Origin of the sequence: Photorhabdus hainanensis, assembly GCF_018448965.1 — a bacterium.
GTDB lineage: Bacteria > Pseudomonadota > Gammaproteobacteria > Enterobacterales > Enterobacteriaceae > Photorhabdus > Photorhabdus akhurstii.
The window spans coordinates 1-57,671 of sequence record NZ_RCWD01000026.1 but is presented as its reverse complement, the minus strand read 5'-3'; the positions used below and the strand labels follow the sequence as shown (position 1 = coordinate 57,671).

At 46.3% G+C, this 57,671-nt stretch carries 19 protein-coding genes and 1 pseudogene (1 of these 20 running past the window's edge); 17 read left to right on the top strand and 3 right to left on the bottom strand.

The window, feature by feature from the left end; translation table 11 throughout:
- The 11 genes from EAE92_RS15965 to EAE92_RS15915 all read left to right on the top strand — a co-directional run.
- A protein-coding gene (locus EAE92_RS15965; protein ID WP_214068792.1) for a type I polyketide synthase crosses the window boundary here: on the top strand, positions 1-3,366 show its end. Its footprint begins 6,909 nt before the window's first position; only the last 3,366 of its 10,275 coding nucleotides appear in the window; its start codon lies off the left edge, out of view; the stop codon is at positions 3,364-3,366.
- A gap of 125 nt (positions 3,367-3,491) precedes the next feature.
- A complete protein-coding gene (locus tag EAE92_RS15960) occupies positions 3,492-4,856 on the top strand; it encodes an MATE family efflux transporter (protein ID WP_214068791.1) in 1,365 nt (454 codons plus the stop codon).
- A gap of 69 nt (positions 4,857-4,925) precedes the next feature.
- Entirely contained in the window at positions 4,926-6,338 is a 1,413-nt protein-coding gene (locus tag EAE92_RS15955) for a serine hydrolase domain-containing protein (RefSeq protein WP_214068790.1), read from the top strand.
- Between the two features lie 60 nt (positions 6,339-6,398).
- On the top strand, positions 6,399-10,871 hold the full coding sequence (locus EAE92_RS15950; RefSeq protein ID WP_214068789.1) for a non-ribosomal peptide synthetase: 4,473 nt from the start codon (positions 6,399-6,401) through the stop codon (positions 10,869-10,871).
- A gap of 17 nt (positions 10,872-10,888) precedes the next feature.
- Positions 10,889-16,690 carry a type I polyketide synthase gene (locus tag EAE92_RS15945; protein ID WP_214068788.1) on the top strand — a complete coding sequence of 1,934 codons (5,802 nt, stop codon included), beginning with the start codon at positions 10,889-10,891 and terminating at the stop codon, positions 16,688-16,690.
- Positions 16,691-16,892: 202 nt separating this feature from the next.
- Positions 16,893-17,624, top strand: coding sequence for a thioesterase II family protein (locus tag EAE92_RS15940; RefSeq protein ID WP_214068787.1), 732 nt, complete (start codon positions 16,893-16,895; stop codon positions 17,622-17,624).
- Positions 17,625-17,629: 5 nt separating this feature from the next.
- Complete coding sequence (locus EAE92_RS15935; RefSeq protein ID WP_214068786.1) at positions 17,630-17,959, top strand: darcynin family protein; 330 nt, start codon at positions 17,630-17,632, stop codon at positions 17,957-17,959.
- 20 nt (positions 17,960-17,979) lie between these two features.
- Complete coding sequence (locus EAE92_RS15930) at positions 17,980-21,120, top strand: non-ribosomal peptide synthetase (protein ID WP_214068785.1); 3,141 nt, start codon at positions 17,980-17,982, stop codon at positions 21,118-21,120.
- Between the two features lie 21 nt (positions 21,121-21,141).
- Positions 21,142-21,600: a GNAT family N-acetyltransferase gene (locus tag EAE92_RS15925; RefSeq protein ID WP_214068784.1), complete on the top strand. Its 459-nt coding sequence runs from the start codon at positions 21,142-21,144 to the stop codon at positions 21,598-21,600.
- 25 nt (positions 21,601-21,625) lie between these two features.
- A complete protein-coding gene (locus tag EAE92_RS15920) occupies positions 21,626-24,190 on the top strand; it encodes a non-ribosomal peptide synthetase (protein ID WP_214068783.1) in 2,565 nt (854 codons plus the stop codon).
- A gap of 116 nt (positions 24,191-24,306) precedes the next feature.
- A complete protein-coding gene (locus EAE92_RS15915; protein WP_214068782.1) occupies positions 24,307-28,767 on the top strand; it encodes a type I polyketide synthase in 4,461 nt (1,486 codons plus the stop codon).
- A gap of 198 nt (positions 28,768-28,965) precedes the next feature.
- Here the strand turns inward: EAE92_RS15915 and EAE92_RS15910 are convergent, their stop codons facing one another.
- Positions 28,966-29,385, bottom strand: coding sequence for a GFA family protein (locus tag EAE92_RS15910; protein WP_214068781.1), 420 nt, complete (start codon positions 29,383-29,385; stop codon positions 28,966-28,968).
- Positions 29,386-30,061: 676 nt separating this feature from the next.
- Between EAE92_RS15910 and EAE92_RS15905 the strand changes: the two genes are divergently transcribed.
- The 6 genes from EAE92_RS15905 to EAE92_RS15875 all read left to right on the top strand — a co-directional run bounded on the left by EAE92_RS15905 (position 30,062) and on the right by EAE92_RS15875 (position 55,534).
- Positions 30,062-31,246, top strand: a complete 1,185-nt coding sequence (locus EAE92_RS15905) for a multidrug effflux MFS transporter (RefSeq protein WP_214068780.1) — start codon at positions 30,062-30,064, stop codon at positions 31,244-31,246.
- Between the two features lie 563 nt (positions 31,247-31,809).
- On the top strand, positions 31,810-40,602 hold the full coding sequence (mcf, locus tag EAE92_RS15900; protein ID WP_214068779.1) for an insecticidal toxin MCF: 8,793 nt from the start codon (positions 31,810-31,812) through the stop codon (positions 40,600-40,602).
- The gene (locus tag EAE92_RS15895; protein ID WP_214068778.1) at positions 40,587-40,781 is read left to right on the top strand and encodes a hypothetical protein; all 195 of its coding nucleotides are present in this window, start codon (positions 40,587-40,589) and stop codon (positions 40,779-40,781) included. The genes mcf and EAE92_RS15895 overlap by 16 nt, the downstream gene beginning before the upstream one ends.
- 887 nt (positions 40,782-41,668) lie before the next feature.
- Entirely contained in the window at positions 41,669-43,345 is a 1,677-nt protein-coding gene (locus tag EAE92_RS15885) for a ShlB/FhaC/HecB family hemolysin secretion/activation protein (RefSeq protein WP_214068777.1), read from the top strand.
- 60 nt (positions 43,346-43,405) lie between these two features.
- A complete protein-coding gene (locus tag EAE92_RS15880; protein ID WP_214068776.1) occupies positions 43,406-45,901 on the top strand; it encodes a two-partner secretion domain-containing protein in 2,496 nt (831 codons plus the stop codon).
- Between the two features lie 21 nt (positions 45,902-45,922).
- On the top strand, positions 45,923-55,534 hold the full coding sequence (locus EAE92_RS15875; protein ID WP_214068775.1) for a hemagglutinin repeat-containing protein: 9,612 nt from the start codon (positions 45,923-45,925) through the stop codon (positions 55,532-55,534).
- A 327-nt stretch (positions 55,535-55,861) separates the two neighbouring features.
- On the opposite strand, the pseudogene tnpC reads toward EAE92_RS15875, so the two are convergent.
- Together tnpC and tnpB are read right to left on the bottom strand one after the other, a co-directional pair.
- A pseudogene (gene tnpC, locus EAE92_RS15870) lies at positions 55,862-57,112 on the bottom strand (IS66 family transposase); the annotation flags it as partial.
- A 94-nt stretch (positions 57,113-57,206) separates the two neighbouring features.
- Positions 57,207-57,542 (bottom strand): IS66 family insertion sequence element accessory protein TnpB, encoded by a 336-nt coding sequence (gene tnpB / locus EAE92_RS15865; RefSeq protein ID WP_214068774.1) that lies wholly within the window; start codon positions 57,540-57,542, stop codon positions 57,207-57,209.
- Positions 57,543-57,671 lie beyond the last annotated feature (129 nt).

The following is a 57,671-nucleotide window of genomic DNA, read 5'->3' as shown; positions in this document are numbered from 1 at the left end:
ATCCATGCAAAAGATGGGAAGTGTCGCCCGTTTGATATTCAAGCCAGTGGGACGGTTTTTGGTGATGGCGTTGGCGTTGTGGTATTAAAGCCACTTCAACAAGCACTGAAAGACAACGACAATATCTATGCGACCATCATAGGCACAGCGATTAATAATGATGGCGGCAGAAAGGTTGGATACACCGCGCCAAGTTATCAGGGGCAAATTGACGTGATTCAAGCCGCGCTTAAAGATGCGAATGTCTCGGCAGACACGTTAAGCTTTGTTGAAGCGCATGGTACGGGCACTCATCTGGGGGACCCCATTGAATTCAAAGCGCTTAAACACGCCTTTGCTACTGATAAGAAAAACTTCTGCAAATTAGGCAGTGTAAAATCCAATATCGGACACTTGAACTCGGCAGCGGGTATTGCCGGACTGATAAAAGCAACAATGGCGCTTAAATACAAAGAGCTGCCGCCGACAATCAACTTTGCCAGAATCAACCCGGAAATTGATATTGTCAACAGCCCATTCATTATCAGCAATCAATACAGCCGACTTGATGATTCTCAGGGACTGCTAAGAGCGGGTGTTAGCTCGTTTGGTATTGGTGGTACGAATGCGCACGTAGTGCTTGAACAAGCGCCAAGTGTCAATCGACAAACACTGACTAAAGAGCAGTCAGTTGTTCTGCCCATCGTATTGTCGGCCCCTGATGAAAAGTCGTTAGACAGCTATAAGAAGCAGTTGAAGCGAGCAATACAAAGCAACGTAGTTGATAGTCACATTAATGAGATGGCATTGCGTCTAATGCAAAGAGACGTTATGCCTTATCTGTTTGTTGCTTATAGCCGAGATCGTGAAGGTTTATTGCAGCGCTTGTCGTCATCATCTTCTGATTATCTCTACAACGGCATGACGTCAGAGAGAAAAGTGGTCTATCTGTTCCCGGGACAAGGCATGCAATATGCAGCGATGGGACTTTCGCTCTATCACACAAATGATCTGTTCAAAACATGGTGTGATCGAGGATTTGAAATCGCCAGTGGGTATTGCGCGATCGATTTAAAACAGCTTTTCCTCGCAGGGGAAGATGATGAGAAATTGTATAATACCGAGTTTGCTCAGCCGTTAATGTTTATTATTGAGTATTCACTGGTGCAGGTTCTCGCGTCTTATGGCGTTAAACCGGCTGCGATGTTGGGTCATAGCTTAGGTGAATATGTCGCGGCAGCGGTTGCTGAAATATTCTCGTTCGCGGATGCTATTAAGATGGTTTGTGCCAGAGGCCGTTTGATGCAGTCCACTGAAGCCGCCGCTATGTTATCTGTTATGTGCTCGGCGACAGTGGCTCAAACCATGTTGTTTGGCCGCTTGGAAATCGCGCTTGATAATAGCAGCGAACTTTGTGTGCTCTCCGGTTCAGACGAGGAAATCACCGCATTTGAGCAACTCTGCGAATCCAGATCAATCAAGACGAAGCGTCTTAAAGTCAGCCGTGCTTTCCATTCCCGTTATATGGAGCCAATTTTGGCTGATTATGAGCGAGTTATCGGTGACGTGAAACTCTCTGAACCCAAACTTCCTATCATCTCTAATGTGACCGGAGAATTGAGTACTAAAAATCTGATGGTGGAACCGCACTATTGGGTTCGCCAAATTCGTGAACCGGTGCGCTTTACTCAAGGACTGGAGGAATTACTGGCAAGCGGTGATGCTATTTTCGTCGAGGTGGGGCCTGGAAATGGTTTGTCGTCGCTGATTAAACACCATCAGGATTTCAATGCAAAACATGTCTGTCTTTCTCTTATTAGTCGTGGCAAAGAAGAGGAGACTTGCCTCATGGAAAGTCTGGGCATGTTGTCACTGTTGAACGTCAATGTCGATTGGCAGCATGAATTGAACGAGACAGTTGCACCTTCGGTAAACCTTCCTCCTATGCCGATTCGAGGTAAAGAATATCCTAAAGATGTGAAAAGGCTACAAGCCATTTTCTCAGGTAAAGTTGACTCTGACGTAACCCAATTGTCTACACAAAGTGTAGCGAGAAGCCAAGTTTCTGACGTTACGCAGCCAAAGAGTATGGCAGAAGAACTCAAGATTATTTGGAAAGATGTACTGGGTGTCAGTAATGTGAACGGGGAAGATGATTTCATCACATTAGGGGGTAATTCACTATCCGCAGTGCAAGTCGTCGCGAAAGCGAAGTCTGTAAAAATTCCTGTTGATATGAATATGTTGCTATCGCGAAAGAGCTTGAATGAGATCATCCATTTGATCGATACGCCTCGTCCATCTATTTCGAGCGGCTGGCAGTACAATACGCAGTTCAAGCCTGAGTTTTACGGCAATGATGTGAGCTGTATGTATTCGGCAGTGAGAGAGAAATTAAAACATGATTATGGATTGAATTGTCCAAATAGCTTAATGCGAGCATCGGATGGAAGCTTACTGTTTGGTTTTAGCGTGCAGCCCTCCGACTTACAAGGCAATATCCTGAGTGACTATCAGAATTATGGCGCGCTATTGGATTGGCCTCAGTTGCAGGAAAGTTTCTCGTTTTCCTATCACAAGCAATTTTTTGACGATTTGGCATCTTACACCGCGTATTGCATAGAGGAACTGGAGAAAGGAAAACTGGTTATTGTCACCGGTTCAGATTACCACTTACCGTTTTCCCCTTCTTACGGCTTGAGTGATAGTGAATATTTACTCCGGCCTCTATTTGATAATCTGGAAATCGATGAGGAAGAGGTTATTCCACATGCATTTGTTTTAGTTGGGCGCACGCCAGGAGGCTATCAAGTCTATGACGGGAGCTTTAATTACTTTGGTGAAATAAGTGATCATGAGTTCGCGCAAACTGTTATCGGTTTCAAAGGACTTGAGTTTATGAAATCTCACGAGGTGTATCACAAATCTCGTCCTTATCTTGCTATATCGGTTATTCAAATTGGAGCGTTTTTATCTACTGACCATCTATTACGCGGGACGCTAGATAAAACTCTGTCGGGATTACAGACTCACACGGCTATTACGAACGGAAACACGCCAATACACCATTATGTTGGTATAAGCGCGGTTAATAAATTGATGGAAAGCCCTGAGTTGTTATTGGCGATGACATCGAGTGAATTGGAGCAGTTTGTAAAACGGTGGTTGTCACAGTTGGAGCTTCTTCATCGTTTCCTTGCGATGGCAATACCTGATCATGCGCAATGGTGGGCAAACACTGTGGCGGATATGACCGAAACTCTTCGGAAACTGATTGCCGTTGATAATCAAAATCTCAATGTCAGCGACGTCACCGGCACAATGACGTTATTTAAACAATTGCTTGAGAGCGTGATTGGCAAACTCGTGATTGAAAAACTAAAGTGATATTTACGGTCATAGCTCTTGTTATAAGAGCTATGACGCGATATTAATTTAAGTTGGAAAATTTCACTCGCACGATATATAGCAATATTAAATTTAAATATATTAATTTTGTATTGGAGATGTCATTGAAAAATACCGATTTCATGGCAAATGATTCTGTGCCCTTTGCATATTTAAAATTATCAATTCCAGTATTTTTTGGCATGTCAATTCAGGGGCTTTATGGAATAATTGACGCTATCTTTATTACTAAATATATTGGCAAAGATGCTATGGCAGGCTTTTCAATATTTTTCCCTATCCTATTATTAGTCTGTGCGGTCGGGGTTATGTTGGGAGCGGGTGCTGCCGTTTTAGTAGCGAGATTTCTAGGCGCGAATAAACCTGTTTTGGCGAATCGAGTTGCGACACAAGCTATATTTATGGCGGGAGTATGTGCTATCTGTTTTGGCATATTATTTCTAACATGGGCGCGAGAGGTTTTATTATTTCTTGGGGCGACGGAAAGCATAATTAATTATGCTTTGGATTATGCTATGCCATTGGCCTTATGCGCGCCTATTATCATGATAGCGACTATTTTGGGTGATCTGTTGCGAGCAGAAGGTAAAACCAATGCCATGTTTTCAATCATGCTCTGTGCATCTATTCTTAATGTTGCTTTTGATGCCATCTTTATTGTTATATTCGACATGGGAATGTTTGGCGCCGCGGTTGCCACAATACTGGCAAACACTGTCGCGCTAATATGTGCAGCCGTGCTCTTTCATAGTGATCGTACTCGCCTTACTCTCTCACCAACTTATTTCACGATAGAAATAAAAGAGTGCCAGGATATAGTGCTTATCGGATTGCCGACACTGATTGGCAATTTGTCATATGGAATACTTATTTTCACTATCAATTATCTCATCAAAGCGAGTGGAGTTGAAAACTCAGGTGATATGATTAGTGCTTTCGGCTTGGTTTTCCGGGTATTAAGCTTTGTCGTTTTACCGTTGATAGCCATGATGTCGGCGTTGCAAACTTTATCAAGTTATAACTTTGGTGCGGAAAAATATCATCGCTGTATAAAGTCATTGAAGGTGGCATTGTCATATGCTGCATTTTATTCAATATCAATGACTTTATTGGTTATTGCGTTGCCGGAACATCTATATGGTTTATTCACTGATGATAAAAGTCTGTTATTAACGGTTTTGAATATTTCCTTTTTTATTTTTTTAGGTTTGTTCTTCCTTGGTGGGTTGCTGGTATTTATCGGCTTTCTACAAAGCGTAAAAAAAGAGAAATATTCGATGTTATTGGTTTTCCTTAAACTTTTCTTGCAAGTTGCTTTAACTTTTTCATTGTCTTTTTTGTTTGGTGTTGAATGCTTTCCTCTGATTCTATTTTCGGTGGACTTACTGGTATTTATTCTGGCTGTTGTGCTTTCTCTCATCGCGCTAGGAAATTTAGTTTCTAAACGAGCATGTTTAGATAGATTGTGAGAGTGGTATTAGTTATTCGAAATATCCGGTGTGAAGTGAAATAGAATATTAAATGTGAATGGGGCTGTTATGAAGTGTTTTATTATGGTTTTCCTTCTTCTATTTTCCGGCGTGAGTTCGGCAGATGAGAATTTGAAAAGTCAAATTTTGCAATATATGGAGTTTGGCAAGATACCTGAATTAGTTATGGTGACGGTCGACAAGAATAAAAAATCAAACATAATATTGTTAACAAATGAGAATAGAAACGGTACGCAAAATCTAAATAAAGAGACTATTTTTGAGCTGGCATCGGTAAGTAAATCTTTTACCGGTTTAATTGCGGCCAAGATGATAGAGGAAGGCAAAATATTGCCCCAAACCAAAGTTTCATCAATATTGCCATCGATAAAAACGATTTACGATGGTAAAAGCGTTGATGTGACATTTTTGCAATTGCTCAACCATACATCGGGTCTGTCTTTTAAAACCATTGATATGCTCTATTCCCAGCCTCAAAAAGGGCTTTCGCAAGTTATCGATGAAATTAAGTTAATTAACCTGCAAACGATGCCGGGGCAGCAACATGCATACGCCACACTCAATTACGATATTGCAGCCAGAATGATGGAGAAAGTTTCTGGGCAATCTTATCAACAACTGCTGAGAACCTATATTTTGTCGCCGCTACAGATGAATGGGACTTCCGTTCTTCCAGATGTGGCGAAAAAGGCAGTCGGCCATCAAATCAGTTTTTTGCAAGCCAGACCATACGATGCGCCATTTGTCTTGGCTAATGTACCCGCCGGATATATACAAACTAATGCGTCTGACATGCTTAACTGGTTGAGATTTTTAGGCAGCAATACGGATTCAACTCTCCTTAATGCCAAAAAACGGGTCTTTTCAGGGAAGTTGGGTGTTGATACCAACGAAAGCGAAAAAACGCTATATACCTTGGGATGGTATAAACAGGGGAACAGGGTATTTCATACCGGAATGAATCCAACCTTCTCTAGTTACGTTGCCGTTGATCTGGATTCTGGCGCTGCGGTTGCTGTGATGGCAAATGTTAATAGCAATATTACTTTTGAACTTGGCAAGCAAGCAATGGAACAGCTTGCTCAAGGCGGTGACTTTACCGGGCTAAGTACCGTTAAAGCGCTTGAATTATTTGATACTTTTGATAGAACTTTTCTCATTGTCAGTGTATTTGTGATTTTGGCTTGCCTCTTGTTAATCTATTTAAATTTAAAAGGAAAAAATATAAGTTGGCTTGCAAACTTTGGCGTTGTGAAAGCGACAATTTTATCTGCTTTATTTATTATTGCTCTCTTGGTCGTGTTGACCTTGCCAAATTTGTTGCTTGGATTATCTTGGGCGACATTTATGATTTGGATGCCTAATAGCTTTTGGGTTTTGTATTGTTCTCTTGTGCTTCTTTTGCTCCTTTGTCTCTCTCTGTTCTCTCAGGTTTTATATCGTCACCGCTCAGTGCATTGAGTTTGATAGAGGTTTGATTTTTTTAAAATGTTCAGAATTTAAATTTATACGGATTTAATTATGTCTATTAGTAGCAAATCATATGAAATGACAGGGATTCAAAAAGGCGTTTGGATAACCGAGTTGAAACACCAAGGGACCAGCATGTTTAATATTGGTGGTACTTGTAGTGTTGAAACGGAATTGGATTTCACAAGGTTAACTAATGCGATACAGAGAGTGATTAAAGAAACCCAAATTCTAAATTTCACTTTAAATGATGAGATTCCACCGAAATTTATTTTAGATAGCCGAGTGGAAAATAATATCGATTTTATTGATTTTCGTAATAGAGAAAATCCACAAAGAGAATTTGAACAATGGCGCGAAGAGTGTCTGTCTCGGAAAATGGATTTAGGGACATGCTTATATTATTTTTGTTTGTATAAAGTATCTGATTCAAAATGTGGATTTTTAATCAAAATACATCACTTAGTTTGTGATGGCGTGACAATGCAAAATATTATCGCCAGGGTTTGTGAGTGTTATAATAATCCATTGAATGATGTTGTGTATTGTGAGTTTAGCGATGATCAAAGTTACTTTTTAGCATTAGAAGAAAAATATTCATCTAGTCGTCAATATGATAAAGATAAGTTATTTTGGCGTAATTTCCTGGCTGGCAAGGGAGAAAACAGTAATTTTATTTTGGGCAATAGAACTCTTTCAACCAAAGCCATACGGAAAATTTATGATATTCCTCATCAGGTATCAAAGAGAATAAAGCATGTCTGCGCAACATTAGGATGTACGGAAAACGTATTCTACTATGCTGTTATTGCTCTTTTGCTATCCCGGCTTTCAGGGAGTAAACAAGTCTCTTTTGGTATACCACTTCATGGTAGGAAAAAGACCAACCTTGTGCGGAATTCAATGACGGTATCTACTGTTCCGACACAAATAGCCGTGGATGAATACACCGATTTCTCCAGTTTAATTAAATTAGCTTTAGAGAATAATAATCAGATATACCGACACCAAAAATATGATTACACCGAGTTGGTTAAAGAGACGAGAGCCGGGGCATCGGTTAATGATTTATTTGATGTTAGCTACAACTATGCTAACACTAAATATGAGTTGGTTCTCGGTGAATACCCATTGATTGTCGAGGATATATTCCCCGGTGAACAGCAATATTCAATTCAATTCCTTTTTAAAGAGTTATTGAATGAGGGAACGACAAAAATATATTGTGACTACAAAGTAGAAGAATATACGCCGCCGCAGATTGACGTAGTAATCAATTTATTAATTGAGATTCTGGATGAAGTTAGTGTTGATCCACATCGTCAGTTGCTGATGGTTGCACCATTAAAAGAAGATAATCTTCAACTGATTGAAACGGGGGCTAACAATGCCGCACCGACTGCCGCAACGGTGATATCGTTATTTGAACAGAGTGTGGAAAGTAATAAAGATCGGCTGGCAATCATTGAAGAAAATAGATCACTGACTTTCCAAGAGCTTCGGATCTTAGTTAGCACAATCAGCGCTAATCTCTTAAATCACGGGGTTTCTGGCGGATCTCGAGTGGCTATTTTGCTTCCTAAAAGCGCGGAGCAAATCGCAACTTTACTGGCTATTATGGCCGTTGGCGCGACATATATTCCGCTTGAAAAGGATTTACCGCAGGAAAGAATAAAATATATTTTGTCCGATAGCAAATGTGTATTAGTTATTACAAACCCGGATTGGGCATCATTACTGCCGGCAGGTGTTGCTTATTGCGATAGTGCGGCTTTATCTGAAACTTTGCCACAAAATGACTTATTGCCATTACCAGTCAGATGTGAACCGACAAGTGAAGCATATTTAATATATACTTCTGGTTCCACAGGCTTGCCGAAAGGGACAATTATTCGTCAACCAGAGCTTGTGAATTATTGCCGGTGGGCCGCCCAAGTTTATTACCCCGAAAAATCTGATGTAGCGGCATATTATACACCGCTGACTTTTGACTTAACGGTGACTTCACTGTTCCCGGCGCTGATTTCCGGCTCGGCTATTAAGGTATATACAGAAACATCAAACTTTATCCTGAGCGATATTATTCACGATGGCGTGGCGACCGTCGTAAAATGTACGCCATCACATTTACGCGCTATCCAACATGAAATTATCGGCCCTCACTGCACAATTAAGCGCTTTATCGTTGGTGGAGAAAATTTAAAAGTCAGCGTTGCAAATCACACATACCTTCAATTTGGTGGTAAAGCCGACATTTTTAATGAATATGGACCAACCGAAACCGTGGTTGGCTGTATGATTCACCAGTTTGATCCCGCCAAAGATAGCGACGTTTCCGTGCCGATTGGTGAACCTATCGACAATACGCAGATATATATTGTCGATAGTTATGGACGCCATTGTATTCCTTACATGAAAGGTGAAATGGTTATCGCTGGAAATGGCGTGTCCGCCGGTTATTGGAATCGTTCGGAATTGACTCAGAACAGATTTATTACTGATCGATTTTATCCAAGACAACGAGCCTATTTATCCGGTGATCTCGCCTATCGCAACGAATATGGGCAAGTCACTTATTTAGGCCGTATCGACAAACAGGTCAAGATCAGGGGACACCGAATTGAGATCGAAGAGATCGAGACAAAGCTACTCGAGTACAAGGACGTTCAGGATGTCGCCATAGTGATCGACGAAGCTAATGCTGATGCCTCAATCTTAAAAGCGTTTGTTGTTTTGTCGGAGGGATCGGCTGTCAGTGGAGAAGAATTAAAACAGTATTTATCGAGTCATTTACTCCACTATATGGTTCCACAATTGATTAAATGTATTCGTGAAATTCCTTTAACCTTTAACGGTAAAGTTGATAGCGCCAAATTGCTTGAGCTTGAAGATGATAAAATAGGTACTAATGACGATGAGAAAATGAGCGCCTTAGAAATATCGGTGCTCGAAGAGTTTAGACGGGTATTGGGTTGTACAGAGCTATCTATACACAGTGATTTTTATCAATCTGGCGGTGATTCGATAAAAGCTATCCAGTTGGTTACATTGCTCCAGAAAAAAGGCATTAGCGTAGTCGCGAAGGAAGTGCTCCAGTTACCGACGCCAAAATTATTGTGTCGCCATATTGACAGTCGGGCGATATTTATGGAGCCAGAAGAAGCCGTCAAGATATCGACTTTCTCGCCCACGCCAATTATGAAATGGTTTAGCGGCCTGTTGTTAGGAAAGAAAGAGATATACCACCAAATGCTCTCCTTATCTTTCCCATCATGTTTAACTCAAACCGAGTTGGATAAGATCTTGGATGCGTTGGTATCATTCCATCCAATTCTGAATAGCTATGTAAAAGATAAACACTTTACTTTACAAGTACGGGAGGAGATGAGGCATGTTAAAACACGCAGAGTGAATGTGGTGGGGTTTGAGCAACGGGAATATGTGGCGAGAACGCATTTGGAGGCGTCAAGCTGGCCTGGATCTGCGCTATTTCAGGCGATTATCCTTGATGATAGTAACGAGACCGAATTACTGCTTATTGCCCATCATTTGATTATTGATGGCGTATCCTGGCATATTTTGATAACAGACTTAAATACACTGGTTGAGCAGCATTTAAATCATCAGCCGCTTAAATTACGCCAACAAAATAATAATTACGCCAGATGGATTGATTTTACTGAACATTATGCAAAAACAGTCAGCGAGGATGAGATCAATTTTTGGCAACAGCAAATCAGTGGCGCTTCTTTATTTACATATCAAGACTTATATAATCGTAAATTAACGGTGGGTTTGCTAACCAGTGAAATAGCCGGTGTTAACTTTGACAGTTTTACTAAATTATGTGGAATATTGAAACTCAAGCCCAATGAATTATTTTTCTCACTGTTTACCTACTCATTATTTAAAACTTTCAATAAAAATAATTTTACCGTTGAGCTTGAAGGTATCGGAAGAAGTTCACAACAGAGTGAAGTGGATTTAAGCCATAATATCGGCTGGTTCACGTCAATTTATCCACTCATATGCCACTGTGAAGATAATATATCTTCCCATGTAAAAAAGATAAAAATAGCCATGCGTCGGGTTAATGATAATGGTATGGCCTATCAATCCATTCGCCATTGCTCGACAGAAAAACATTTAAGTCGTATTCACAATGTACCGAAGTTCAATTATTTAGGTGATTTTTCCGGATCGGTTCATCAGGGCGCTGTGAACATCAAGTCAATTTACCCTCATGCGATTTCCAGTGTGGATAATATCTATACGGAAGCTTTTGATTTCAATATTTATTGGGAGCAAGGGTGTAAAGTGAGTGTGAGTTACATTGAGCAGTTGATAGATATTCCTAAAATTGAAAATATCATTAATGTCATGGAGAGTAAGCTCAAGGAACTTATCGATTTAAATAATTATGATTTCAAGGATTTTTATATACCCAGTGATTTTCCTACCATTTCATTATCAAGTACTGAACTTGAACAATTAATCTCTGAATTATCTATGCTTTCAATTTAAATTTGGGTTATTAACTTATGACAGATTCATTTGATATTGCCATCGTTGGCATGGCATGCCGATTTCCAGATGCTGAAAACCCAGAGGAGTTTTGGCAAAATTTAATATCAGGAAAAGAAAGCATTAAAAGATTCACGCAAGATGAACTCCTTGCTAATGGTTATAAAGCAGAAGATATCAATAATCCCAACTTTGTAGCGGCTAAAGCGACGCTTGCAGATTACAAATCCTTTGATAATCATCTCTTCGGATATTTAAAAGACGAAGTTGATAAGATGGACCCGCAGTGTCGATTGTTACACGAATGCTGTTGGCATGCATTGGAGAACGCTGCTTATATAGGCCAAAATAGTGATGAAAGAATAGGTCTATTTGCCGGGGCGGCTTCAAACATTCCTTGGATATCGAGTTTATTAAAGAGCAAGCTCACTCCCTCTGAAACATTCGATGTGGTGAATTGGAATTTACCTGAGTCCATCATCACAAGAACCGGATATCGTCTGGGGTTGAATGGACCGGTAGTGGCGATCCACACCGCTTGTTCAACGTCGCTGGTTGCTATTCATACGGCGTGTCAGTCAATTTTAAGCGGAGATTGTGACTTAGCCTTGGCTGGCGGGGTTTCTTTAACTTTACCTCAAGAGTCCGGCTACCTTTATCAGCAAGGCATGGTGCGTTCAGCGGATGGTCACTGCCGGCCTTTCGACATTAACTCCAATGGGACTGTTGGCGGCAGTGGGGTCGGCATTTTGTTGCTTAAGCCTTTGGATAGAGCCATCGAAGATAATGACTATGTTCATGCGGTGATCAAAGGCTCCGCGATAAACAATGATGGTCAGCGCAAAGTTGGATTTACCGCTCCGAGTGTTCAAGGACAGGCGGAAGTGATAGCCAGCGCTCAAATGTTGGCTGGTGTTGAACCGGAGGAGATTAGCTATATCGAGTGTCATGGTACTGCTACTGAGATAGGTGATCCGATTGAGGTATCGGCGCTATCTAAAGTGTTCGGCGACTCGAATCATCTATGCATGCTTGGTGCGGTGAAAAGTAATATCGGGCATCTGGATGAAGCGGCTGGTGTTGCCGGTGTCATAAAGACGGTGATGTCTTTAAAAAATAAGAAACTCGCACCAACCCTTCACTATCAGGCGCCTAACGACAAGCTACATATCGAAGAAACGCCGTTCAAAGTCGTAGATAGACCAATGGAGTGGGCAGTTTCAGGAAATAAGAAACGTATTGCCGGCGTCAGTTCATTTGGTATTGGCGGGACAAATGCCCATATCATTTTAGCGGAAGCGGATGAACCAACCGTTCTGAAAACAGAGGCCGAGACATTACCGAATGTATTCTTGCTCTCCGGTGAAACGCCTGAATCACTCACCAATAATCAACATAATTTAGCTGACTTGCTCCAGACTAAGCAGGACATCAGGTTATCTGACGTTGCGTATGTATTGCAGGAGGGGCGAGTACATCATAAATATCGAAAATCAGTGGTTGCTTCTTCATGCGACGACTTAATTAAAGCCCTGCGAAAACCCAGTTCCCAACCGACAAAAGCGTCTGGGGCAGAGCATCAAATTGTGTTTCTGCTGCCCGGTCAGGGAGCGCAATATACCAATATGGCGCGTGCCTTGTATGATACTCATACAGAATTCCGGGATATTGTTGACCATTGCCTTGCGATAGCGTCTCACCATTTAGGTGAATCTCTGAAAGAGAGATGGTTTACCGATGGTGTTGCAAATGAATTACAGAAAACGAAGTACGCTCAACCTGCCATTTTTATTGTTGAGTATGCGCTCGCTCGTTGCCTGATGGAACCTGGCGTTCAACCCTCAAGCTTGCTTGGTTACAGCTTTGGTGAATTGGTCGCCGCGACGATTGCGGAGGTGTTTTCCTTAGAAGATGCCATTAATTTTGTGATTGCTCGTGGCAAACTCATGCAAGATTTGCCAACCGGGGCGATGTTGAGTATCCCGCTGCCTGTTGCAGAGGTTAACGCCATATGCCCGGCAGGAATAGTTGTGGCGATTGACAATAAAGACTCGTGCGTCGTATCGGGATCGGAAGCAAATATCGAAGAGTTCGCAGCGATACTTAAGAAAAAACGTATTCTGACCACGCCAATCAAGTCTAAACATGCGGCGCACTCGCCAGCGATGAAACAAATTAATGGCGCACTCCAGGCTGTGATAGCTCAATTTAATCTCAGTGCGCCAAAGATCCCGCTCATTTCTTCCGTGACGGGACTGCCGTTAACCGCCTCGCAGGCAATGTCAGCGGAATATTGGGCAGAACAAGCTGAACGTACAGTTTGTTTCGTTAAAGGATTTGAGCACCTGATTGAAAAACACAAAGCCTCTATTTTTATTGAAGTGGGTGTTGGCCGCGATCTGATCAATCTCACACGGCGATATCTCTCTCAAGATGATTCTAAGGAGGATCGTTCTAATGTGCTTATCCAGTTACTGCCAGAAGAGATCAAAGCGCCAGATCTTCCTTATTCATATTGGGGGGCGTTGGGTAAACTGTGGCAACAAGGCGTTCAGATTGACTGGCATAAGGTGCGATTTACCGATAATTGCAGGCGTATCCCATTGCCCGGATATGCTTTCGATAGAAGCGTTTTTTGGCCCAAGGAAGCAAATTTCCTGAATATTTTCTCTAACGCACCAAGCGCAATAGAAGCAGAGAAAAAAGTTGAACGGAAAGGGCGGATGTCTGACTGGTTTTATCAACATGGCTGGAAACAACAGCCGTTGAGCACATCAAATGCGCCAGCAAGTGATGAAACAACGCTCTTGCTACGACTCGGGCAGCCATCGGCGCCAACATGCTGTATGGAGAGTAGCTTACAACGTTACTACAAGAAATTAATAAAGATTCATGTGGGCAACGAGAAGGTGTTTGATCTGGATGGCGAAAACCAAATTAGACTCGATAACCAAGAAGACTTTAATCAATTCTTTAAGTTGCTCGAACAGAGTCATGTTTCTGTATCGAACATTGTTATTGATTGCATTGACTCAGCGCTGGCTGTCGATGAATTGCTGTCACAGATTCTTCATCTCTTAAAGTCATATCGTGCGCAAACAGCCAACAGTATTCTTAAAAATATCACTTTGCTGGTGAAATATGCCGTCGTGGTATGCAATGAAAAGAGCATTGATCCATCATCAGCGGCGGTTATGGCAATCAGCACCGTGATCCGGCAAGAGTTTCCAGATTTATCTTGTCGTGCGATAGATGTTGGCGATATGGCAACAGATTGCGGGGCGACCAAGTTACTTGCTGAAATTGCCTATGGTGGAAGCGAGACTGTCGCATATCGCAATAACAGAAGATGGTGTGAGGATTTCGTTCCTTATATGCCTTTAGCCGATCGAAATCACGCCAGCCTGAAAAAGGAAGGGACTTACTTATTGATTGGTGGCGCGGGCTTTATTGGTAAAACGTTTTCAAATTACCTCGCTAAAGAATATCAAGCTAATTTAATTATTACGTCGCGCTCTAGTGCTTATTTGGATAATTCTTGGCAACAAATAGATAAACAGGCTTCTTCGTTGCAGCTGATCCAAGCTGATGCGAAAGAATTGGATGCCATGTCTGAACTTGTTCAAAACGTCATTAAAGATCATGGCAAGATAGATGGCGTATTCTACCTGGCGGGAATTACAGGAGAGGCTTCACTAAGGTCTATTATTGAAACTGATAAGGCTTACATTCAGGCGCATCTTGAAGCTAAGCAAAAAGGAATTAAAGTCTTAGAGCAAGCGTTAGCGGAAATTGATTATGATTTCTGTGTTGTTGTTTCATCACTTGCCCCAATCTTGGGGGGACTTGGTTTCTATGCTTACGCTGCCGCTAGTGCTTATTTAGATGCGTTTGTCATTCAGCACAACCAATATAACCAGAATAATTGGACATTGATCAATTGGGATGGTTGGGAAGTCGCGGTAAAGAGTGACATTAATGAAAAAATTGGCGCCAGTTTGTCGCACTTATTGGTAACGAAAGAAGAAGGTATCTTATTACTGGCTGATGTACTCAATTATCAAGAAAAAGACGCTTTAATTATCTCGACCGCTGATATCAATGCCCGCATTGCGCAATGGTCTAAACCAAGCCAATTTGAAGAGCAAGGGAATGATAATAGCAATAAAGAGTATTCAGGCAGGCCAGATCTTGAATGTGATTTTATTACCGCTGGTAACGAAATTGAAACTCAGTTGATTGGAATATGGGAAGCGTTTTTACGTATCAAGCCGTTAGGCATAGAGGATGATTTCTTCGATTTAGGCGGCAACTCTCTTAAAGCGATCACTTTACTATCGCAGATACACAAGAGCTGTAATATTGATGTGCCATTGACCTATTTCTTCAAACATCCAACGGTCAAAGAAATTGCCGAATTTGCCGGAAGTCAATCCGAAACATCGGGATATCAGGCGATTCAACCTGTTGCTGAACAGGATTCATATCCATTATCTCCCGGTCAGAGACGTATCTATTTGCAACAAATGTTTGATAAAGGATCTGTTGCTTATAATGAAACCGCGGTTTTTAATATTGTCGGCCACTTGGATATAGCAAAATTCAGTGAAACGCTACAGAAGTTAATCCAACGACATGAATCCCTTAGAACTTCGATAATATTAGTTAATGGCGAGCCGAGACAAAAGTGTCACAAAGAACCTACTGTTGAACTCAAGCATATTAAATTCAACACAGCAGGATTAAATCCGCTGCAAGTTAAAGAGCAGATAAAGCAGTTAATAAGACCATTCAACCTACATAAAGACGCGTTAATTAGGCCAATTCTTATTGAATTAAAAGAATATGAATATCTATTCTTCTTGGATATTCACCACATTATATCTGACGGCTTATCTCAAGATATTTTCGTGAGAGATTTTCTGGATATCTATCAGGGGGTAGAATTAGCTCCTCTTAATATACAGTACAAAGATTACACTATTTGGCAAAGTGAAATAGCAAATAGTTGTAGGGTATTAGCACAAAAGGATTTTTGGTTAGAAAAGCTGAAAAACATACCAGAAATTAAACTCCCATGTGATTTTGAACGGGAACATATCACAGATGATTGTGGGGAGAGACTTTACTTTTATTTAGAAAATGAAACTACAGAACGATTGGTTAATATGTTCAGTAGAGATGGTGCGACCAATTTCATGATCTTCATATCTACCTACTACTTGCTATTAGCGGATTTAACAAAGCAGACGAAATTTTGTATTGGAACGCCCATATTAGGTAGGCCGCAAAGTGAGTTGCAAGATGTCATAGGTATGTTTGTCAACCTTCTGCCAATTCCATTTGATTTTGATGAAACGACAACTTTTAGAGATTTAGTTAACTCTGTTGCTGATGTTGTTGTCTCATCATTTGATAATGCTAATATTCAATTTGAAGAAATCGTTAAAGCAATAAATATAAAACCAAAGAAAAATAGGATGCCGATATTCGATACCGTATTTTCATATATGAATATTGGCATGGCTGATTTTGAAATGCCTAATTTGAAGTTAAGCCGATATGAAATAGAACAAGAAAGTTCCAGATTTGACCTGGCGTTCTTTGTGAAAGAAATAAATGGTGGATATGAATTTAGCTTTGAATATAAGAGTGCATTATTTACCAGTGAAAAGATTAAATTTTTCATAGAGCGATATATTGATCTGGTCAATAATATCTTAAATCATTCGGATGTTGCTATTTCTGAATACGTTAAGCATGCAGAAGTGAATTTGGATATTCCTAAAGATGAGAGTCTTTTAGAATTTAACTTTTAGTGGATTGATATAATGGAGTGAAACCCGCTCCATTTTGCTACCTATCTCAATAGGGCTATTTTATTTGCCATTTTGAACCTGGGCAGTGCTCAAAATCCTCACGTACTACGTGTACGCTCCGGTTTTTCCGCGCTGTCCGCGTTCAAACTGCCTGCAACAATTACGCCCATTGGGATAGGCACTTATTGACGTTTTTAAAAATATGAAAAATTTTATAGATATTAACAATAGTAAAAATGCTGATGTTCGGCTCTATTTGATTCACCATGCTGGTGGTTCGCACATGCTTTATCGACCTTGGTCACATTTATTGCCGGGCTGGATAAAGTGTATCGCTCTTGAGTTACCGGGAAGAGGCATGGGTTTTGGTGAGCCGCTCCCGGAATCTATGGAACAGGTCATCGAATTATTTTTGAATCAAATTCAGACGGATAAGCCATTTGCTATTTTCGGCCATAGTATGGGTGGCCTTATCGCGTATGAATTAACGTTAAGGTTACAGAATTTAGGTCTGTCCCCTGTTTGGTTAGGTATTTCAGCTTTCAAACCTCCGCACTTAAAAAATAAAGAGAATTTATCTCGTGCGTCATTCAATGATGATCAGTTAACCGAATATCTTGAGAAATTGGGCGGTTCGAAGGACTTTTGTGAAGACCGTGTGGTGATGAAAATGATGTTAGATATTGTGCGGAGTGATTTTAGAATAATAGAGTCCTGGCGTATGAGTGATGCGAAAATTAGTGATAAAACGACAGTACATAGTTTTTCCGGCCTATATGACGTTGCAGTCACTCCTCAAATGATCTCTTCCTGGCAAGATTATATAAATGGTAAATTCCTTCATAGTACTTTTGATGGCGATCATTTTTACCTTAATAGTTTTTCAAGTAGCTTGATAAATAAAATAGCAAGCGATCTGAATTTCAATCGGTGATTTATATGAAATATGTGATTATTTGGACATTGGTTTTTAGTGATAAATGGAATGCTTTAAATCGTTCTCAAAGAGAGCAATTGCAGAATGAATCGCTGCCTGAAATTCTGGTGAAGTACCATGATTTTATTAGTCTTAGAACCGTAGACTCGGAAGGGTTTTCTGCTGATTTTCAAGATATTGTCATTATTGAGACAGAAAGCTTGGAACATTACTACTGTATGCTCCAGGATATGCGAAATACAACCGTAATATCAGATGGGTATTTGAAAATTTCCAATATATTAATGGGCATAGAAAATGCCCATGAAGTATATAAGTCACATAAAATATAATGGAATGGACGGATTAGAAAATGCCTGTGAATTATAACATTGTCGCTTTAAGTCCAATGCAAGAAGGGATGCTTTATCACTCCATTGAAGAGGGCAGTAAAGATGTTTATGTGACAAACTTTACCTTAACCATTGCTGGTCTGATTGATGAAAAGAAATTAGAAATTGCGTGGAATAGAGTAGTATCGGAACATCAAGCATTACGAACGGTTTATCGCTGGAAAGGGTTAAGCCATCCAGTTCAGATTATTTTTGACAATAAACCGCTTCACATAGATTTCAGAACATTTGAAAATAATAGTTATAGGGCAGATCAAGAAAATATTAATGAGATAGTTTTTCAAAAAACTGAAATTGACTTAGAACGTTGCCCAATCAAAATTAATTTATATAAAGTAAGCGAAGATAATTATATTCTCCATGTTCAATATCATCACATTTGCATGGATGGTTGGAGTCTGGGTCTATTAATAACTCAACTTTGGGATTATTATGATCATCCTCAATTAAAATGTGTTGGCAAAATTTTTGATTATCAAGATTATATTGCTCATTTAAATAAAGTGAGGCAATGTAATAAAGCCAGAGGATTCTGGACTGGCACTATATTTCAGGACGCGGCAATGAGTTTACCAAGTAAACAAAACTTGCTCTCAAAAGGCGTTGGTAAAATTGAATGTACATTAGATAAAAATTTAATAAACGCGGTCGAGTTATATTGTAAAAATAATGGATTTACGCTGGCTATTGCAATATACGCAGCTTGGTCAATTGTTTTAGCTAAATATAATGATTCTGAGTCCATTTGCTTTGGTACCACAGTATCCGGTAGAGATAATTTAATTTCTGGCATTGAAAATAGCATTGGTTTATATATTCAAACACCGCCTTTGTTAATTGATAATTTATCCAGTCAAATGACGCTTTTAAGCATCATGAAGAGCGTACAAACCACGATATTGGAGCGGGATGCTTATAAAGAGTATCCAATATCTGAAATACAAAGCGTTAATAAAATAAAACATAATCTTTTTGATAGTATTGTGGTGATAGAGAATTACCCAATTTCAAGAAGGTTACAACAGATGTCAACCAGTGTGGATATTCTTTCATATACAACGTCTGAAACCACAAATTTCAATCTGAGCTTAGAAGTCAATTTACTTGACTCCGCGATTTTAAAACTCAGTTATAATGCTGGAAAATACGAACAATATTTTATTAATAGCATCCTGAAACAGTTCACCAGAATATTAAAATCGATAGCGTATAATGCAGAAAAAACATTATCTGAACTCGGTTTCTTAGATGAAAAGGAATATAATCAGTTAATTATTGATTTTAATAATAATGATGTTTCATTACCTGGGCCTGCTCACTTAACTTTCGCATGGCAGGCGGCGGTAGAAAAATATCAAGATGATATCGCCATTAGACAACAAGGTATTAGCGTTACTTACGCGGAACTTGATGAGCTATCTAACCAAATTGCAAACAATCTCTATTCAAAAGGTGTTAAGTATCAGGAGCTTATTGCAGTTAAATGCCGTGCTAGCATTCATACGATAGCGCTGTTAATTGCGATAAATAAATTAGGTGCGGCCTATGTTCCGATTGATATATCTACTCCGGAAGAGCGGGTAAACAAGATTTTATCTAATGGGATTAAACATATTATTTATCATGATGATTTGCTCAGTTTATCGAAGGTAAACGAAGGTGGCGATCAACGACCAAATTTGGCATACTCTGAAAATGACCTTGTATATACTATATTTACCTCAGGATCTACCGGAGAACCGAAGGGAGTGATGCTAGAACACCACACGGTTATGAACTATATCTACTGGGCTATTAGCGCCTACCATTCAGAGGGTTATCGTTCGGTTTATCCTTTGTTTACCAGTCTTGCGTTTGACTTAACCGTGACTTCTATTTGGTGCCCGCTAATTTCTGGCGGAGAAATAGAAATTATCGATAAAGAGTCATTTGAAGCGTTGCAAGATGTGGCTAAGAGCCAAAATCTAAGTCATGTCAAGATCACACCTTCGCAATTAAATCTACTTAATCAAATCTGTGATAATAAAAGTTCATTACAGACGTTTATTCTCGGCGGCGAACAATTAGAAAGTCAATTGTGTAAAGAAATCACGGATAAACTGAAACCTGGCGTAACTATTTGTAACGAATATGGCCCGACAGAAGCTACGGTTGGTTGTATGATCTATCGATATCAACAAGATCAACAAGAAAACCCGGTTGTTCCGATAGGTAGACCGATAAATAACGCGAAAATATATATTTTAGATAAAAACTTGCATCCTCAACCAATAGGTGTTCCCGGTGAGATTTATATCGGGGGAAGAGTCCTTGCCAGAGGATATTTGAATCGGCCGGATTTAACCGCTGAAAAGTTTATTGATAGCCCCTTTGATCATAAATCAAAACTATATAAAACCGGTGATTTGGCTTTTTTTAACGGTGAGGGTGACATTGAATATATCGGTAGAGTAGACAATCAAATAAAATTGAGAGGCTATAGAATTGAGCTAGATGAAATAGCGACAAAAATAAAGTCATATGACGCATGCCGTAATGCCGTTGTGGTTATCAAAAAGGTTCATGGAGAAGATCAGCTAGTTGCTTATTACGTTTCTAGTCAAAATATTGAAGAGAATAGCCTAAGACGTTATTTATCTGAATCTCTTCCTAATTACATGGTGCCTGGCATATTCAAAGCGGTGGATGAAATTAAATTGACAACGAATGGGAAAGTCGATTTAGCAAGCCTGCCTGATCTTGATTTAACGAACCAAAATATTGCTGATTTAGAGGGTTCAAGTTATAAAGATAAAGTACTTGAGGTATTCTCCTCAATTTTAGAGGTAGATCAAATAGACCTTAAAACCAGTTTCTTTGATTTGGGAGCTAACTCAATAAAACTGCTTAGAATTACAAATGTTTTGAATGAGTTCCTGCCTTTCCCGTTAAAAGTTGTCGATTTCTTCACATACACGAATATGGCGACTCTTATTTCCTATATTGAGTCCGGTGAAAAACAGGAAATAAACCTGGTCAATAAAGAAGAGGCTATGTCGAGACGAGACCGACTAGCGGAACGTCGTGGAAAAATGAAGAAAAGAGTCAGTTTTACTCATTAATAAATATGGAGATAAATAATAATGACTTTACAATCTATTAAAAACGTAGTCTTAACAGAGTTGAATGGCGATGCGGAAGAGATAAGAAGAGTTGTAGATATTTGGTATCTTGCTTCGCTCAAGTGTCATCACTTTGTTAGCGAGAGTTTTTGGCACTCATGTAAGGAGGATATGATGAATATATATATTCCTGGCGCTGAAACTGTAGTTGCCAAATATAATGATGAAATTGTTGGGTTTATCAGTTTGGTTGATAATATTCTGGCGTCAATATTTGTGCATCCTGATTTTCAAGGTAAAGGGATTGGAAAGACATTACTATTCGATGCCTTCGGTAAAAGGAGTGATTTGGTTCTCAACGTTTATTCAAAAAATAAACTGGCGAGAGATTTTTATAAAATGAATGGCTTTGTCGAGGAAAAAGAAGGTGTGGATGAACATACTGGTGAGTTAGAAATTACGATGAAGTGGAATGGCTAATTAACTTTAAAGATGAGATATTAAAATGGTTGATAATAGTAATGTAATTAGTGAAGCTACGGTAAGTTATTGGCAGGGATTTTTATCTGAATATCGTAGCCCAGAGTGCGAGATTTCTTATTGCAAAGATATCTCATCTAAAACAACAAAGTTTAGCTTTTCTGAAGAAACTTCAAAGACCTTACTCTCAATTGCAAATGGTTCAAATAAACGGTTGAGCATATTGCTCGTGTCTTTGGCCGCTTATGCGCAGGCAATAATGTTGAAGAGTTCTGAGGTGACTGTTGTTACTGGAAATTATCTCGAAGATTCAACTGAACCAAAGGTATTATGCCTACCGTTTAACTTCGATAGTGAGTGTACCTTAAAAGAGGTGATCGTAGCTGCTTCAACAAATATTCAGCAAAAGTTGGCGTATGCCGTAGCATCTTTTCAAAACATTTTTGATAGTACAGTCACTTTCTCTTTAGCTGTTATATTGAAAAATTGCCAAAAAGAGTCTGATGAATTCTTTGAGCGCGCCTTATCGCAATTATTCTTTGAACATGATAACGAGCGGATATCCTGTGAAGTGACTTCCACGTATGGTTCAGATTATGTCATCACTATGATGAATATAATGGAATCTTGGGCGAATAAAATCCGCTCTGATTGTAAAATTTCTGAGTTGCCAATCGCTGATCCCTTTTATTTAAATGCTGTTGAAGCAGAAAATAGCATTGATACTGAACAGTCGATACTGGCTTTATTTAAGCAACAGGTCAGTATGCACCCGGAAAAAACGGCTATCTCAGATAGTGTGGGGGAATTGAGTTATGCTGAACTGGATAAATTGAGTGATACCTGCGCCGTCAGGTTAATAGAGTTAGGTATCGAAAGAGGCGATACGATTGGTATACATATGCCGCGATCTTGCTCAGCAATAGTAGCAATGTTCGCGGTACTTAAAGCAGGCGGAAAATATTGTCCTTTCGATATAAATTGGCCTGTTGGCAGAAAGAAATATGTATTAGATATTGCAGAGATGCGATTAGTTATATCGTCAATTGATACCCAGTTGGCGCTGGAAGAATACCGCCAGATTACCTATGACAATCTGCAACAAGATGGATTTGATGCAAAACAAAACCTTCAACTGCCTGAAATTAATGGTCAAGATTCCGCTTATATTATTTTTACCTCTGGCTCGACGGGTAATCCAAAAGGGGTTGAAATTCCTCACAGTGCTGTCGTCAATTTGGTTAAAGGGCTATATCAAAAGGTTTATCGCAATTACCCGTGGGATTTGAACGTCTCAATGATATCAGCACTCAGTTTTGATGCGTCGGTACAGCAGCTATATCCGGCTCTGTTACTGGGTCATACGCTGCATATCGTGCCTGATGAAATCAGGAAAGACGGCAAGAGAATCAGCCAATTTTGGCGTGACAGAAAGATCCATATTGCCGATTGTACTCCAACCCATTTAAGAATGATTAGGTCACAAATGAATGGTCAGCGCATTGATTGTCAGGTAAAGCATCTGATGATTGGCGGCGAAAAATTAGATCAGCAAAATTGGTTGAATTTCGCTGATTGCTGGGAGTCGGTTCCGAATGCATCTAACGCATATGGGCCTACAGAATGTTGTGTGCAATCACTCTCTTTTGAATTTAACGCTTCAAGCCAGATTAGTACAGAGACTATTCCTATTGGTCTGCCAATGTCTGGTGAGGAAATTGTACTGATTGATGAATTTATGCGAATTCTTCCCAAAGGGGCAGTGGGGGAAATTGCTATATCTGGGAAAGGATTGGCAAAAGGCTATATTAATAATGCCCAATTATCTCAAGAATCTTTTATTTTTATCAATGGTAAGCGTTATTATCGAACGGGTGATCTGGCAAGATATATCGGTGAGGAAGGTATGATTTATTTAGGGCGGATAGATAGTCAAGTAAAAATGAACGGATATCGAATAGAACTTGGAGAAATAGAGAAAGTTATTCAACAAGCGATATTAAAACTGAATTCCGTGGATGATATTAAGCCAGTTATTGATGTTCATGTGATAGTCAATAATAAAGAATCTGATAATCAATTATTAATCGCTTACATCTGTTCCAATCAGGAAATTGATTTCGATACATTGCGTAAGGAAGTCGCATCTCATCTTCCTGATTATATGGTGCCGGCATATTTCATTGCAGTTGATACATTCCCACAAAATAGCAGTGGTAAAATTGATAACGCTAAATTACCTGATCCGCGCTGTGACGTGGTGCAAAAGAAAATAGTGGCATGTAATAGTGAGACGGAACAGCAAATATTGGATATCTGGGCGGATTTACTGAGTGCTCGGAAAGAGAATATCAGCTTAACAGATAACTTCTTTGATTTAGGTGGTTCATCATTTAAGTTAGCACAGCTTAGTTTCAAGTTGAGTGAAGTATTTGCGCGGGAAATAGAAATTGTCGATTTATTTCAACACACTACGATTCAGTCACAAGCACAATATATAGATGGCAATGAACAACCATTAGACAGTTCCGATAATGGCGCTAATTCAACAGAACAGTTTGATGAAGCGTTAAAGATATTCGGTCTTTAAACTTAATTTCGTTAATTTATCCATTTTAAAAATATCAATTGCAATATATTGATATTTTAATTAAACGTCTCTCAATAATTTAATGGCTAATTTAGCACTTGCTAATATTGAAAATTATGAAAAAAGATAATCATACACACGAATTTACCAGGCAAAAATTAACGGGATTAGAAATCGCTATTGTCGGTGTTTCTTGTCGCTTCCCTAATAGTGAAACAGTAGAGAGCTTCTGGGAAAATTGTTTAGAGGGCACGGATTGTATCTCTCGTTTTTCTGATGAAACATTGGCGAAAAATGGCGTGCCTAAACAGCATTATGAGAGCCAAAATTATGTCAACGCCAAGGGTGTTATTGATAACCCTTTAACGTTTGATGCTGATTTTTTTGATTATAACAACCGTGAAGCTGAGTTTTTGGAGCCACAAATTCGTAAATTACATGAATGTGGTTTTGAAGCGTTAGGTTCTGCCGGCATTGTTCCGTCTGAATACAAAGGGGCGGTTGGTTGTTATTTAGCGTCAAGCGCTCAACTTGGTTGGCAAATGGCCGCTTATGACGAGTGTGAACAAGATGGCGCCAGTCTTTTTTCTGCATTTAACTTAGTAGAGAAAGACTTTGCGGCAACTCGACTGGCGTACAAATTAGGTTTAACAGGACCGGCGATTGCCATCCAGACAGCGTGCTCTTCATCTCTCACCGCAATACACCTGGCATCAAGAGCCTTGTTATTAGGTGAGTGCCAGACAGCGCTTGTTGCCGCTGCGACTTTAGTGACGCCCAGTCAACAGGGCTATCTACATCAAGATGGCATGATCACTTCTCCAGATGGAACTTGCCGATCATTTGATGAAATGGCGAATGGTACTGTCGGTGGCGAAGGCGTTGGTGCGATAGTGTTGCAGCCGCTTAAAATTGCATTGGAGCAAGGACGGCCTATTTTGGCCTTGATTAAGGGATCAGCGCTTAGCAACGATGGTTCAAGAAAGGTGGGTTACACTGCGCCGAGCATTGACGGACAATTCGAAGCGATTAGAGGTGCTTTGGCTATGTCTAAGGTTGAAGCTGAATCCATTTCTTATATTGAAGCCCACGGCACGGCGACCAAGCTTGGTGATCCAATAGAAATAACCGCTCTGAATAAAGTTTTCGCCAACGTCCCACAGCACAGCATTGCTATTGGGTCGGTAAAGTCGATTATTGGGCACCTTGATAGTGCGGCTGGAATGGCCGGATTAATAAAAACGGCGCTGATGCTAAAACACAAAAAGCTGTGCGCTAATCGGTACTTTACGAATCCGAACCCCAAAACAAAACTCTCTTCTTCACCTTTTTATGTTAATACCGACAGTAAAGATTGGGATAGCGCGACGGTGAGGCGAGCAGGGGTGAGTTCATTTGGTATTGGGGGAACCAATGCCCATGTGATACTGGAAGAATATGTCTGTGAGCCTCACGATGAGCAAGCTTCTGATGCAGTAAAATTACTCCCGCTGTCGGCTAAATCTGAGTGGAGTTTGGGTGAAATGGAGAACCGGTTAATCGCGTGGTTAGCCTCTAATCCCAATAAATTAGCTGATGTCGCTCATACCTTACAAAATGGTCGCGAGCGTTTTGGTTATCGATCTGTACTGGTTTGCTCAGACGACAGGGCGATATACTCTACAGCCGACTTTGTTCGTGGTCGGTGTGAATCTGCAAACAAACGTGTTGTTTTTCTCTATCCCGGTCAAGGCTCGCAATATCAGACTATGGGGCTAGGTTTATATCTCCGTGAGTCGGTTTTTAAAGAGCAAGTAGAGCACTGTTTATCACTTTTGGACGATGAAAAAAGAGAACAGATAAGAAATTACTTAATGGAACCGGAAAGTTCTAATGCGTTTCCTGCCGAAATCATACAGCTTGCCATATTCATCGTTGAATACGCGACAACGCGATTAATGGAATCAAAGGGTATTCAGCCTGATATATTATTAGGTCATAGTCTGGGTGAATATGTTGCGGCGACTATTTCAGGGGTTTTTGCGCTAAAAGATGCTCTATTTTTGGTTGGTAGACGAGCGCAATTGATGGAGAAAATGTCTCCAGGCGCCATGTTGAGTGTGCCTTTGTCAAAAGAGCAAGTTGTAGAACTATTGGCGGGAAGTTTAGAAATTGCGGCGGTTAATGGTAAAGATTCAACAGTATTGTCTGGTTCTATTGAAGATATCGAGAACCTGAAATCTTATTTGCAACTACAGGGCATTCATTCGCGTCAACTAAAAACTACCCACGCGTTCCATTCTAAAACGATCGATGAAATACAGGATGAATATGAGCAGGCATTGCAAACGGTCGCGTTTAATTCTGTAAATATCCCAATTTTGTCAAACCTATCTGGTGATTGGCATGATAATAATGAAATTAGAAAACCGGCATATTGGTTGTCTCATCAAAGAGATAAAGTCGACTTTTTAGGGTGTTTAGAGACGCTTTCTTCGCAGCAACATCTTGTTTTCATCGAAGTAGGGCCGGGCAACACTCTTGCTAGTTGTGTACAGAAATTCTTTAAACAAAAATCGGATCAACAAATACATATTGCCAATATGTTAAGGCATCCGAATTTACCTGAGGGGGATATCACCTATTTCTACAGCCAAATTGCTAAGTTGTGGTGTACTGTCGGATTAGGAAACTGGCAAGTGCCGAGCAGCCAATCTGGTCGTCTCATTCATTTACCTGTGTACGCATTTGCTGAAAAAGAGTTTACAAAGATCAGAGATCGGTTGGTAAAAGGTCGAACGCCACAGATTAAATCACCGGATATAAAACAAAATATCCTGTATCGACCAGTGTGGTATAGAAGCTCGTGTGATGATATTAAGAAAATGGCACATGAAGGTCAGGTATATGTTCTAACCACACATCGTGGAGCTAATAGCAATAGAGCGCTGGTCGATAACGTTTTATCAGGACAAAATATTATCTTTGTCGAGGAGGTTGATAAATTACCTTCGTTAAACCTAACGGGCTGTTGTTCGTTTGTATTAATGCCTAATGCAGAAGACTTTGTTGGTGATCCAATAGCACATTATCTTGAATGGCTCGCATGTATCAAAAATATATTATCCAGTAAGTCACTCGCGGCCTCTCGGTTTATTCTGTTAACGCCCCAAATTGAGAATGTGCTCGGCTATGAAATCACCGATGCCGCTATCTCATTACTGAAAGGCTTAATACAGTCAATTAACCACGAGCATCAAGAACACTATGGCTATCAAATTGACATCTCCTTCGATGAATTAGCAAAGGATAATTCAACCCAGTCTTTACTTCGCCGTTTAGTCAGCTCTGATATTAATCATCGAGTGGCAATAAGACATAACCAAATTTGGTTGCCAGAGTTCAAAGCACTGCCGAATAAAAGCGTTGAAACTCATCAACAATGTAATGGGTTGCATGAGAGATGTTTAGTCTTAATCAGTGGTGGATTAGGTGGAATCGCCTTGCAGCTCTCACAAAGCCTGGCGCAACACTATAAGGCCCGTATTGTTCTTGCCTCTCGAACAGCTATTCCTGACCGTTCACAATGGGCAAATATCAAGGAAAACAAGCAGCAATTAACGTTGATTAAACAAATTGAGTGTGTGGAGAAAATTGAACAACTCGGTGGGGAAGTGATACTGCGACAATTGGATGTGACAGATAAACCCCAACTTTTCGACACGTTACAGTATCTGGAAAATAATTATGGGGCCATCAACATGGTGATCCATAGCGCAGGCTCGGATGCCGGGGCGTTGATTATGCAACCTGATATATCATCACATCGCAAAATCATGTCTGCTAAGGTAGAAGGGGCAATGAACCTGATATCGTACTTTGAAGGGAAACCGCTAAGTTCGATGGTTTTATGTTCTTCATTACTCTCTTACTGTGGCGCCCCTGGGCAATCTGCTTATGTTGCTGCAAATGCATTTCTCGACGCGATTGCTGACAGGCGAGATCTAAAATTCAAAGTCTATTCTCTCGCTTGGGATCGCTGGCTGGAAGTTGGCATGGCGTCAAGAAATATGAAAATTGACGCATCCACAGCAGGGTTAACCAATCAGCAAGGTGAAGCTGTATTTCTACAAGCACTTTCACAGGTGACGCAACAACGATTATTAGTTTCTATAATACCGATTGAGGAAAGAGTCAATACTCTGGATAGAGAAAAAGCCAGTACTTTGACAGAGATTAAAAGTGAGATCGTAGACAAAAATATTTTGATTAAACAAGTCATTGTTGAGGAAGTACAACACCAGTTGGGGCTTTCTGAAATTGATGAACATTGCAGCTTCTTTGTACTCGGTGCTACATCATTGGATATCATTCAAATCAATGAAAGGCTCAAACAGCGTATCTATCATGATATTCCTATATCAATGATGTTTACCTACAGCACTGTGTCGAAACTAGAAAATGCGGTGGCATCTAAGTTGAATAACACTCAAGAAAATGCAGCGGTGTCATCACAACATCGTACTTCGACTAGCCAATTGGCAAAGCAAAGAATGAAGAATAAGAGGGTAAAGAAATCAGCTAATTACGCAATATAAATATAACATGTCAGATCTCATACCTTGCCTGACAGAGCATTTTTAAACTCTTATTTTTTCAACAAAAGTCTTATAAGGCGTTTTACCTTTCATGCCATATATGTGGTTTGTGATATATGTGATTTGTAATAGTGGTAAAACGCCTCCCTCCTATTCAGCCAAATTTGGCTTCTAAATCTATGTCTCCTTTAGTTTTGGCTATATATATTCAACATTAGCAATCCAGTTTTGTTGGCGACGCGTCAATCGCGCTTGCTCGCTTTCGTCAGTAAACTTAGCTGCAACATAATTAAGCAGCGCAGGGTCAAAGTCTTCAAAGGTATTGACGTTAACTACGGCATAATCGCGACCGTTAATCTGGCTGATGACAACAGGCACTACCCCGCATTGGCTACAGATGTGAAACTGCGCTGTGCCTGTTTCAAAAGAGTATCTATGTAAAAGCTTTTGTTCTCTGATACTCAGCCGAAGCTGTCCTGCCGGGAATGATGTCCAGACTGCATTGTGCTTGGTACAAAAAGAGCAAGTACATGCTCGTGCCGGAATCTCCAGAGGTTCAGGCTCCCAATTAAACGTAAATTCAACATTCTTACAGTGACAACTACCGGAAATTAACATGTGTACCTCCTTAGTTTGCGAGTCTTAACAATAGCGAGGAAATGTGATCTGGTATTACTGGTTTGTGAGTTTTAAAAAAATATACTCGTCATCTTTCAAGTTGCCTCTTTGTTGGCTGCACTCACTCACCCCGGTCACATAGTTATCTATGCTCCCGGGGATTCGCTCCCTTGCCGTCGCGATCCATCTTGAAATCCATAGGGTATATATCATTGTTCAAATAATAATTGCTTTGTTTTTAGCATTATGTGTTGTGTTTTGTGTTTTTTTTGTTCATTTTTGAACTTAAATTCTGTGTTTTTTTGTTTGCTAAAAGTGATGTTGATGTTACTATTTTTTTAATTGATATTTACATGAATTTATTTTTGTAAAAGTTAATTATTAAAGAAGCTGTGTAAAAGTATCTCACTATTTGGAGGGGTTATTTATAGAGTAAAAAATTATTAATCTAAAGCGTGAATGGGATTTTGTCTTTATGCTGTTATAAAGAGTTCTTAATTCTTGCAGTACAAGATAATATGCAAAGTAACTTGTTGTTTTTACATGCAAGGTGTTAATTTTATTCATTAAATAAGTGATTGTGTGCATTTAATGTGAATTTAACTGGCACGTGACTTTTATTTTATACGGAATTTATTTTGGGATAATGTTTATTATATCGATTGGTTAATGGCCTATGAGCAACAAAACTTCATCTTTATTATTTATCGTTTTAATGGCTTTTCTTTCTATGGGGGGACTGGTTTCATCAGATATATTCCTACCCGCTTTGAGTAAAATGGGAAACTATTATCACGTTAGCGAATCTAGTATACAAAGTGCAATAGCTATATTTCTATTTGGTATAGCCTTTTCTCAACTTATTTATGGACCATTAAGTGATTGTTTCGGAAGAAAAAGGGTTCTTATTTCTGGGATGATTATATGGCTGATTTCAACAATCGGTATTTTTTACAGTACGCATATTAGTGAGTTACTATTATTGCGTTTATTCCAGGGAATAGGCGCTTGTGCTGGTATTACATTGAGTCGTGCCATTATTAGTGATTTGATGGGGAAAGAAGAGGCAGCCAATTTGTATCTGATTATTTTCCCTTTTGTGGGAATGTCACCCGCTGTCGCACCCATGATCGGCGGTATGTTAAGTGAATATTATGGTTGGAAAGCCTGTTTTTTATTTCTTACTTTATTTATAACAGCCACGCTTATGTTGTGCTTGCTAGTTCTGAAAGAATCACTACCAATAGAAAAACGTCAAAATTTGAGTGTTAAAAATGTATTAGTCAGTACTTACCAGGTGATAATAAATAAAGAGTTTCTTTACTATGCAGCAATACCTTGTTTCGCTTATACGGCATATTTTTCTTATTTGATTGAATCTCCATTTATTCTTACCGCTATGGGATTACCAGAAAAATATGTTGGCTACACTTATATAATGCTCTCTTTGAGTTATGTGTTGGGAAATCTTACTGCTAAAAAATTAAGTCGCCGGCAGGGCGTGAGAAAGACGATTTCTCATGGCTATTTTATCTTTGCTGTTGGAGGTATTGCTTTCACGATACAAATGTTTTTTAGTTCCTACCCATTGATAACTTCTGTGCTAACAATATCAGTATTGACTTTCGGTAATGGTTTTTTGCTGCCACTAGGTACTGCGTCAGCAATTGCCGCTCATTCTCAAGCGGCAGGGACAGCTTCCGGCGTAATGGGAACCTTGCAATTAGGTAGTGCGGGACTGGCATCATTGCTTATTGGTTATCTATCTCACCATGAACCTATTAAGGTGGCATCTATCATCACAGTTGTTTCCTTGGTCGGTAGTATTATTTATATAACTGGTAATAGAGAAATTCTTTAGTTGCAGATAGGGGATTTTTTAAGTTTATGCAAATAGTGCCCATAATGGTTTTTTTGATAAATAAAGAGATAGATTGTTGAAATACAGATACCTAATCGATTAATAGTAAAACATTATATTAATTTGGATTGCTTGATAGTTGCAGTGGAAATTTTTAAATATCGCTCTTTAACGTAAAAATTAGATACAAAAACCCACTAATAAATAACCTTCCTAAAATCCGTCATTATTTATTCAACGTCTTATAAAAAACATAACAATATGATTCAAAAATATGTTTGCATGAAAATAATTATATTAATAAATAATTCATGTTATTAATAATTGATATTTATATCTATCCTTGGGTGACTATAATCCAAGGTTATTATTAATGTGGTTTGTAATATAGCCGGAAAATAAAGGAGATAATTATGACCATAACTATAGAGAGGATAAATGTTGACTATCCAATATTCACGAACCTAAGGAACCATGACCTGCGATTATCACCAAAATAAGGAGGCATAAAATGACATTTGCCTTTGACCCGATCTTATAAAAACAGACAGAGGATCACTGCAATGGTTTCTATATCCAAAGATTTCACGAACCTGCTCAATACCCTGATCGATGGACAGATTGAGGCTGCGGGTCGTCAAACCGAATGGTTCAACATGAGTCCTGATGAGCGTACCGACTACATCAGGCAGGTAGACGAGCGGCTACAGGAAATGCAGCAGAGCACTCTGAGCGTGCTGGCTGCTCAATATTTTCAGATGCAGGACAACCCCGTTTCTGTCGGCGACCAGTTGCAGACGTTACAGAAAAGACGGCAGCAGATGAATGGTGTGCCTGGTACGCCGGCGATTAGCGCCTACAAGCAGCAACTGGACCGTGACATCCTGTTATACCGCCGCCAGCAGACGGCCATGACGCACTTTGATAGCACTTGGCGTAAGGTCTTGGTCATGCTCAGTCCCGACGACTCCAAGCCCCTGAATGCGACGACATTGAAAGAAAACGCGGTGGACAAGCAGGCTAAGTTGGATACCGAAATCAAGCGTCTGGAACAACAACTGACCATACAAGTGGCTGATTCCACGTTCAGCCAAAAATATGTGACGCTGTTTTCTGAGCTACAAGCCTACAAGGATGTCAATGCCCGCTACAACGCTTTGCTCAAGGCATCTGCTACGGAAGAGGCCGCCGCTCTCGGCGCGCTGACCAAGGTGCCTCAGGCCTCCGATGATCTGCCGGTAAATATTTCATTGCTGATGATGGAGGAGCGTCCTGGTTACATCCGCATGAATGTCGCGCTAGTTAATGCCAGCACCGATGGCCGCTTCAAAGACTTCTTCCTGGAGAACGGCAGGCTGGTCGTGCTGACGGATGGGGTACTCAACTTTTCCTTCGGTACCGCCGCCCGTTCACTGGCTTGGCAACAGCAATACCGACTCAAAAATGAGCCGCCATCTTTTCGTTCGCCGACTTATACGCCAATTCGCTCGGTGCTGGTCAAAACCGAATTCGTCGAGAAGTACTTCGCCAACTACCTGGTTTCAGAAAGCACCTTGCGCGGAGGTTTCAAGGCTCAGTTGCTGGGTAACGGTCGCAAGATGCTACTGACTAGCGTTGACCGCAAGGTGCCGAATCAGATCGGGATTCAGGTGTCCGGCCAGGCTCCGAATACTACCATCACCCGTGAAGTGCCATTGGCAAGCGCTTTGAGTGACCTGATCAACCAGAATGCTGATATCGCTAGCTTTCGGACTATCGGCTTGGAGGGGTTTCGCCAGAGTAGTTACCATCCGGACCGTGACGGGCTTTTCGTCAATATCCATGAGCTGGAACGGTCGGTAGGTTTTGCCGGTCGTCAGTACTTGCTGGAAATGCCTCAGGACAACGACCACCTGTCCGCGACGCCTTTTGGGGTGATGAGCGTTGATGGCGACAAGGTTAGTAGTAGTCACTTGAGCAAGGCACAGACTGACACACTGTATCAATACAACGCCGCATTTTTCGAGAAGTTGGAACAACTGCGTAGCGGCGGTATGAAGGCCAGTCGCTTGTTTGAAGGCAGCATCGAGCGTACAGCGTTCGTGCAACAACTAGTGCGTTTGCTTGAACGTAACCACATCACCCCCGCAGGGGTGTTGGCGCCGAAGTACCCCCGTGACAACATGCGCGATATCAAGGGTAATAACTTGAATAAGGTGCTGTGGGAACAGGTGTTCGCCGCTTCGGTTTGGCGAAGCAGAGATAATGACCCGTTATTGTTCAGGCTGGCGACGAGAATGGTGAAAAACCCGGCTGTGGTCAAGGTTCTGCAAAATGGCTATGTGCAAAGTGATATTGCCCAGGCCAGGGAGTTGCTGGCACCGCTGTACGAACAATGGCGTACTCGGGCCGTCGAAGCGGAAACCCAGCGGGTCGCCAGTGCCAACGCGGCACAGCATCCAAGCAATCCGAAAGTCCATGTTTTCGATCAGGCAGAGGTTGAGCGCTCGTTGGATGGCAAATTGCTCACCTTGTTGTTGACCGGTCCACAGGGCCTTGAGAATGCCGATGCGCAACTGCGTCCGGTGGTTGAGGCGGCGCTGTTGAGTAATGAGGGCAGGAGCCTGCGCAAACAAATTTTATTCCATGCCTTGCGCCCGGTAGCCGATAGCTTTTCCAAAGCCGCGGTCCCGGTCAATCCTCACGCTGCGCTGGGTGCCAGCAAAGTCATGATCAATAACCGGTTGAATCAGCCCGACCCATATCTGATCCTCAATACCAGCTCTGAGGAACAGGCATATCACGATGGTTCGTACCTAATCAAAGATGATAAGTACCGCAGCTACAACCAGTTCCATCCGGACCCCAAGAATGACGCCACGCGCTATATGAATGACCTGGACACCCCGTTCGTGGGGGGGATTTCCGGGACCACCCAGACGGTCAGCAATGCCTTGCCGGAATTGTTCGGTGGCGCGTTGAACGTCAGGCAGTATTGGCAATTCCAGATGGCCAATGCGGCTTTCATGATACGTAACGGTTATCATTCGTTCTTCGAAACTTTCTACGTCGCTGCGCGTTATGAACCGGAGGACGCGGACAGTATCGGCAGGGACATGTTGCAGATGTTTGACAAGTACCGCGCTGAAGGCAGCAAGAAGGCATTACAGGGTAAGCTGTATGACGGAGGGATGGCGCGCGTTTTGCCGATCATCAATCAGGGCTTGTCGGCAGCTGACGAGTTCCATCCACCGCGTTTTACCCGCATTGGTCCAAGACCGGCGCTGTTGGGGCAGGCGGTGAAGGATCTCGAGCTCAAGGCTGGGTTGACGTCTGTAGGTGATGGGTTTGAACCCCGCCAAGGCAGTGCCGACATTCATCAGTTTGTCACTGATCCTGTATTATTCGCCAAAACACACACTGTCAGTGCTGAGGCGCTGGTCAGATCGGGGCGCCTCCCGGCAGAGGGGAGCGCTCAGTTGGTGAAGGTCGGATCAGGCTTGTATGAGCTTGAGTACACTGAGCAAAGCGCCAATGATATATCCTCAAGCAGCATACCGGCGTACTTCCTCGGCTATAACGGCCCGAACCAAGCCAATGCGGTACCCGCCTATGTGGACATTCCCAAACGTACAATCGCGGGGAACTTTCTGTTTACCGGGACGCTATCGGGCGGCTCGCTGGTGATGACTAGTCTTGATGCTAATACCTTCCGGGTCTACCACGACGGTCGAGTGAACAGTTCGTTGTTGTACGACAACGTGGTCATGGCAGTGGATTATAAGGATTACCAGATAGCTGGTACCACGGAGGGCCTCGCTGCGGCGTACATGCAGTACGTTAATAATGAATGGCGGTTGGTGTTCCAGCGTCAGGAATATCAGCGGGATGGGCAGATGCTCCGGCTGAGGCTGCGTGACGACGAGGAGCCGCTTTCGATCCAGATGGCGGACAGTCAAGTGGTTGAACGAAATCAGGCCCAATTCGTCGCCTACCGCGAGCAAATTCATCAAAAATTGAAGAAGGTAGCCACCCAGTTCGGGGTATCAATCTCAGGAGTCTCCGACGGTGTATACACAGAGGGTGAGTTTTCTTCTGATCACCCGGCGATTGCCGCGTGGACCAAGCTGTGCGCCGAGGTTGATGACAGGATCAATGCTGATACCAGGCAGTTGGTGGATAAGCGAAACAAACTCTATGAGAATCGGCGCAATACCATTCGGCGCGACTTAATTAACCAACAGATAAAGCAGCTCAATATCACTCTGGAGTACTACAAGGCGCAATATGATACGGTCCTGCGTGAAGCGGGCTTTGTCGAACAAAGCTGGCTTTGGCAGCAGATCAAGACCAAAAACGGCAGCGCTGCGGTGGTACGGATTGACGATACAGCCATTCAGGGCGGGGGTAAGCAGCGATCTGATAGCGTGGGTGAACGTTACGCTATCTCCGAAGCTTATCAGCGCGGGGCGCGGGGCACTGGATTCAGCGATGGCTTGCGAAACTTCCGTGAGATCGAGCTCCCCGGAGTGGATCACAAAATGTCGGCACTGGAGATGAAGCGCCTGTTTCTTGAGGGAAAACTCACTCCCGAGCAACGGGGCGCCTTGAGCGGCCGCATCACCGAAACCAGCCGGGCAGAGTACATCGATAAGGTATTGCGGCAGACTGCGGTATTCAGCGAGGATTTCCATGACGCCGGCAGTGTCTTCGACCGCTTGGTGCCACAAGACTTTTATCTGTCGCTGGTCGGTGACCGATCTGGCGGCCGTTGCTACCCTTTGGTCAGGGCTATGACTGTGGCATTGGCTAGTGGCGGTGAGATCGGCATCAACAGCCTTGTACAAAAGTTGTTCTTCGCCTCCGCCGACCCTCAGGCGGGCAGCTCCACGCTCCTCAGGAACAGCCTGATCAAGTTGCATTCCAATGTCGAAGCTGTTCAGGCTTCCACGGAACTAGGGCAGTTCGGATTGTCCGAAGTGGTATCGCGGCTGGCTGCAACGACCGGAACCTCGATGTTCGCGCTCAATACCCAGAATCACTCAATGATGGTCGGGAGCGCTGTCACGACCGAAGGCCGTCGCTACTACTTTTATGACCCGAACGTCGGGATCTTTGCCTTCGACAACACCAAAAGTTTGTCCAGGGCTATGGAGCAACACTTAGTAGGGCGCAGACTCGCCGTGCACTATGGCTCGTTCGGCAGCAAGTCGGCACCGGCCTTCAACCTGATTGAGATCGATACCGGCAAAATGGCTGAGGTACCCGTGGGTAATGGTCTGAATGTGGCTGATCTGACCAGATTTGAGGAACTGTCCAGCGTCATCGGGCAACGGCGCCAGGTCGAGCAGGTGATGAGTGCACAAGAGCGGATCACGGAAGACTTGCAATTGGGCACCGCGCTGCAAGCCTTTGATGCCGAGCAATGGGGGGCACGGTTCGAAGCCGCCAGTATCCAGTTGGCGCAAGAGCACCAACTGAACAGCCGCTGGCTACCGATCATCGCTACCACCGAAGAGCAAGGGAAAGGCCGCTACCGAGTCCAGTTCATCAACCGTGATCAACCCGAGCAGACCCGCTGGTTGGACACTGATGATAGCACTTTCGTCGAATTCCGGCGCTTCGTCGATGATCACATGAGTGTACTGAACGAGCACTTTACTCTGGAGAGTGGACGGATGCGGCCGCGCGGCGGGGTTGGCGAGGCCGCGCCGGTGGATGGGTTAAATGCCGGGTTTGCGGTACAGGCGTTGATCCAGTGGTTTTCTGACAAGAACCGTCATGATGCTGCAAACGGGATGGCTTCGCCTGATCTGGCTACCGCGCTCAAAGTCCACAGCTACCTTAACTTTGTCCAGATGGTTCATGGTGGCGTGCAGGACGTGATCAAAGTCACGGCACTAGTGCGTACGGCACTGCGCGGCGAAGTGGTGGCTGCCCAAACGTCGTTTAAGGAATTTGCCTTGAGTCTGGGCCACACCGTCAACGAAGGCGTTGGCGTGTTGTTTGGCGGAGCCATGATCGGTCTGGATGCTTATGAACTGGCCCATGCCGAGAATGATGTGCAGAAGGCGGTGTTCGGCACCCAGCTTGCGTTCGACTCGGCTAGCTTTGTCACTGGCGCAGCCGGCATAGGGGCCGGGTTGGTCGGTGCCTCGACGGCCGGGGCGATACTTGGTGGGGCCGGAGTGATCCTTGGCGGACTCGCGGTGGGCTTTACGGCGCTGGCTCAAGCCTTTGGTGCGGTCGCCGAGGATGCCAAGGCGGTGGGCCGTTACTTTGATGCGGTTGACAAGGCGTACAAAGGCAATGGCTATCGGTATGACAACGAGAAACAAGTACTGGTGCCCTTGGCCGGTGCTGTGATCAAGACTTTAGATCTGAGTAAGAATCAGATCGATTTCGACAGCCAGTACATCTACCGCACCCATTCCGGCTCTACTGGTTCAGGGAAAATCAATTACTTCTTCTGGGTCGGTGACTTTCCGCGAATGGTCCACGACCGTGGTCAGGCGATCGAAGTACGCAGCGGCATTGGTTATAAGGATGTTTCCCGACCCCTTGAGCACGGCGACAGCAACGTTGTGATCTTGCCGGGCACACCTAAGTCCTACATTAGCTACGAATACATGCTGCTTCCCGGCGCCACCACTCGCCACGACGCTGGCTTTGACGTGATCCGCAGGCTTGAGGAAGACAAGCGGTTCGACTACGACTTCTACATCTTTCCGGGGGAGGAGACGATTCGCAGGATTCATCATGAGTACGTCGACACTCCGATCGAGGTAGTGCTCGATCAGCGCAACCGGCAACTCGTGGCGCCCGAATTGCCCAAAGAGCTGCACGGCTTTCTGTGTTATGAGATCAAGGGGGCGGGCGGCGAATACCTGATCGGCCTTAACGAAGGCGCTAAGGTTAATCTCACCAGCGATGTTGCCAGTACGTGGATCATCGACAGCAGCCAGCTCGCCAGCGACAGCATCAGCGTGTCGAAGGACCAACTGTTGGTCGGCGAGAAGGGCAAGGAGGTTGTGATAAAACTCTATCTGGCTCAGAACAGTCAGGTATTGGTAGTCAACGGCAAGGGGGAGGTGCGCAAAGTCGATTTCGCTAGCCTGACAGCTCAGGTAATAAGCGAAGATGCGAGCAAGTGGCAGGTGCCCGGTCAGCGAATCGAGCAGCATCTGAGTGATTTGGCTAAGGCGCATCAGCTACACGGTCAGTACGTGGTGGTGGAGAATTACAGACACAAAGGGCGAGATGTTGGTCGGGCTTTCTACGACGTGGCCAAAGACCGCATGCTGTTCACTGACACCACCAATGAACAGGCCAGACGTGCCCAACTGGGGGCGGTGATGGGCGACTATGCTTATTTCTACGACGCCGACAACGCGGTGGCGTGGCGGGTAGACATCGCCACCGGACAGGTCGACGCACAGTTTGAGCCTTGGTTCAACCAGAATGCGGGCCATATCAGCCGGTTCTGGCAGGAGGGAGATGTGGTCTACTTGGCGCGCCGTTATCGGCTAAAGGAGAGGGAGGCTGAACTGGGCTATCGGATCATCGGTGACCGAATGGAGTTGGTTAGTGCGGTGGGCGATGATGCGCTGCTCCAGCTTTCGGCACGCATCGGTCGGCATGGTGATGAGCTTGAGGCCATACTCCAGGGCTACAGGAGCAATAGCACTCAGCGCGGGACCCTAATGTATACCTTGGGCGCACGGTTGATCCAGCCGACCAGCGCGGCGCTGGTTACAGTGTTCGGCGTGGATGCGACTGGCGTGCCGCACCGCTATTGGATACGCACCAGCGATGGTACGCTAATCAAGCCGAATCTGGCGCCGCCAGCGGATCAGACCTTGCATTTCGAAGCACATGAACAAACCCGCAGTGCTTGGCAGATCCCGGCTGACTTGGTGTTAGCGGGGAGTATGCCGTTGCTCGGTGGCAAGGAAGTGTTTTTCTTCTACAGCAAGGAGCAAAAGACCCTGTTCCGTCAAGAAGGTCCAGGGCAAGAAGTACTCGACGCCAACCAGCCGAGCGCATTGCGGGTCACTACGCCAGCCTTGACCAACGTGATCAATTTGAACGGTCACTTGATCGTGGTGACCGAAGACGGGCGTGTGGCCCGGCTTGATGCACTGGGGCAGCTTAGCTACGCAGCGGTCAACGAGCATTGGCTTAAGGGACGTATCCACTGGTGGCAGGACTTGACCAGTGTCACAGACGGCAGAGCTACCCTGGCGGTGTTTGGGGTCAAGGGCGCCGACGGCAAGAGCTTGCTGCCGGTGTGGTGCCACAACGGTCAGATAGTCGTCGCTTCGGCCGCTCTGCAAGACAAACATCCGCAGTTCTTGGGTTTTGAAGCGGACGGTTCCAGTGCGCGACTGTTCGAACCCGCCAGCGGCAAGTTGTATCGTCAGCCAGCTATGACTGCCGATGCGCTGGCTGCCGCGTTCGGTACCGACGAGGTGCTTGAAGCCTCGGCGCAACTTCCTGCGGCCAATGAGCTGGAGCCTGAACTTCACCTCAAGGCGGCGGAACAAGTCGATGCCGGGCTGCGCCTGACCACCGTTAAGGGTGAGATCCTGCTGCGAACTCATGACGGCAAATTGCAGTTGGTTGCTGTCGACAAAGATTGGCAACAGGACAACCTCGTCCGTCTGTCACAGGCACTTGCTGAGGTTGCCGGTCAGTGGCGAGTCAAAGGCGTGCTGACCTTGCAAGGTGATGATACACAAGGCTGGTTCGATGTCGGTAGTGGTCAGGTGTTCTCCCTCGGTGGAATCTCTGCTTCGGACAACCTGCGTTTTATCGGCATTGCTGTCGGGAAGAAGGGCGCGTACGTGTACAACCCAACGGACCAGATGCTGTACCAGGTCAAGGAGAGCGGTGCGCAGAAGCTGAATCATTACGCCGATGTCGAACGCATTGGTTCGTCGCTGTTGCTTCAAGATGGGGGCAAGGGTGATCTGAGCCCAATGCTGATCGCGGGTGTCGATAGCGTGGTGTTGCATGGTGGCGCCGGTAGCGATACCTACCGCCTCAGCCAGATGATGTGGTCGTATTACCGTACGGTTGTCATTGACAACGATGATCCGAACCATGTTCTGGATCGTTTGATCATACTGGCGGTTGATGCGGAAAAAATCCTCGTTAGCCGTCACGAGGATGACTTGATGCTGACCGATTCGGACAATGGCACAGCCTTGGTGATGCGCAAGGTGTTCGGTAGCCAGGCGGTGACGCACCGGCATCTGCAAATCGAGCTGGAAGGTTCCTCGTCGGTGATCAGCGTGGATCACTTGGTCAAGGGTTTTACCAAGCTGGGAGCAGCCAATATTGGCTTGTTCGAGCTGCCTTGGGCCATCCAGTAGTTGGTGATGGTGGTGGATATTGTCGTCTCGGTCACGGTCACGGACATGGAGGCTCTGGTCTGGCTAAGTTGAGTGGGGTGACGGCGTTCGCGAGAGCCTGCCGCAAAACTGTTAAGCCGACAGGCGGTACTTGGCTTCGCTATCTTGAGTTAACAGGAGAAACCACAGGAGGGGCATAAAGCCCTTCCTGTCTCTGGGTTCCGGTCGAATCATTTCTTCTGTAGAAGCAGGTCATTAAACACCTTGTCACAAGATAGGGAGTTTTTTTGAACTGATGTAATCTCTTATAACTAACTCATGATCATCGACTCTAAAGGTGTGATGGGTGTGATGACTAAGCTGGCGATATTGACCTCAATGGTCAGTGTTCTGGGGATAATCAAACCGATTTTGCCTAATGTTTGATGCGGTACGTCAGGCTTTGCCAATTGATGTAGGTGGTGATCCTAGTGGCGTTGTATATCCTGATACCGCTGATCCTGCTGTTTGCTGCCTAAGAATTTAAGACCATATTGACGCTGACTTTTGTCGTGTTTGCGTTGAATTTCCTGACATTATGGTGGGAAACAGCCCGCTGGCTGGGGGCCTTGGTATGGGCCAGTGTTCGGATAGGTGATATTACGAGCATGATGGATCAGGGGGGCATAGGCAAGGCAATCTGCAAGGGATGTTTGGGCAGGTGTTGATGCGGAAGATGTTATCGAAAGGAAAATAGCAGGACGCGTTTTTCGTCTAAAAGGATGGGATTTCTTCCCGTCAGAATACTCTGAAAAATACTTAGTAAATTGCTTAATTTATTATTTTTATTAATTATATTTGTCATGTTTTTGTTTTTGCGACATGTAAAACTCAGATGAATATGCTTAATACTACATATAATACGTTTCATTAATGTTAGTTTATTACCGTTTTGTTGCATGATTACAGTTGGTTAGTCTGAATGTTCGCCTTTTTGGTTAATTATCAGTCTCATGGCTTGAAAATAAAACACCTTCAACCATAATACTTCCCCTAATATTTCCCTTAAAACTATTAAATAATAATTAAGTATTGTACTGGTTCAACTATGGCAACGGTAACTCGCGGTAAAATATTCGTAGGGTTGGCCGGATGGGCTGTATTTGCTATTCAGCCTGTGCAGGCAGATGACCAACTCTTTATTCATCAGAAACAGCAACAACAAGCGTTAGAACAACGTCTAGAGGCAAAGGCACCGACTGTGCGGCTCAAGCGACCCGACGTGCTCCTGCCTGATTATCCTGATCGTGAGCATCCCTGCTTTACCATCAACGCTCTGCATTTGGAAGGGGATGCTGCCAGCCGTTTTCAATGGGCGCTGGAAGCAGCAAAAGACGCTAAAGGGCGCTGTCTAGGCAGGCAGGGGATTTTGCTGGCTATCAACAAGGTGCAGAACGCCATTCTGGCAAAAGGTTACGTCACCACCCGTGTGATGGTGCAGGAGCAGGATCTGACTCAGGGCGTACTGACGCTGACGCTCCAACCTGGCCGCATTGCTAACATCCACTTTGATGAGTCGACCTCCTGGCGTGGGCGGTTATGGAATGCCATGCCTGCCGCATCCGGGGATATTCTCAACCTGCGTGATATTGAGCAGGCGCTGGAAAATTTCAAACGGGTGCCCAGTGCTGAGGCTGATATTAAAATTGTACCCAGTCAGCAGGAAGCCACCAGTGACCTGCTGGTTAGTTGGAAAGAAAGTCGGCTCCCGGTTCGCCTCAGTCTGAGTCTTGATGACAGTGGCGCCAAAAGCACAGGCCGCTATCTGGGATCAGTGACCCTGGCGATTGATGCGCCTTTTGCCCAGAACGACCTGTTTTATGCCAACATCGGCAAGGATTTGTTTGAGCACGGCCCCTTTGGTAACCGTTCCCGTACCGTTAACTACTTCTTCCCGCTTGGCTACTGGTCTTTTTCCGCTAACTACAACGACTACACCTATCACCAGAATATCGCCGAGGTCAGCCAAGTGCTGACTTACCGCGGCAAGAGCGAGAATGCGCAATTTACCGTGTCTAGGCTGCTGTTTCGCAATCAGTCGCATAAAACTACCCTCAATATGCGCGTCTTTCACCGCCATTCTACGAATTCTGTAAATGGCGTCGAGATGGAACAACAGCGCCGCCGTACTGCTGGCTGGGAACTCGGACTCAGCCAGCGTAGCTACCTTGGCAATGTCACGCTAGACGCTAACACCAACTGGCGGCGGGGCACTGGAGCGTTTGGGGCCTTGCCGGCGCCTGAAGAAGCCTATCACGGGGGCAGTGCCCGTACCGGCATTGCCTTGGGCGATGTCAGTTTGAATATACCTCTCGCTTGGGGTAAGCAGCCTTGGCGTTATTACACCAGCGTACGCTGGCAGTGGAGCCGACATCCTCTGACGCCGCAGGACCGGATGTCTATTGCCGGGCGTTACACCGTGCGCGGGTTTGACGGCGAGCAGATGTTGTCCGGTGAAAAGGGATTGCTTTGGCGTAATGAGCTGGCCTGGAATGTGTTGTCGCGCGGCCACGAGTTTTACTGGGCAACAGACTATGGTCGTGTAGATGGACCGGGAACTCGTCATCTTGCCGGGCATCAGCTGGCGGGCGGCGCTTTGGGTGTACGTGGCACGTTGTGGGGGCGGTTCCATTACGACCTGTTTGCCGGGGTACCGCTCTACAAGCCAAAAGGTTTTCATACCCCGGGCGTGAGTAGTGGTTTCAGTGTCAACCTAGAAATCTGATGACGCCGGTCAACCTTGTCACAAGCACACGTTGCCTTTTATTTAACTCGGACATGATTTATGAACAAACAGTGTTATTGCCTTATTTACAGCCGCACGCACGGTGAATTGCGGGTGGTATCGGAACTGGCTCGCGGCTGCAATACTACGGCTGGGCAACGCTGCGGCGTATCGCGCCTGTGGGTGACGGTGCGTCGTGCGGTGTGGTTGCTAGGGATGGCACTGTTTACCGGGCAAGCGTCGGCTGGCGGCATCATGGCTGACGAACAGGCGGCGCACGCCCGGCGGCCGGAAGTCATAGTAACCCAAAACGGCCTGCCGCAGGTCAATATCAATGCACCTAACCGGGCAGGGATATCGCATAATCCCTACAAGCAATTTGATGTTGACCAGAGAGGCGCCATTCTCAACAACTCAGCGGTAATGACCTCCACCCAACTGGCAGGGATGATACAGGGCAACCCCCGGCTTGACCCGAACGCAGCGCCGGCCCAGATCATTATCAATGAGGTAAACAGTAGCAACCCCAGCCAGTTGCGGGGTTTTCTGGAGGTGGCCGGTGGCAGAGCGCAGGTGATTGTGGCCAACCCATCGGGAATTGTGTGCAACGGTTGTGGCACCATCAATGCCGGACGCATGACGCTGACCACCGGTAAGCCGCAATTGAACGCTGACGGCAGTCTGGCGGGGTATCAGGTAGAGCGTGGTTTGGTGCATATTGGGAGTGGAGGACTCAACGGTGATCCTCGCCATGACACCAAGTATGTCGATATTCTGGCACGTGCGGTGGCAGTGAATGCTGGCGTTTGGGCCAAAGAGGAACTTTCAGTGGTGGCGGGCCGAAACCGTATTAGTGCGGATGGTAAGACGGTTATGCCGCTGGGCGCGGATGGCAAGGCTCCTGAGTTAGCGATAGACATGGGACAGATGGGCGGCATGTATAGCGGCCATATTCGCATGATAGGCACCGATGCGGGTGTAGGTGTGCGTAATCATGGGGGACACTTGCAGGCAGGCAAGACGTTGATCGTAAGCAGTGAAGGTCGGCTCAGTTGGCAGTCGGAGGCTGTGGAGGCCGTCACTCAAGCTGGTGGCGATGTCACCCTGACCGCCAGAGATGGTATTGAACATCACGGTAAACTACACAGTGGCGGGCAGCTTGTCGTACAAAGCCGCGAAGGCGACATTCGTCAGTCAGGTACTCTGGCGGCAGCTGGCGACATCCAGTTGGCATCTGACCGAGGCATTCAGAGCAGCGGGCATTTGCTGGCAGGCAGCGATGTAAACAGCACGTTGACGCGCAAGGCGGATTTGACACTGAGCAGCCAGGGCAATATCCAAGCTAGAGGCAGTTTGCTGAGTAAAAGCGATGTCAGCGTGACTGGTCACAGGGTTGATGTCAGCCAAAGCAATCTGGCGGCCAGCCGTGTCGTGATTACGGCACAAGCCAGCGGCGTTGCCTTGCAACAGGCAAAGGTCGACAGCCGACAACTCACGGTGAACACCTCGGGCAATATTGAGGCGCAGCAGGCGCAGGTACGTGCTGGCCGTTGGGCGGTTGACGCTGACAGCTTGTTCACTCAAGGGGCTGTCTGGTCCCAGGTTGATGCTGGGGAAAGTCGTTTTGCGCTGACCGGTGTGTTGGATAACACCGAAGGCAGCATTGAAACCCGGCAACTTAGCCTGAATGCCGCTACCCTGAACAATCGACAAGGACGTCTGGTGGCGCTTGACGGCACGGCGCAACACTGGCGGGTGAGCGGCCTGCTGGACAATCGTGACGGCGGGGTGGTGGGTAGCAACGGTAATTTGCTTCTTGAGACTGGACATTTGAATAACCAGCACGGTACGTTGCAGAGCCAGTCAGCACTGAGCATCACGGCGGGAGCGGATATCGATAACGGCAAGGGCAAAATGCTGGCCGGTCAACAGCTGATCTTGAACGCTGCCGGTAGCGTCGACAACCAGTCTGGGGATGTAAGCGGTGAATACCTGCATATGACGGCACAAAGTCTGAATAATACGCAGGGCAAGGTAGTTAGTCAGGGACGTTTGCAGCTTGACACCCGTCAGGCAATCGACAATCAGCGTGGTACGTTGCAGAGTCAGTCGGCACTGAGCATCACGTCGGGGGCGGATATCAATAACGGTCAGGGCAGACTGTTGGCTGGTCAACAGTTGACCTTGAACGTCACCGGCAGCGTTGATAACCAGTCCGGAGAAATGAGAGGTGAAAACCTGAAGCTGACGGCACAGAATCTGAATAATACGCAGGGCAAGGTGATCAGTCAGGGGCGTTTGCAGCTTGCCGCCCATCAAGAGATTGACAATCAGCAAGGGTTGGTTGAGGCCGGTGATGTGCTGGATATCCGCACCGACGGCAGCTGGAATAACCGCCGCGGCATCGCACAAGGAAGCAAGCAGGTTGTAGTCTCCGTGCATGGTATCGACAACACCGACGGCAAACTGCAATCGGGTGGCGATCTGACGCTCGACAGTACGGGAGATGTCATTAATCAGGCAGGCACCTTGACGGCGCAGCAACACCTCAACTGACAGGGCGGCACGGACAGCCTGTTGAACAATGACGGGGGCAAATTGTTCAGCCGCGGTGCGATGTTGCTGAAAGGCTGGCAGCTGACCAACCGCCAGAAGGGAGTTGTTCAGAGCCAGCAGAAACTGACGTTGAACACCACTGGCAGCATCGATAACCAGTCCGGAGAAATGAGCGGCGAAAACCTGAAGCTGACGGTACAGAGCCTGAATAATGCGCAGGGAAAGGTGATCAGTCAGGGGCGTTTGCAGCTTACCGCTCATCAGTCAATTGACAATCAGCAAGGGTTTGTCGAGGCCGGTAATGCACTGGATATCCGCACCGACGGCATCTGGGGCAACCGCGGCGGCATCGCGCAAGGGGGCAAGCAGGTTGTGGTCTCCGTGCATGGCATCGACAACACCGGCGGCAAACTACAATCGGGTGGCGACCTGACGCTCAGCAGTACGGAGAATGTCATTAATCAGGCAGGCATCCTGACAGCGCAGCAATACCTCAACTGGCAGGGCGGTACGGACAGCCTACTGAACAATGATGAGGGTAAATTGTTCAGTCGAGGTGCGATGTCGCTAAAAGGCGGGCAGCTGACCAACCGCCAGAAGGGGTTTATTCAGAGCCAGCAGAAACTGACGTTGAACGCCACCGGCAGCATCGATAACCAGTCAGGAGAAATGAGCGGTGAGAACTTGTATCTGACGGCACAGAGCCTGAATAATACGCAAGGCAAGATGGTCAGTCGGGGACGTTTGCAGCTTGGCACCCATCAAGAAATTGACAATCAGCAAGGGTTTGTCGAGGCTGGTGATATGCTGGATGTCCGCGCGGACGGTAGTTGGAATAACCACGGCGGCGTCGCACAAGGGGGCAAGCAGGTTGTAGTCTCCGTACATAGCATCAACAACACAGACGGCAAACTACAATCGGGTGGCTATCTGACACTCAACAGTACGGGGGATGTCATTAATCAGGCAGGCACCCTGACGGCGCAGCAACACCTCAACTGGCAGGGCGGTACGGACAGTCTGCTTAACAATGACGCAGGCAACTTGTTCAGCCGCAGTGCGATGTCACTGCAAGGCGGGCAGTTGACTAACCGCCAGAAGGGGTTTATTCAGAGCCAGAAGGAACTGACGTTGAATGCTACCGGCAGTGTTGATAACCAGTCCGGAGAAATGAGCGGAGAAAACCTGAATCTGATGGTACAGAGCCTGAATAATACGCAGGGCAAGGTGATCAGTCAGGGGCGTTTGCAGCTTGCCGCCCATCAGTCGATTGACAATCAGCAAGGGTTTGTCGAGGCTGGTGATGCGTTGGATATCCGCACCAACAGCAGTTGGAATAACCGCGGCGGCATCGCACAAGGAGGCAAGCAGGTTGTAGTCTCCGTACATGGCATCGACAACACCGACGGCAAATTACAATCGGGTGGCGGCCTGACGCTCAACAGTACGGGGGATGTCATTAATCAGGCAGGCACCTTGACGGCGCAGCAGCATTTCAACTGGCAGGGCGGTACAGACAGCCAGCTGAACAATGACGGGGGCAAATTGTTCAGCCGTGATGCAATGTCACTGCAAGGCGGGCAGCTAACCAACCGCCAGAAAGGGTTTATTCAAAGCCTGCAAGAACTGACGTTAAATCTAACAGGCAATTGGGACAATCAAGGCGGAAGATTGGCCAGTAGCGGGAGCAGTACGGTGAATGCTCAGAGCCTCCTCAATGCGCAGGGGGAAATTCAGGTACTGGACACGCTTGATATGAAGTTCACTCGCGCACTAAATAACAGCAATGGTCGTATCTTCAGCAAGTTGAAGCAGTCCCTGCGTGCGGAAGATATTCTTAACGCTCAGGGATGGATAGGTAGTCAAGGTAGCTGGTTCGCCACGGGTAGCTGGTTTGACAACCGAGAGGGCAACGTGCTGAGCCAGCAGGAGACAACGCTTGCAGTAAGCGAGCTGAACAATCAAAAAGGCATCCTACAATCGGCGAGCGCGCTGGTGTTACGTGTGGCACAGGATATTGATAATCGGGTTGGTAAAATCAGCGCCCAGGGACGGCTGGATGTACAGGGCATTAAAGAGGGTACAGCGGTCGGAAGATTACAGAACGCCGGTGGGAAGCTACAGGCCGACGATGGTCTTGTTGTGACGGCACAGGGTGTGGACAACCAAAATGGCCTGCTCTACAGCCAGAAGCAGATGCAGCTGACCTTAAACGATACCTTGGATAATCGTCAGGGTAAGTTGAAAAGTGGTGGGGATATGCAGCTTGATGCGCAATTGCTGCTGAACGAGATGGGTTCGATGGACAGCCAGCAGCAGCTTGGGTTGCGCATTTTGGGATTGTTGGACAATACCCGAGGTATGGTGAGAGGCAACGGCGACCAGCAGATATCGGCTGAACGGGTTGATAACCGGCAGGGGGTGTTCAGCAGTCGGGGCGCTCTTGAGCTTGCCGCGAGTCGGCTTGATAACCCGGACGGCATGATTATCAGCCAAGGTGCTGGTACTTACCGCATTAACGTGCTCAATAATCAGCATGGCAAAGTTCACAGCAACAACACGCTAACACTCAGTGGCGAACAGCTGAACAATCAGGCAGGACAGCTAATATCAACCAAGGCGATGCGTCTCGGCAGTAAGCAGCTCAATAACAGCGGGCAGGGGAAAATCACCAGCCAGGATGCGCTGGTTGTGCAGGCCGATCGACTGAACAACCGCGAAGGCGGGCTGCTGTTGGGCACGATACACACCGACGTGACTGCTCGCGAGCTGGACAACACCGCAGGACGTCTGCAAAGCGCTGGAGCCCTAACGCTGTCGCACCTTAACGTGCTGGACAATCGTCAGGGGTATCTCTTAGCCAACAAAATACTCAACATCAATGTCGGTAACACCGGTGCGCCTTCTGTACTGACACTATTCAATCAGGGTGGTACCGTTCAGAGTGGGGAGCAGCTTGTGGTCAATGCCCACACCTTGAATAACCAAGGCGGGACATTGCTCAGCCAACAGGCGCTCACGCTTGCCGTGCAACAAGACTACACCCATCGGATCGGCGATACGCTGAGCAGTAACGGGGCGATGACCTTCTCTATTGCCGGTGTGCTGACCAATCAGGCCGACTGGTTGTTGCCGGGTAACCTGATTGTCAACAGCACCCATTTCACCAACCTAGGTGCCTTGGTCGGGAAAACATTGCAACTGACCACTGGGACATTGCGCAATTTGGGGCGTCTGGAAGCCGACAGCATGATGCTCACCAGCGACATTTTGGACAACCCGGCGACCATCATGGGTGATGACATCACGGTGCGTAGCCGGGTCATCGACAACTATGGGCGCGATGCGGTGATCGCCGCCACGGAGAGTCTGAACTTGCATGCCGGCGAGCGTCTGACCAACCGGGATGGCAGCCTGATCTATAGCAGCGGTACTCTACATCTTGGCAGTGATGACAAGATTGAGAATCGTGCGAGTCGCATTGAGGCTGACGGGGATATCTGGGTTGAGGCCAAACGGCTGGATAACCTGCGCGAAGGGCTCGACATCACGCGTGAGGCGGAAAAAAGCGATTACAAATGGCACCGTTACAACTACAACTGGCGCTCTTACGGTTCGACGGTCAATACCGACAAAAACACCGTAATGCCTACCACACAGCGTCTGATGTTCCGCGATGACGCTGCGGTGGAAAATAGTCGTTACGGTACCCTACTGGCTATCGATGCTACCGGCAAACGAGCGCAGGTGCGAGTGAAGGATAGCAGGGGGAAGATGCGTGAGCTGTGGGTGAACTACTTGGCTCTGACGCCGGGCAGCGACGGCGGCTACGACATGACGTTTTATGAGATGCGCGGTTTTCGTCAACATGCGGTGCCGACACCTTATCACAACACGGTCTGGCGCGAGCACAACCGGGGGCGGATTGAGCAATGGGACCCGGAGAAGCATGTCGACATTGCAGATGCGCCCTTTGTGACTGACTACAATAATTTCCGTGAACGCTCGACAACCGGGACGGTGACAAGGGACAAATTGATGTCTGCGGGTACCGGTGCCCATATTCTGGCGGGCGGCAACATGGTGTTGCGCATTGCTGATCAGCTGCTCAATGACGCCAGCACCCTCAGTGCCAACGGCGATTTGTCGATGAAAGGCGACGGCAAGGTCACCAACCGGGGCTATTCGGTGAACGAACGGTATCAAGAGTACATTGTCGATCACTACGACAGGGACACCAGGCATTGGTACCCAACCTTCAACCGTGACGAGACCAGAGCGTTGACCACCATTGACGGTATCATCACAGGGCATGGTAACGTCACTATCAACGGCGCACATTTGGAAAACACCACAGTCAATCAGGCGCAAATCAGTAGCGTCGGTGCGGCACAGAAGGCGGCGGAGGCCGAACGTGCGGAATGGGAACGTAATCCTCTGGCGGTGACGGTTGATGGGAAGGATTGGCAGACGGGAGATACGAAACTGACGCCGAGTAGCCGACCGCTCACACCGGATATCCTGCCATTCACACCGGGCAGTCAGCCGCTTACACCGGATATCCAGCCGCTCACGCCGGGAAGTCGGCCGCTCACACCAGACATTCAGCCGATTACGCCGAGTAGCCAGCCACTTACACCGAACAACCGGCCACTCACGCCGGCCGAACTGGCACTGACCAATAAACAACATCTCGGCAGTGTGGCAACATTTGTCCCTAATAACGGTTTGTTCCGTCAGCACCCGGCTGAAGGGAGTCCTTATTTGGTGGTGACCGACGAACGCTTTACCAGCAGAAGCCGGTTTATCAGCAGCGATTACCTGCTGCAACGAGTGGGATATGACCCGGTGCAGGCGCATAAACGCTTGGGTGACGGGTTCTATGAACAACGTCTGGTACGTGAGCAGGTGCTCAAACTGACGGGTCGTCCTTCTGTGCACGGCGAAGATGCTATGGAACAATACCAGTCGCTGATGAACAATGGTGTCAAGGTGGCAAAAGATTTCCATCTGGAACCAGGTGTGGCTTTGACGCCGACGCAAATTGCGGCGTTGCAGCAGGATATCATCTGGCTGGTGAGTGAGACGGTCGAGACTGCCACCGGCCCGCAGACAGTGTGGGTGCCCAAGGTCTATCTTGCCAACACTACTTTGCGGCTCACTGGAGATGGCGCCCTGATTGGCGGAGGCAATCTGAAGCTGTCAGCGAACAGTCTCAACAACGCCGGTAATCTGTTTGTTGATAAGGCGCTTAACATTGACGCCGGTCAGTTCCTACATCAAGGCGGCGATATCCGTGCAGACAGCATTAATGTGCAGGCGGATACTCTTACCCTGAGCGCCAATCTACAGGATGCGTTGCGTCAGGCAACGATGAGTGCACGTGAACTCAGCCTCAGCGGCGGGGATATCCGGCTGCAAGGGGCCAAACTTGGCGCCACGCAGAACCTCAGTCTGCACGCGCGCAACAATCTGGATATCACTGCGGCCAGAAGCACTGCCACGGCTGACCTTGAGGTGATTTCGGGAGCGATGGGCAATCGCAGCAGTAGCGGTATGGAGGACCCCGGAAAGCGTATGGCGCAGGTTAGCGGTGAGTGGCAACAGGCACTTGGCAGTACGCTGAATGCCGGTGGCGACCTCAGCTTGGCCGCTGGGCAGGACATTACTCTGCAAGGGAGTCAGGCTAAAGCTGGGGGAATTACCCGCTTGCAGGCAGGTGGGGACGTGAAATTACTGGCGGAAACCACTACCAACCGCACACATTTGGAAGCCAACAGCAGCACTTCATCGGTGAGTAACCGTCGTGAGGAAGACCGACTGCACCTCAGTACACTGAGCGGTGATAAAGAGGTGACAATTCGGGCGGGAGAAAACCTAGTGGCTGAAGGGACTCAGGTTGACAGTCAATCAGGCAGTATCGGTTTGAGCGCACAAGCGGTTACCATTAAGGACGCCAGTCAGCACATTACCGACAAGGATAGTGAGCGCAAGCGTGAAGGCAGCACGAAAAGTCAGAGGGAAATGGAGACTATCAGCGATAGCGCTGTGGGCAGCACCTTTAGCGGGCGTGATGGCATTACAGTCGTGGCCCATGAGAGGGATATTACAGTCACGGGCAGTACTCTGCACAGTGAGCGGGGCGCACTTGCGCTGCGGGCGAAAAAGGACATTACGCTTAACAGTGCCACTGAGCGTGATTATCAATTCTCGGAAGAGCGTTCAGAGAAAAAAGGCTTCTTATCGAAGAGCAGCAGCCATACGGTACAGGAAGATAGCGTCACCCGCGAGAAAGGCACTCTGCTCAGTGGCGACAGCATCAGCATCACGGCGGGCAACGACTTGGCGGTGAGTGGATCAGCGATAGCCGGGGATAAGGATGTGACCTTGCAGGCGGGTAACAACGTCGATATCACTGCGGCCACTGAAACCCAATCCCACTATTTGCTGGAAGAGAAAAAAAAGAGCGGACTGCTTAACAGCGGGGGAATTGGTTTTACCGTGGGCAGTCAGTCCACCCGTCATCAGATCAATGAAGACGGCACTACGCAAAGCCAGAGCGTTAGCACGGTGGGCAGCAGCCAGGGCAATGTGAGCATCACAGCTGGCAATCGCGCACATATCGGCGGTGCGGATCTAGTGGCGGGCAAGGATCTCAGTATTACCGGCGACAGCGTGCAGATTGACACGGGGTATGACAAGCGCACTCGGACGGAGACGTTCGAGTCGAAACAAAGTGGGTTAACCGTGGCGTTGTCAGGGACGGTGGGCAGTGCGCTCAATACTGCGGTCAGCACGGCACAGCAGGCCAGAAAAGAGAGTGACGGGCGGCTCAAAGCCTTGCAAGGCACTAAAGCGGCACTGTCTGGCGCACAAGGTTATCAGGCCTGGCAGCTCAGTCAGGCGGAGTCTGCGAAAGCTGATGCCATTAATCAGGCGGGCGGTAAGGCCGACAAACCGAACGACACCATCGGTATTCAGCTCTCTTACGGTAGCCAGTCATCGAAATCCGAAACCCGTACTGAACAGACACAATCGCAGGGGAGTAGCCTGAGTGCGGGGCAGGATATCCGCATCAAGGCCACCGGAAACAATGCGGTTGCTGACAGCGGCAATATTCTGGTCAAAGGCAGCAGCCTGAAAGCGGGTCGTGATATAGAAATGGACGCTAAACGTGATGTCGTGCTGGAATCTGCCGAAAATACCCAGACTACCAGAGGTAAAAACAGCAGCAAAGGCGGCAGTGTCGGTGTGGGGCTGACTGCTGGGCAGGGCGGTTACGGTATTAAATTCTCTGCCAGCGTCAATGCAGGCAAAGGCCATGAAAAAGGCGACGGGGTGACCCACACTGAAACATTGGTCGATGCGGGTAATCAGGTCACCCTAAAATCTGGGCAGGATACGACGCTGAAAGGGGCACAGATCAGCGGGGATAAAGTGACTGCCGATGTCGGCCGTGGCTTGCGCCTGCAAAGCGAACAGGACAAAGACAATTACGACAGCAAACAGGAGAATGTCAGCGCTGGCGCTGGCTTTACGTATGGTTCGATGAATGGTTCGGCAAGTGTGAATGCCAGCCGTGACAAAATGCACAGTAAGTTTGACTCAGTGAAAGAGCAGACGGGTATCTTTGCAGGCCAGGGCGGTTTTGATATCAAGGTCGGTGAGCATACCCAGTTGGATGGTGCGGTGATTGCCAGTACGGCAGATAAAGACAAAAACCGTCTGGAGACTGGGACGTTGGGCTTTAGTAATATCGAAAATAAAGCGGAGTATAAGACTGAACATCAGAGTGTGGGGGTTAGCACAGGTGGCGCGATTGGCAGCCAGCTGACGTCCAACATGACGTCAAATATGCTGGCGGGCACCAATAGGAGCGACAGTCAATCGTCCACGACTCATGCGGCAGTAGAAGACGGTACGATTATCGTGCGTGATAAGGGCAGGCAAAAACAGGATATAGCAGAGCTGAGTCGTGATACGAAAAATGCCGCCAACGGTCTGACACCTATTTTCGACAAGGAGAAGGAGCAACGACGGCTGGCACAGGCGCAGGCTATCGCCGAAATCGGTGTCCAGGTGATGGATATCTACAATACCCATGAGGCGATTAAGGCGACGAAAACCGCGACGGAAAAGCTGAAAGATCCACAAACGCAGTTGAAACTGAAACAGGATGCTGAAGAGCAACTGAAGAAAGAAGGTAAAGCAATCGATGCAAAAAGCCTTGCTGATCGGGCATATAAGATAGCTTATGACGGTGCCATAAAAGATCAGGGTGCTGATATTGGCAGCTCGAAGCGTCAGGCTGTCACGGCCGTGGTCGGCGCACTTCAGGGACTAGCCGGGGGTGATATTAAGGCCGCGATTGCCACTGGTGCGGCACCGTATCTGGCGAATGCGGTGAAAAACCTGACCTATAATGGTAAAAAACATTATGATGAACTGACGGCGGAAGAAAAAGCCACCAATCTGGCGGCCCACGCGATTTTAGGTGGGGTGATTGCCGAAATGAAGGGTGGTTCTGCCACTGCGGGGGCGGTGGGCGCGGCAGGCGGTGAATTAGCGGCGTCGGCCATTGCCAGTGTGCTCTACCCGGATAAGAAACCGGGCGAGCTGTCGCCGGATGAGAAGGAGAAAGTCAGTAATCTGGCGACACTGGCGGGAGGACTGGCAGCGGGACTGGCAACGGATTCGACAGCAGGCGGTGTAGCCGGGGCGCAGACGGCGAAGAATGCGATTGAGAATAACTATCTTTATGAAGACGAAAGCCACCGTTTTGATAAAGAGTTGGCCGAGTGTAAGGCCAAAGGAGGAGACTGCGGTGCAGTTATTCAGAAGTATTTAGACATCAGCAATAAGAATAGTGCCGAATTAGAGGAAAAATGCAAAGGAGGTGGTATTACCTGCGTGACTTATGAAGAAATTATTCAAGTAAATACGAATGTTGCGCTTGATGAGGGATCGTTACAAATTCGATTGTCAGAGAAATTAAAAGATCCCGACGCCATCAAGATAGTGCAGTATTTGAATGGTAAGGATTTGCAGTTTTTGAAGGATAATATTACCACTTCTAACAGAGTTGCCGCTGTCGCCTTAGATCCAACTTCATGGCCTGTAATGGTCTTTGGTGCAAAGGCAATCATTCAGGGGGCGAAAGGGAAAGAGCAGCTACTTGCGGCAGGCGTCACCAGTGGTGTAAATGCAGCTATTCAATATGGCACAACAGGAGAAGTGAAGTTATCTGATGTAATTGGAGCAGGTGTTATCGGCGCTATCACAGCAGGGAAAGATTATAACCCAACCGTTACCTGGAATGCAGTAGGCGGCTATTACACCGCAGAAATCAAAGGAGATGATCCTTTCTTGAATGCAATAATAAGTAAAGGCGGAGCCAGTGTCGGATATGCGGCTGGTAATGTTCTGAAAATCCCAATGGAGAAGATTCTCAATCCAATATCGAAGCAACTTGAATGGGAACCAATCGGGATTTGGACAATTACAAAGCCTGTGAAACAAAGTTCAATTCCATCAGTGGCTGGTAACGTTGGTGATTCAGTAACATCAGGTATATTTAACGATAGCATGGGGAAAGCTATAAAAGATAAGGCGCAACAAGATGAAAAAAAATAAGTCTATATTAGCTTTGTTGTATTTATCTTGTTCTTTTTTTCTCTTCATATTTTTTATGTGCATACTAGCTGCAACACTTGGCTATTGGGTTGGAGGTGGAAAAGAAATTTTCCACTTCATTAGTAGCAACATTAGTATGTACTTGAAAGTCAGTACATCTGGATTTCTAGTCGGCTTTGTGCTTTGGTTATTTGATATTCGTTAGTTACCCGATAAGAACGATCCCAGCTGTTGAGCTGGGATTTTTTTGTTATTGAGAGAGTGTAAATGAGCTGTAATGTTCCGGTGAACTCACCTTGCGTGGTGAGATAACAACAAAATGGGATGTTAACGGAAGGGATTCTCAGGCCAGGGCAGCAGCTCATTCAACCGATTGTTCGGCCAGACAGGCAGCCGGCTGAGGACATCACGTAACCAGACCCAGGGCTCATGTCCGTTGGCTCTGGCGGTTTCCAACAGGCTCATTATCATGGCGGCACGTTGCCCCGCGGGCAGTGAACCCGCAAAAAGCCAGTTCTTTCGCCCGAGCGCCACACCCCGGACCGCATTCTCCGCCCGGTTGTTGTCTATCGGCACCCGGCCGTCATCCAGATAACACACCAGCGCCGGCCAGCGCTTCAGCGTGTAATCTATCGCTTTGCGTAACCCAGAGTGGGAGGCCGTTTGGGTCTGCATCGTCTGCAACCAGGACCGGAACTCATTCAGCCACGGCCGGGCATAACGCTGTCGCCACTGACGCCGTTTATCCGGCGGCCGGTGTTTGATTTTTCGCTCCAGCTTGTACAGGTCGCGAATGCCATCCAGCGCCTGTTTCGCTACCGAACTTTGGCTCGCTTTGTATTGGTCAAAGAATTTACGGCGGGCGTGGACCCAGCAACCCGCTTCGGTGATATCCGCCCGGGCATGCAGCGCGTTGTAACCGGCATAATCATCCGTCACCAACGTGCCGCCCGACCAGTCTTTCAGCAGGCTCTGGGCATAACGGCCACTGCGGCCGGGATGCAGCTCATAGTACACCACTGCCGGCGAGGTATCGGAGCCGGTGACAGACGTCCACAGGTAAGCCCGCTGGGTCTGGCCTTTTCCCGGGGCCAGTATCGGCAACGGGGTCTCATCGGCATGCAGCACGGGGGACGTCAGCAGTGTCTGCTTCAAGGCATCGGCCAAGGGTTGCAACGCCACCGCCACCTGCCCCACCCAGTCCGACAGGGTGCTGCGGGCCAGGGTCACGCCGCTGCGGGCATAGATTTGCTGCTGACGGTAGAGCGGCAGGTGGTCACGATATTTGGCGACCACCACCTGAGCCAGCAACCCCGGCTCCGGAAGGCCCTTTTCAATCAGATGGGCGGGCTGGGCTTTGGCATGAATTCGCTGGCAGGCCGCGCAGCTGTACTGCGGACAGACATAACGCCGGACAACAAACGTCGCGGGGCGATATTCCAGTCGCTCACTGACTTCATCACGCAAAAAGCGCAGGGCATGACCGCAATCCGGGCAGCTCTCCGTCTCCGGCGCCAGCCGGATATCTTCACGGGGTAAAGTCGCCGGCAAAGGCTGACGTTTAGGCTGGGCCGGGGTCATCCAGCGCGATTAAGTCATTGAGCGTCATGCCGACAGTGTACCGGATAATTCCCCGTCGTTATCCGGTAAAAGTGTGACCGGGATAGCGGAATTAGCTTCGCCAGCCGGACAGGTCATCTCCCTCGACTTGTTGCCAGTGGATGCCGCGGATGAGCCAGTCAAACTGGGCGGGCGTCATCACCCAGCTGCGCTCGCCCTGCTTCGGCCAGACAAAATGGGCCCGGCGCAGACGGCGGGTACACAGCCAGACGCCGTGTCGGTCCCAGCGCAACACCTTGAGACGGGAGCGGGCCTTGTTGCAGAAAATAAAAGCGGCTCCGTCCTGCCAGCGCAAATTCAGTCCCTCGAGGTGTTGAGTCAGGGCATCGATGCCCCGGCGCATGTCGACGGGCTCTCGCACCAGAAAGAGCTGTTGCGGTTTCAGCATCGGGCCAGTACCCGCATCACGTCAGGCAACAGCGTCAATGGACAGGCGATGGCATAGCCGTCTGGGGTATGCAGGGTGACGGTGGGCGCGTCGTCAGGCTGGAGTGAAACCGGCAAGAGGGCGGGCAGT

Coding starts and splice junctions, on each gene's coding strand:
- EAE92_RS15955 (WP_214068790.1), top strand. CDS start 4,926: ATGAAGTGTTTTATTATGGTTTTCCTTCTTCTATTTTCCGGCGTGAGT.
- EAE92_RS15950 (WP_214068789.1), top strand. CDS start 6,399: ATGTCTATTAGTAGCAAATCATATGAAATGACAGGGATTCAAAAAGGC.
- EAE92_RS15945 (WP_214068788.1), top strand. CDS start 10,889: ATGACAGATTCATTTGATATTGCCATCGTTGGCATGGCATGCCGATTT.
- EAE92_RS15940 (WP_214068787.1), top strand. CDS start 16,893: ATGAAAAATTTTATAGATATTAACAATAGTAAAAATGCTGATGTTCGG.
- EAE92_RS15935 (WP_214068786.1), top strand. CDS start 17,630: ATGAAATATGTGATTATTTGGACATTGGTTTTTAGTGATAAATGGAAT.
- EAE92_RS15930 (WP_214068785.1), top strand. CDS start 17,980: ATGCCTGTGAATTATAACATTGTCGCTTTAAGTCCAATGCAAGAAGGG.
- EAE92_RS15925 (WP_214068784.1), top strand. CDS start 21,142: ATGACTTTACAATCTATTAAAAACGTAGTCTTAACAGAGTTGAATGGC.
- EAE92_RS15920 (WP_214068783.1), top strand. CDS start 21,626: ATGGTTGATAATAGTAATGTAATTAGTGAAGCTACGGTAAGTTATTGG.
- EAE92_RS15915 (WP_214068782.1), top strand. CDS start 24,307: ATGAAAAAAGATAATCATACACACGAATTTACCAGGCAAAAATTAACG.
- EAE92_RS15910 (WP_214068781.1), bottom strand. CDS start 29,385: ATGTTAATTTCCGGTAGTTGTCACTGTAAGAATGTTGAATTTACGTTT.
- EAE92_RS15905 (WP_214068780.1), top strand. CDS start 30,062: ATGAGCAACAAAACTTCATCTTTATTATTTATCGTTTTAATGGCTTTT.
- mcf (WP_214068779.1), top strand. CDS start 31,810: ATGGTTTCTATATCCAAAGATTTCACGAACCTGCTCAATACCCTGATC.
- EAE92_RS15885 (WP_214068777.1), top strand. CDS start 41,669: ATGGCAACGGTAACTCGCGGTAAAATATTCGTAGGGTTGGCCGGATGG.
- EAE92_RS15880 (WP_214068776.1), top strand. CDS start 43,406: ATGAACAAACAGTGTTATTGCCTTATTTACAGCCGCACGCACGGTGAA.
- tnpB (WP_214068774.1), bottom strand. CDS start 57,542: ATGCTGAAACCGCAACAGCTCTTTCTGGTGCGAGAGCCCGTCGACATG.